Below are 57,671 nucleotides of genomic sequence, written 5' to 3'. Positions count from 1 at the left end.
ACGCAACACCTCCTCCCTCTTCTGGGTCCTGGCATTCCCGGTCATTCTGGCCGCTCTGATGCTGGGCATCATGGGCAACCTGCAAGACAGTTACACTGCCGAGGCACAGCACTTCGCCATAGTCTCGGATGCCAACTGGAAAGCCAGCCCAGGTGCTGACGAACTGGTCTCATCGCTATCGAAGAAGCCCAAGGCTGGGTCCGACGACACTCAGCTGCTTATCCCGACGACAGTGGCTTCCAGGGAGGAAGCGAACACGCGTCTGGATAGCCGGAAGGATATTGGTTACCTGTACGCGGGCTCTGACGGACTGGTCAACATGGTCCTGTCCGACCGCGAAGCCGCCAGCATCCAATCCGATGCAACTGCCTCAGAAGGCATAGCGGTCTCCATTCTGTCCGCCTCGCTGGGCAGTTTCAACCAAGCCAACTCCGCAAGGGCAGCCATGGCTTCACCAAGCAATCAAATTCTGTTGCAATCCGGCGGACCGACCTACACCAAGCAAATCCGCCTGACGCACATCCACCCTTCTATGACCGCGCCCTACTTCTTCGCCGTGCTCGCTATGGCCTGCCTTATCGGTGCCAGCACCGCAGCCGAGATGATAGCCAGGACCCAGCCCAACCTTTCAGCCTTGGGAGCCCGACGTGCCAGTTCTCCCAGCCCCAAGTGGCGGCAGGCAGCGGGCGCCTTTCTGGCCTCCTGGCTCTTCTCCGCAGTCAGCCTACTGGTTGCCTACATCTTCGTCCGCACAGTCTGTGGAGTGCAAACCGGTAGTCGTGACCCGATGGCCCTCATAGCCATCGCTGTGGGCACCTTTATGGCTACCGCTTTTGGTTCTATGATGGGCGCGATTCCCAAACTCCCCACCGAAACGAAGGTTGGCCTGGTCATAGGGATCGACTGCACGCTGAGTGCCTTTATCGGTCTCTACGGCAGCCTGGCCATGGACCTGAACAATGCCATCCAGGAGCATGCTCCTATTCTTCACCTGCTCAACCCCGTCAAGCAGGTCTCCAACCTTTTCTACGACATCGTCTACTACGACAGCCTGGCACCCTTCGCCCGCACCTGCGGCATCCTGGCCATCATGGCCACCGTCTTTCTGGCTATCTGCGGTCTGCTCCTAAGGAAACAACGGTATGAATACTTGTAAAACAGCACTGCGCGTCATCTGGGCGCATAAGTTCTACCTCCTCCTGTATCTAGTGGGCATGAGCCTGATCATGATTGTCATCGGTTCCGCGAACATGCAGGCCGCGGTACGTGCCAATACCTCAAGCTCGGTTGGTCGCTTTGAACCTGCGCAGGCGAAAATAGTCGTCATCAACCGAGACTGCGATAACCAGGCTGGTTGCGCGATGGGCCAGGGTCTGGAGCAGTATCTGGGCAAGTCGGCCCAATTGGTGACAGTCAAAGATGAGCCTCAAGCCCTGCAGGACGCCAATGTATCCGGTAAAAGCGATTTGACCGTTATCATCCCAGCCGGATATGGCAACCGGTTCCTTGATGCGCTTGACGACACTGCTGCCCAAGCTCACAGCGGCGGTAAGACACCGAGTTTTCCTAAAGTTGAAACGGCTGCCTCCTATAATTCCAGCCGCGGCAGTCTGGCACAATTGCAGGTGGACAGTTATTTTGATGCTCTTCGTACTGCCTTGCTTACGGGTCTAGGCCAAAAAGGTTCGATGGAGCTGCATTCATCTGCGGCGGTCAAGGATGCGGCTGCCTATGCAGTGGCACACTATGCCGGCAACCAGCCACATATGGGCATCCATGCCAGCCCCAAGACTGATAACCATGGAGCTTTGTTGAAAGGCTTCGCTACGACAGTCGGCCTGGCCGCCTTTCCCTTGATGACAGCGCTGACGGTCTGCGTTGCCACGCTCTTCGGAGCCTTCAGTTCTCCTGACCGACATCGACGCCTGCTTGCCTCTCCAGAGCGGTCAAGCAGCCTGAATGGACAGGAGCTCACGGCAGTCCTCATCCTGGCAGGCTTCTCCTGGGTATACTACGTGGCACTCGTTGCCTTCAGCATGGCGGCATCGGGGGTGTCCTTGGCTTCCCTTGGCTGGGGGAGGGTGCTGCTGAGCTTTTTCGTCATGCTGGTATTCGCTGTATCGGCGGCATCCTTTGGATTCATGCTTGCTCAGTTCAATCCTTCTTCTTCGCTCATAAACTCCGTCGGGGTCACCTTCGGCCTGGTGGTTATGTTCACCTCCGGGTCGAGTTCCGGCGGCCCCCTGCCTCCGGTCATGCAGACGATCGGCAAACTGACGCCGGGCTGGTGGTACAACACTGCAGTCCAATCAATCATGGATTCGAGCGCAGCAGGTCTGGCCTCCTGGGGCCTTCCGCTGACCGTGGTTGCCTTGTTTACGCTGGCTTATGCCTGTGTCGGCCTTATGGTCTCACGCCTGACACGCACCCGGGCCACCCTGGTCGCTCCTGTCAGCTCCGACCCCAGTATGATCGGCTGATGCCTGATTTGCCAGTCATTCGTCCGGTTTCATGGCCATCCTGGCAATCAGACATGTCAGCAGTGTCACCATGACCACCTCGGTGATGATCAGGGTCATAGGGCAGTGGTCGATCAGCGGCCCGAAAGCGGCCTGTCCCAGCGGGATCGCGCACATGCACAAGCTGTTGGTCAGTCCTATTACCTTGCCTATCAGCCTTGCGGGGGTGTGAATCTGTTCATAGGACAGGGAAGTGATGTTGACCGTCTGCACCATTCCCGCAGCCAGAGCCATGCATCCGGCTACCAGGGCGAAGAGGGCATATGTAGGCAAATGCAAAAGCAGTTCTGCTGCAATGGGAAGGAGAACCAGGGCGCTGCCCGAGAGCAACATGGGTATCCGTCGCAGATGGCACCAGGCTGGACGGATGGATACCAGAATGGCTCCAAGCAGGATTCCGCAGGCAAGTATTCCTTCGGCCAGCCCCTGCATGGCATTGCTCAGGCCCAGCGTGCGAGTGACCATATAGGGCATGGCCACGTTGACGTAGGAGGCAAAGATCAGATTGGCCGCCAGGCTGAGTCCTATGACCACTTTGAAGTTGCCATGCCTGACCAGAAATTGTGCAGCCTCTTTCGTGTCCGCAGCCAGATGGCTCACCAGTGCTTTTGGGCCTTGGAAGTGGCTTTGTGCTGGTTCGGGAATTCTGACGGCGATCCTGATCCAGGCAGCCGACAGAAGGCAGGCCAGGGCGGAAACCCCGACTACCTGCATGATGTAGTCAACGCTGACAGAATGTCCAGCACCGCCATGGTGGACTGCTTGTGCAGCCGGTCGGCCAGAGCTCCGCCCAGGGGGATCAGGAATATGGATGGAAGGACGACCAGAGCGGAGGCCATGCCATAGAGGGATCATAGAGGGATGCGGATCCTGAGATGTTGGGCAGGTGAAGCGGAAGCGCGAAGACCAAACATGTCCTGCCCTAGATTGGAGAGAATCTCAGTCGTCAGAAGAGCAATGAATGGCGGTGTCAGCAGTCCTTTGCTTGAGGTTTGGGCCTGATCGGGCGAGCTCATATCCCGGCTTCGCCTTGGGCGTCGGTGCCGAAGGATGCGAGCAGGTCGGAGAATCCCTGGTCCTGCAGGGGGATGCCCAGGCCCTGCATGATCGAGAAGAAACAGGCGGCTCTGGTGCGCAGCTCCGCCTGTGTTCTCTGGCGAAAGAAGGGCAGCAGCCACATGTTGGCCAGCAGGCGGATGATCTCCGCCGCTTGTTCGACCTGGTCCACATGCAGTGAGCCGTCCTGGTTGCCCTGTGTGATTAGGTCGACGAAGTCGTCCCGCTCATCCACCAGGGCGGTGAATTCCATGCCGATCATCTTGGGATTGGCCTTTGGGTTGAATTTGCGGAACATCAGATTCGCGGCCTCCAGTCTCTTTTGCGCTCGCCTGGGGGAGAAGAGCTCGGTGGCGGCTTGGATGATTCGTTCCTGCGTCAGCTCAGGGTATGCGTTGCGGGCCATGATCGTCTTCCTTTCCGGTCGCTGAGACGAGTTGTCGTTGATCGGTTGGGGGAGTCTGCCATTTGGGTTTAGTATCATGCCGACCGTTGGTATGAATATGTCACAACATACGCACTGCCGTCGGTCGGCCACATGTGGTTTAATAAACACTTGGTTTGCGCGGTTGTGCGCGAACCTATCTGGAGTCTCAGCCCATCAATGGGTCGGCGGCCGCAAGGTCGTTCGTGCTTGGCACGGTGAAGCATTGGAGAGGCCTGACTCGACGGTTCCGGCCGTCTTCGTTCAGATAACGACAGAAGCAATAGTAAGGATTGCATCAATGACTAACATTCAGCGTGCGCGTCGCCAGGTCCGCCTGTCCCGCGCTCTGGGCATCGCCCTGACCCCCAAGGCCCAGCGCCTGTTCGAGAAGCGCCCCTATGGTCCCGGTGAGCACGGCCGCAGCCGCCGACGCACCGAGTCCGACTACGCCGTCCGTCTGCGGGAGAAGCAGAGGCTGCGCGCCCAGTACGGCGTCTCCGAGAAGCAGCTGCGCGCCGCCTATGAGCGGGGCACCCACGAGTCCGGCCAGACCGGTGCCGCCATGCTCCGCGAGCTGGAGTGCCGCCTGGACAACCTGGTCCTGCGCGCCGGCATCGCCCGCACCACCGCCCAGGCCCGTCAGTACGTGGTTCACCGCCACATCCTGGTCGACGGCAACATCGTGGATCGTCCCTCCTACAGGGTCAAGCCCGGCCAGACCATCCAGGTCAAGCCCAAGAGCCAGACCATGGTACCCTTCCAGATCGCTGCCGAAGGCGTCCACCGGGATGTGCTGCCCGCAGTCCCCGGCTACCTGGACGTGGACCTGGCCTCTCTGAAGGCCAGCCTGGTCCGCAAGCCTGAGCCGGAGGAGATCCCGGTTCAGATCAACATTCAGTACGTGGTCGAGTTCTACGCTCGCTGACCACCAGGAACTTTGGGGCCCCGGTTCGTCCGGGGCCCTTTGCATGCCAGGATCTGCCACCCCTGCCGGATTGTAAGTGGGATAATGGGGGCATGTTGCTCCATCTGTATGCCGTCCGCCATGGGCAGACCTATTTCAACCGCTACAACCGTCTTCAGGGCTGGTCCAACTCACCCCTGACCTCATCGGGGCTGGAGGATGCCGATCGCGCGGGCCAAAAATTGAGCAAGGTGAGCTTTGCGGCCGCCTACTGCTCGGACACCACACGCGCCCAGGAGACAGTCCGTAGGATCCTGGCCCAGAACCAGTCGGAGAAGAAGCCCGAACCGGTCAGCGACAGTCACTTCCGCGAGCAGTTCTATGGCTACTTCGAGGGGCAGGATATGGCCATGGCCTGGTGGGCTGCAGGCGCGCCCCATGGAGCAGGCACCTACCAGCAGATCGTGGATCGTTTCGGACTGGCCGCCACCAGGGACTTCCTCAAGCAGGCCGATCCCTTTGGCGATGCCGAGTCCGACAGCGAGTACTGGACGCGCATTGCCGGCGGATTCGCCCTGATCGCCGCCGACCCGCATCTGAAGAATGGCGACCGCGTCCTGCTGATCTCGCACGGCAACACCTTGCTCAGTCTGGTCAACCGCTTCGGCGGCGGGCGTTACGACACCAGCAGTCGCCCGAGCAATGGAAGTGTCACCATATTCGACTTCGATACGGAGACTCCCTTTGAGCGGGCCCTCCAGGTTCGATCCTTCAATCAATGAACCGGCTTCAATAGGCCAGTCATGGCCTGGACTGATAGACGGCGCGTGCTAGCCTTGTCCCCAGTATCGTACCTATGGAAGAGAGGTAGCAGATGGACGTAGGACAGATTGCCGGCCTGATAGCGGCCATTGCCTTCGCTATCCTGGCGGGGTTTCTGATCTATCCCCTGATTCGTCTGGGGAAGCTCTTCGATCAGCTGGCGCAGACCATCAAGCAGGCGGGCGACCATGTGGTGCCCACCCTGGACGAGTCCACCAGCACGGTCACCCAGCTCAACCAGACCCTGACTGACGTCAATCGCATCTCCGCAGCGGCTTCGACCACGGCAGGCAACGTTGGCGCCTTGACTGATCTGTACGGATCAATGCTGGGCAAGCCGGTCATCAAAGTGGCGGCCTTCTTCTACGCCCTGCGCAAGACGATCTCGTCATTCCTTTCAGGAGGCCGCAACAGCTCCGAATCCAAGCCCTCCACCGCACCAAATACCACCGCACAAAAGGCCAATGACGGCCAAGGGAACGAGGGGAGGACCCGCTGATGTTCAAACGGATCTTCTGGATGGGGCTGGGAGTCACGGCAGGCGTGGTCCTGGTGACCAAGGCCGAGGCCTATGTGAGGGCCAACACCCCCAAGCGTGCGAGGGAATTCGTGCTGGGCGAGGACCAGGACCAGGTGGCCTCACGGACCCTGTCCGGCCTGGTGCGCCAGTTCACCCAGACAATGCACCAGCGGCAGGAGGAGCTGGACCGCCGCTATCTGGACCGTTTCCAGGGCTGAGCCTGGGGCGGACAGGCCAGGACAGATGCGCCTGGCCGGTGTAAAATCACCGTATTCAGCTATGAGTCCGGAGCGCGGGCGATCTGTTCGCGCCCCGGACAACCGAGTCATTTGGACAACCCGCAATCCCGTCGGCGTTCACCGGGTCTGAAGGAGCAGAAGCAGCATGCGCACATCGGAAATCGCCAAGCGTTTCCTCGATTATTTCCAGGGCAAGGATCATCTGGTGGTTCCCTCCGCCTCCCTGATCTCGCCCAATCCCACCACGCTCTTCACCATCGCCGGCATGGTTCCCTTCATCCCCTACCTGCTGGGGGAGCAGACCCCGCCCAGGAGCCGGATGGCCAGCAACCAGAAGTGCGTGCGCACCCTGGACATCGACGAGGTGGGCAAGACCACCCGTCACGGCACCTTCTTCCAGATGCTGGGCAACTTCTCCTTCGGAGACTACTTCAAGGAGGAGGCCATCCACTACGCCTGGGACCTGCTGACCAAGCCGCAGGACCAGGGCGGCTACGGCTTCGACCCCGATACGATCTGGGTGACCACCTACACCGATGACGAAGAGGCCCGCTCCCTGTGGAAGAACGAGGGCTTTGACCCCGAGCACATGGAGATCCTGGGCATGGAGGACAACTTCTGGACTACTGGCGGCCCCGGCCCTGGCGGTCCCTGCTCCGAAATTTACGTGGACCGCGGCCCTGCCTACGGCAAGGAGGGCGGCCCCTCGGCAGACGAGAACCGGTACATCGAGATCTGGGATCTGGTCTTCGAAAACTACGAGGTGGACAACGTCCGCTCCAAGACCGACCTGCACATCGTAGGCGAGCTGGAGCACAAGAACATCGACACCGGCGCCGGGCTGGAGCGCCTGGCCTACCTGCTTCAGGGCAAGCAGAACATCTATGAGACCGACGAGGTCTACCCCGTCATCCAGGCTGCCGAGGGCCTGTCTGGCCGGCACTACGGCGACGACGCCCAGGATGACGTGCGCTTCCGCGTGGTGGCCGACCATGTCCGTTCGGCCCTGATGATCATGAGCGACGGCGTCCGCCCCAGCAACGTCGGCCGCGGCTATGTGCTGCGCCGTCTGCTGCGCCGGACCATCCGCTCCATGAAGATGCTGGGGGTGGACCAGGAGGTTCTGCCACAGCTCTTCCCGGTCTCCAAGGAGGCCATGGCCCCCAGCTACCCTGAGCTCAACGACACCTTCTCCGAGGTGGCCGAGTCGGCCTATGGCGAGGAGCTGGCCTTCCGCCGGACCCTGGACAAGGGGACCACCATTCTGGATACGGCCGTCAACAAGGCCAAGAAGGGCAAGGGCGATCCCGAGGTCTCCGGCAAGGATGCCTTCACCCTGCATGACACTTACGGCTTCCCCATTGAGCTGACCTTGGAGATGGCCGCCGAGCAGGGCGTCAAGGTGGATCAGGACGAGTTCCGGAAGCTCATGAACGAGCAGAAGTCCAGGGCCCGCGCCGATGCCATGAAGAAGCGGCACAACGTGGACCTGAGCGTCTACGACGATATGCGCAAGAGCCTGAAAGAGCCTCAGGTCTTCCTGGGCTACACCGACTTTTCCAGCCGCTCGACCGTCCTGGGCATCATCCAGGAGGGCAAGGGAGCGGTTCCGGCCGTCAAGGCCCCTGCCCAGGTCGAGGTGATTCTGGACCGTTCGCCCTTCTACGCCGAGGCAGGCGGTCAGCTGGCCGACCAGGGGGAGATCCTGACCGACGATGGGGCCGTCCTGGAGGTGGATGACGTGCAGAAGCCCATCAAAGGGCTGACCATCCACCGCTGCCGCCTGACCGAGGGAACACTGACCCTGCAGGCCAAGGTCACGGCCAACATCGACCGGAACCGGCGCGGCGCCATTGCCCGCTCGCACACGGCCACGCACATGGTCCACAAGGCCCTGCGCGAGGAATTGGGTCCCCAGGCCACGCAGCGCGGCTCCGAGGATGCGCCCAACAGGCTCCGCTTTGACTTCCAGTGGTCGCAGGCCCCCAGCCGCCAGGCCATGGATGCGGTGGAAGCACGCGTCAACGACCGGTTGCGCGACAACCTGGCTGTGACCGCGCAGGAGATGAAGTACGACGATGCCATCGCCCTGGGCGCCATGCACCTGTTCGGGGAGAAGTACGGCGACGTGGTCCGTGTGGTCTCCATAGGCGAGGATGGCTGGAGCCGTGAGCTCTGCGGGGGAACCCATGTGGATCACGTGGGCAAGATCGGTGCGGTCTCCATCATGTCCGAGGCCTCCGTGGGCACCGGCGTCCGTCGTGTCGATGCTGTAGTGGGCCAGGGGGCTTACGAGTACAACGCCCGTGAGCACGCTCTGGTCTCCCAGCTCTCCGACAAGCTCAACGCCCGCCCCGATGAGCTGGAATCCAGGATCTCGGCCCTGCTGGCCAAGCTCAAGGAGTCTGACCGCCGACTGGCGGCCACCTATGAGCAGCAGATGGCCCAGGCCGTGCCCGAACTGGCCAACCAGGCCCTGCATGCCCCGGAAGATGTCAAGATCGCATCCCGGAATATGGGCCGTTTCGGTTCTGTGGATGCCTTGCGCAAGACGGTGACCGACCTGCGGGCCCGCATGGGCGAGGAATACCCTGTGGTAGTCGCCCTGGCCGGTGTCAGCGAGGATGACAAGCCTGTCATCTTCGTAGCCACCAATCAGGCTGCCCGTGATCGCGGCCTCAGGGCTGGCGACCTGGTCAGGACAGCCTCCAAGGTCCTGGGAGGCGGCGGAGGAGGCAAGCCTGACTTCGCCCAGGGCGGCGGTCAGGATGCCTCGGCTATTGATCGGGCCTTGAAGGCCCTGAGTGATCAGGTACGAGAGGGCTGAGCTTTCCGTGCGATCACATACAGCCGTATGGCTGGGGGTGGATCTTGGCGAAGCCAGGGTGGGTCTGGCCCTGTCGGATCCGGAGCTGACCCTGGCCTTTCCCGCTGGCAACATCAGGGTTCAGGGCGACTACTTCCAGGCTCTGGACCAGGTGGAAGACCTGATCCTGGACAAAAGCGTGTCCAGGGTCGTAGTCGGATACCCTCTGCTCCTGAGCGGCCAGGCTGGTCGAAGCGCCAAAAAGGCGGCCCGTTGGGTGCGTGCCCTGACCGGTCGCCTGCAGGAGGCTGCACAAGATTCTGGCGTTGCCCCTGAGCAACTGCCCAGTGTAGTATTGCGAGACGAACGACTGACGACCGTCAGCGCCCATCGTCAGCTATACGATGCCCGCGTGGACGGGCGAAGACATCGTCCTGTGGTCGATCAGCAGTCCGCTGTTGTGCTGCTGCAGTCGGCCCTGGACAACCAACGTGCCGACAAGGAGTGCTAATTGGCCGACGACATGCAGGAATTCTTCCAGGATAAGGTTCAGTGGGTGGCCGATGGGCAGGCCCCGGTCTCCGCCATGCCGCCGCGTCCTCCTCGTTCGCGTCGTGAGATGCGTCGTCGGCGTGAACGTCGCAAGCGCCGTCAGCGGATTATGGTTCTCCTCATCGCTTTGGCCGTGGTGGTTGCTGCCTCCTGCGTGGTGATTCTGGTGGGCGGGCTACGCCATGGAACTCCCAGGATCGTAGCCACCAAGGAGGTCGCCCCTGATTATCCCGGCCCTGGTGGAGCGCCGCTGGAGTTCACGATCGAGAGCGGCCAGGGGGCTGATCAGGTCGGTGCCAACTTGGTCAAGGCTGGAGTGGTCAAGTCCACGGAGGCCTTTTTGCACGCCATCACCAGCGCCCAATCCGAATCCAGGCTGGTGCCCGGCACCTTCGATCTTCGTCTGCGAATGAAATCCTCCGATGTCGTGACCATTCTGACTGACCGGAACAAGGCCGGCGGCTTCCTGCAGGTGCGGGCCGGCGAGCGGGTACGTGATGTGATTGCCAGGGCCGCTCAGCTCTCTGGGGTGCCGCAGAGCGAATTCGATGCCTTGGTTCAAGCCAAGGGGGAGGGGATTCTGCCCCAGGAGGCCCAGGGAGACTTTGAAGGCTGGCTGCAGCCCGGGGAGTACGATGTGCGCAAGGCCGGGTCAGCCAAGGCCATCCTGACCAACCTGGTCTCCAAGCGTATTGAGCATCTGGATCAGCTGGGCGTACCCGGAGGTCAGGAACGGCAGACCATCCTGAATACAGCCTCGATTACCGAAGCCGAGGTCAACAAATCGGAATACTACGGCAAGGTGGCAAGGGTCATCGACAACCGCTTGGCCAAGGGAATGCCCTTGGGCATGGACAGCACGGTGGCCTACTCCAACAACGTCTCGGCCCTGAAGCTGACCGATGCCATGCTGCAGAACGCAGACGACCCCTACAACACCAGGGTCCACCAGGGCCTGCCTCCAGGCCCCATCGGCAGCCCGGGAGACGAGGCCATCCAGGCGGCCATGCACCCGGAGTCGGGCAACTGGCTCTATTTCGTGACTGTCAACTTGGACACGGGAGAGACCAGGTTCAGCGACAACCAGGATCAGTTCAACCGCGATGTGAAGGAATACAAGGCCTGGGAATCCCGGCACAACGAGCAGAACGATTAGCGCCCTGCTCTTGGACCGCAATTGCCTAGACGGCGTCAATGATCAGGGCCGCTGCTGCCGCGGCAAGGATGACCGGGACGTAGGCCAGCGAGAGCGGGTTGCGTGTTCCGGCCGAACCACGCCGACGAGCCAACCAGGCCAGGGCCAAGGCTATCAGCCCCAGCAGCCCCATCATCACCCACCAGACCAGGATCGTTGCCCATCCCAGAACCGACAGGCTCAGGGCCACCAGACCCGTGGCCGTCACATCGCCCAGTCCCAGGGCGCCGGGTCGGATCAGGGCTAGCAGGAGCTGAAGGCCTGCAGAGGCCAGAGTCAGCAGCAGGCACTGCACCAGCAGCATCGGATGAGCCTGGAACAGTGAAAAGACCAGCAGGGTCACAGTCTGCAGAACCAGTCCCAAGAGCACTGGAAGACGTGGGACCCGCCGGGTGCGGATGTCGATCAGGGCCAGGAGGAGGGCGGTCAGCAGTCCCGGCGCTGGGATGAGGTAGACCATCTTCTAAGATAATCATACGTAGCCCTAACCTGGCAAACGAGGAACGAACGAGGAGCTTGAATATGTTGCGCTGGCAGACGGCAGGGGAATCCCACGGAGAGGCCCTGGTGGCCATGATGGAAGGTCTGCCCGCCGGGGTTGCCGTGTCCACCAAGGACATTGAATCGGCCCTGGCCCGTCGCCGGCTGGGCTATGGACGCGGAGCCAGGATGGGCTTTGAACAGGATCGGGTTCGGCTGCTGACCGGGGTCAGACATGGACGGACGCTCGGCTCTCCGGTGGCCATCGAGATCGGCAATACGGAGTGGCCCAAGTGGGAGCGGATCATGAGCGTGGACGAGCTGCCTGCCGACCAGGAACCCCCGGCGACCGGCCGCAACGCCCCGCTGACCAGGCCCAGGCCCGGCCACGCCGATCTGACCGGCATGCGCAAGTACGGGTTCACGGATGCGCGCCCAGTCCTTGAGCGCTCATCGGCCAGGGAGACCGCCTCCCGGGTGGCCCTGGGATCGGTGGCTGCCGACTTCCTGCAGCAGGCTCTGGGCATACGGACCGTCTCCCATGTCATTTCCATAGCCGGGGTCGGCCGGGAGGGCCATGAAGTCACGCCCGGCCCTGAGGACGGACCTGCTCTGGATGCCTCGCCGGTCAGAACCTTGGATAAGGACGCCGAAAAGCGGATGATGGCCAGGATCGACCAGATCAAGAAGGACGGCGACACCGCCGGCGGGGTCTTCGAGGTTATTGCCTATGGTGTGCCGGCAGGCCTGGGCACCTATGTGGAGGACGATCGCCGTCTGGATGCTGCCCTGGCCAGCGCCTTCATGGGCATTCAGGCCATCAAGGGCGTGGAGATCGGCGATGGTTTCAGCGAGGCTGATCGCCCCGGCTCGCAGGCCCATGACGAGATGGAGCCCGGTCCGGACGGCACCATCCGCAGACTCAGCAACCACGCAGGAGGCTTGGAGGGCGGCACGTCCAACGGCCAGCCCATCAGGGTCAGGGCCGCCATGAAGCCCATCTCCTCGGTGCCCCGGGCCCTGCGCACGGTGGATGTGGCCACCGGCCAGCCTGCCCAGGCCATCCATCAGCGTTCCGACGTGACCGCCGTGCCTGCCGCAGCAGTGATCGGCGAAGCCATGATGAACCTGACCCTGGCGCGATTCGTCTTGGAGAAGTTCGGCGGCGACTCGCTCGACGAGGTTCGGCGCAACGCCGAAGCCTACCTCCAGTCCTGGCCCGAGCATCTGCGGTGAGGGGCGGACTTCCATGATTGAAAGCAGCAGCATGCCCAAGGCCGTCGTCATCGGCATGCCCGGTGCGGGCAAGACCCGGCTGGGCAGGGAGACGGCCGCCCTGATCAAGGCGCCCTTCCGGGATACGGACCAGTGCATCGAGGAGGAAGCAGGCCGATCGGTCAGCGAGATCTTCGATACTCAGGGCGAGCAGGCTTTCCGCGGCATGGAGACCAGGACGGTCCTGGACCTCTTGAAGGACTTTCCTGGCGGCATCCTGTCCCTGGGAGGAGGCGCTCCCATGAGCACCGAGGTCTTCCAGGCGCTGCAGGACTATCGGCTGGCAGGAGGCGCTGTGGTCTACCTGGAAGTCGACCCCGAGGAGGGGGTCAGCCGAGCAGCTCGGTCGGATCATCGCCCCCTTCTACGCGGCGGCGCATCGGAGCGCTGGATGGCTCTTTATCGTGAGCGTCGCAGCGTCTACCAGGAGCTGGCCACTATCACCCTTAAATCCAGAAACACCACTCCCCGGGCCCTGGCCAGACGGCTGGCCGATGCCTTGACTGAGCGGGTGGTTCACGTCAGCGGTCTCGACCCCTACGACGTGAGGATCGGAGCAGGGGTGACCGGGCGGCTGCACGAGCTGCTTGGCAACCAGACCATGCGTGTGGCCCTGATCCACACCCAGCCGGTCCAGCGCCATTCCGACCATGCCCGGGCCCTGCTTCGCCAGGCCGGGTATCAGGTGGTGGATCTTACCATTCCCGACGCAGAGGCCGGCAAGACCATCCAGGTCAGCCAGGGCATCTGGGAGCGTCTGGCCACCGAGGGCTTCACCCGTTCCGACGCGGTTGTGGGACTGGGCGGTGGAGCGGCCACAGACCAGGCCGGGTTCATTGCCGCCACCTGGATGCGGGGCATCCGCTATGTGAACTGCCCCACCTCCCTGCTGGCCATGGTCGATGCCTCCACCGGCGGCAAAACCGGCATCAACCTGGAGCAGGGCAAGAATCTGGTCGGCAGCTTCTATACCCCTGCCGGCGTCCTGGCTGATCTGCGGACCCTGCGGACCCTGCCCAATGACATCTTTGTAGAAGGCCTGGGCGAGGTGGCCAAGTCCGGGTTCATCATGGACGGAGGCATCCTGCGCGAGCTGGAGGAGCGGGCTGAGTCCCTTCGTTCCTTCGACGGACAGGAGTCCGACCAGTGGCTGGGCACGGTGGTCCAGGATCTGATCGAACGCACCGTCGAGGTCAAGGCCCGGCACGTCTCAGTGGACCTCAAGGAGTCGGGCTTGCGGGAGTTCCTCAACTACGGCCACACCCTGGGCCACGCCATCGAGAAGATCGAACACTTCACCTGGCGGCATGGCCAGGCAGTGTCCGTGGGCATGGTTTTCGCAGCCGAGCTGGCCAGGATCACCGGCCATCTGGATCAGGATGCGGTCGACTACCACCGGCAGCTTCTGTCCTCCCTGGGACTGAGAACCTGGTGGAACGGGGGCGACTTCGACCAGGTGCTGGCCCTCATGCATCGGGACAAAAAGGCCCGTGGCAACAAGTTGCGGTTTATCATTCTTGATGGTTTGGGCAAACCCACCCACCTGGACGACCCGCCGGTCTCGGCGCTCAAGGAGGCCTTCCAGGCCATACGCAAGGAGGAATGACATATGGCGGATGCCGACAAGGGCAGGCAGACGGTTCTGGTTGTCAACGGACCCAACCTGGGTCGGCTGGGCGTGCGCGACCCTGATGTCTACGGTCGCCAGGATCTGGCGACCCTGACCCGGGACTGCGAACAATGGGGTCTGCAGCTGGGTCTGGATGTCCAGGTGCTGCAATCGGACGACGAGGGCCAGGTCATCCGTTGGATGCATCAGGCAGTGGACCAAGGCAGTGCCGTAGTGCTCAACCCGGCCGCCTTCACCCACTACAGCTACGGGCTTGCCGATGCCGCCGTCCAGGTCACCCAGGCAGGGCTTCCGCTGATGGAGGTCCATATTTCCAATCCTTCATCCCGGGAGGCCTTCCGCCGACGCAGCGTCATCTCGCCGGTGGCCACCGGCACCATCACCGGCATGGGCTTCTACGGCTACCGGCTGGCCCTGGAAGCAGTGGCCCACCTGCTGGAGACCGCATGAGCGACATCGGGCAGACCAGCGAGAAACTCTCCGCACCGCCCGAGGCCATCCTTGTCCGCGGCGCCAAGGTCCACAACCTGCGCAGCCTGGATGTAGACATTCCTCTGAATCGTTTGGTGGGCATCGCCGGGGTCTCGGGCTCCGGCAAGTCCTCCCTGGCTCTGGGGGTCCTCTATGCCGAAGGCTCCCGCCGCTACCTGGAGTCCCTGTCCACCTACACCAGGAGGCGGATGACCCAGGCCCAGCGTCCCCAGGTTGATTCGGTGCGCTTCCTGCCTCCTGCCCTGGCCCTTCGTCAACGGCCGGGCGTGGGCGGCATGCGCTCCACCTTCGGCACCGCCACTGAGCTGCTCAACGTGCTCCGGCTGATGTTCTCTCGGCTGTCCAGCCACGTCTGCCCCAATGGCCATCGCCAGGAGCCCACCCTGGCTGTCGCAGCCGAGATGCCCATAACCTGCCCGATCTGCAGCGCTAAGGTGGAGCCTCCCAGCGCCGAGGAGCTGGCCTTCAACTCCCTGGGAGCCTGCCCTACCTGCCAGGGGACCGGGACCGTGCGCGAGGTGGACGATGCCACCCTGGTCCCCGACGACAGCCTGACCATCGACCAGGGGGCCGTGGTGCCCTGGCGGACCTTCGGCTTCAACGTCCAGCCCGACATCGTTCGCGAGTTCGGAGTCCGCACCGACGTGCCCTGGCGGGACCTGACCGATCGGGAGCGCAAGATCGTCTTCGAGGGGCCGGCCGAGAAGAAGCACATCACCATTACTTCGATCAAGGGTGTCCACGAGCTGGACTTCACCTTCCGCAACGCACGGCTGACCGTGACCGAGGAGCTCAAGAGGGCCAACGACGACAAGCGTCTGGCCAAGGTGGCCAAGTTCCTGACCGAACGGACCTGCCCGGACTGCAAGGGCACCCGCCTCAACCAGCGGGCGCGTCTGCCTCAGATCAACGGGGACAATCTGGCCGAGGTCACCTCCTGGCCCTTGGATAAGGTGCTGGACTGGGGTCGGAAGCTGCCGCCCACGCTGCCTGAACCCATGCAGCCCATGGCTTCGGCCCTCTGCAAGACCCTGGATGAGATGGGCAGACGGCTGATCCAGCTGGGGCTGAGCTACCTGACCCTGGACCGCTCCAGCGCCTCCCTGTCCACCGGCGAGCGGCAGCGGGCCCAGTTGGCCAGGGCTGTCCGCAACGAGACCACAGGCGTGCTCTATGTGCTGGACGAGCCCTCGACCGGCCTGCATCCTGCCAACCTGGAGGGGCTGATAGGGGTCATGCGCGACCTGCTGGCCGATGGGAATTCGGTGATTTTCGTCGACCACGACGTCAAGGTTTTGCAATCAGCCGACTATCTGATCGAAATGGGTCCCGGTGCAGGGGAGCGCGGCGGCAGGATACTCGCCCAGGGAGCCCCTGAGCGGATCGCTGCAGACCCGGACTCACGCATCGCCGGTTTTCTGGATGGACGCGAGCCTGTTCTGGTACGAGACCGTCACCCTATGCCTGCAGAGGATGAATGGATCCGCATGCAGTCAGGACCCATTCACACGGTCCACCCTCTGGATCTGGCCATTCCTCGCGGATGCATGACGGCGGTGACCGGCGTATCCGGCTCGGGAAAGACCACCATGATCCTGGAGTCCCTGGTCCCGGCCTTGCAGGCCCGAATCCAAGGCGACCCCATGCCCGAGCATGTGCACAGTCTGGATCCGGCGGGCATCGACAGGGTCCGCCTGGTGGACTCCTCGCCCATAGGCATCAATGTGCGCTCCACGGTGGCCACATACTCGGGGTTGATGGACCGGCTGCGCCGTCTCTTCGCGGCCACTGACCAGGCGAAAAAAGACAAGCTGGGGATCTCGGCATTCTCCTACAACACCGGATCCCTGCGCTGTCCCCAGTGCGACGGTACCGGGCAGATCAGCCTGGACGTGCAGTTCCTGCCCGACATTCCCATCACCTGCCCCAGCTGCCATGGTCGGCGGTACCGTCCGGAGGCCGAACACTACCGCCTGTCGACGCCGGCACACCCGGAGTCTATGAGCCTACCCGATCTGCTGGCCATGGAGGTGGGCCGGGCCCTGGAGGTTTTCGCGCAGGGCCGCGAGTACACGGCCATCCGCCGAGGCCTGCAGACCTTGAAGGACCTGGGCCTGGACTACCTGACCCTGGGGGAGGACACCCCCTCCCTGTCCGGCGGGGAGGCCCAGCGGCTGAAGCTGTCCAACGAATTGGGCCGCAGGCAGAATGGCTCCATGTTCGTCCTGGACGAACCCACCACCGGCCTGCATCCCTTGGATGTGCGCGTCCTGATCGGCGTGCTGGAGCGCCTGGTCAGCAAGGGGGCCACCGTGGTCTTCATCGAGCACGATCTGGACATGATCGCCAATGCCGACCATGTGGTCGATATGGGCCCGGGCGGCGGCGACCGTGGCGGGAGCATCGTGGCCCAGGGCGACCCTGAATCAGTGGCCCGTAACCCGGATTCAGCGACCGGCCGCTACCTGGCCGACCACCTGCATCTGAGCCGTGCCTGAATCCGTACCTCCTCCTCGAGTGTTGGCCGCTTTCTGGTCGCTCCTGCCTGATAGGCTGAAGTTCCATGGTCAGAGAACATGGAAATTCGCAAGGGCATATCACCAAACACATTTTCGTCACCGGCGGCGTGGTCTCTTCACTGGGCAAGGGACTGACCGCATCCTCTCTGGGCCGACTGCTGAGAAGCCGCGGAATCCGCGTTCTTCAACAGAAGCTGGATCCCTACATCAACGTCGATCCGGGGACCATGAACCCCTTCCAACACGGCGAGGTCTACGTGACCGAGGACGGGGCCGAGACCGACCTGGACATCGGCCACTATGAGCGTTTCACCGACGTCTTCCTCTCCCAGAAGGCCAACGTGACCACCGGCCAGATCTACCAGTCCGTCCTGCGCAAGGAGCGGGCGGGGGAGTACCTGGGCCAGTGCGTCCAGGTCATTCCCCACGTGACCAACGAGATCAAGAGCCGCATGCGGGCCCAGGCCAGCGACGATGTGGATGTGATCATCACCGAGATCGGCGGGACCGTGGGCGACATCGAGTCCCAGCCCTTCATGGAGGCCGCCCGCGAGGTGCGTCGGGACATCGGACCGGACAACTGCATGTTCGTCCATGTCTCCCTGGTGCCCTACGTGGCTGCTGCCCACGAGCTCAAGACCAAGCCCACCCAGCACTCGGTCATGGCCCTGCGCCAGCTGGGCATCGCCCCCGATGCCCTGGTGCTGCGCTCGGACCGGCCGCTCAACCAGGGCATCAAGGACAAGATCTCCCTGATGTGCGACGTGGATGCCGAAGGCGTGGTCAACTGTGTGGATGCGCCCAGCATTTACGACGTGCCCAAGATCCTCTACAAGGAGGGTCTGGATGCCTACGTGGTGCGCAAGCTGGGTCTGCCCTTCCACGACGTCGACTGGAACGAATGGGAGGATCTGCTGGACCGGGTCCACAACCCCCGCACCAAGGTGGCCATCGCCATCGTGGGCAAGTACATCGACCTGCCTGACGCCTACCTGTCGGTCATCGAGGCCCTGAAGGCCGGCGGCTTCGCCAACCGGTCCCAGGTCCAGGTCAAGCTGGTGGCCGCCGACACCTGCGAGACCATGGACGGCGCCCGCAAGGCCCTGGAGGGCGTGGACGGCATCGTTGTCCCCGGAGGCTTCGGCATCCGCGGCATCGAGGGCAAGATCGGCGCCCTGCGCTATGCCCGTGAGACCGGCCTGCCTGCCCTGGGCCTCTGCCTGGGCCTGCAGTCCATGGTCATCGAGTTCGCCCGCCACGTCCTGGGGCTGGAGGACGCCAACTCCTCGGAGTTCGAGCCTGACTGCGAGAACCCGGTCATCGCCACCATGGAGGAGCAGAAGGACATCGTGGCCGGCCACGGCGACATGGGCCACACCATGCGGCTGGGCGCCTACCCGGCGGTGCTCAAGCCCGATTCCCTGGTGGCCCGGCTCTACGGCTCCACCGAGATCTCCGAGCGCCACCGCCACCGCTACGAGGTCAATGTGGCCTACAAGGAGCGGCTGGACAAGGCCGGCCTGCACATCTCGGGCACCAGCCCGGACGGGCAGCTGACCGAGTTCGTGGAGCTCTCCCAGGACCAGCACCCCTTCTATGTGGGCACCCAGGCCCACCCGGAGTTCAAGTCCCGGCCCACCAAGCCGCACCCCCTCTTCGCCGGCCTGGTCAAGGCCAGCCTGGAGCACGGAGGCCAGGAGGCCGCCTGAGGTCGATTCCTTTCGGACTTTTTCGGTATGATCGCTCGTTTCCCTCTTGTCGGGAAGCGGGCGATTGTCCGTATCGACGGCTTTGTCAAGAGGGCCGGCTGGATTCCTTAGAGAGCGTAAGCCCAGGTCTGGCGGTTTACTACTGTCCTGGTTATTCTGTAAAGGTGTGATCGGCCGCATATGGCGGCCGTGCGTGTGTTAGGAGGTCTCAGCTCGTGGACAGCACCTCGCAGCGGACAGACACATCGCGGGATGTGGAAATGAGCCAGTACGTGGCCGACCGCTCCCGCGTCAATGAAGAGAAAATCAAAAAAGACGACCAGATCATCTCCGAGTTCGGCGACTATACCTATGGCTGGCACGACTCCGACGATGCCGGGCGCAACGCCCACAAGGGCATCGATGAGGACGTGGTCCGGGCCATCTCGGCCGACAAGGGCGAGCCTGACTGGATGCTGCAGATGCGTCTCAAGGGCTATCGGGCCTTCATGGAGAAGCCCATGCCCAAGTGGGGCGTGGATTTGAGCGGGTTCGATGCCGACGACTTCAAGTACTATGTCAAGCCTTTGAAGGAGCAGGCCAAGGACTGGAAGGACCTGCCCGACGACATCCGCACCACCTATGACCGGCTGGGCATCCCCGAGGCCGAGAAGAAGCGGCTGGTCTCCGGCGTGGCCGCCCAGTATGAGTCCGAGGTCATTTACAACTCCATCCGCGACGATCTGCGCAAACAGGGGGTCATCTTCCTGGATACGGACACGGCCCTGAAAGAGTACCCGGACCTCTTCCGCAAGTACTTCGCCACGGTCATCCCTCCGGACGACAACAAGTTCGCCGCCCTGAACACGGCGGCCTGGTCGGGCGGCTCCTTCGTATACGTGCCCAAGGGCGTCCATGTGGACATCCCCTTGCAGGCCTACTTCCGCATCAACACGCCCAACATGGGCCAGTTCGAGCGCACGCTGATCATCGCCGACGAGGGCTCCTACGTCCATTACGTGGAGGGCTGCACGGCCCCCATCTACTCCACCGACTCCCTGCATGCGGCCAACGTGGAGATTGTGGTCGAGCCCCACGCCCGCGTGCGCTACACCACGGTCCAGAACTGGTCCAACAACGTCTACAACCTGGTCACCCAGCGTGCATATGTGCGCGAGGGCGGCACCATGGAGTGGGTTGACGGCAACATCGGGTCCAAGGCGACCATGAAGTACCCGGCCTGCATCCTGGCTGAGCCCTATGCCAAGGCCGAGACCCTCTCCCTGGGCTTCGCCGGCAAGGGACAGTACCAGGACACAGGCGCCAAGATGATCCACCTGGCACCCCACACCTCCTCCACCATCGTCTCCAAGTCCATCTCCCGCAACGGGGGAAGGGCCGCATACCGGGGCCTGGTCAAGATCATCAAGGGAGCCGAGAAGTCCTCCTCCTCGGTGGTCTGCGACGCCCTGCTGGTGGACGACTACTCCCGCTCGGACACCTACCCGCACGTGGACGTCCGCGAGGACGACGTCTCCATGGCCCACGAGGCCACCGTCTCCAAGGTTTCCGAGGACCAGCTCTTCTACCTGATGAGCCGTGGCCTGGAGGAGAAGGAGGCCATGGGCATGATCGTGCGCGGGTTCGTAGAACCCATCTCCCGGCAGCTGCCCATGGAGTACGCGTTGGAGCTCAACCGCTTGGTCGAATTGCAGATGGAGGGTTCGGTAGGCTGATGTCACAAAACAGCGAAATAACCATTCCGCATGCGGATCCCAAGGATCCCTATGCTTTCCCGGCCACCATGCCGTCCAGCGCCGACAAGGAGCCCCGCTCCTTTAACCCTGACGACTTCCCCATGCCCACCCGCAAGCAGGATGACTGGCGGTTCACCCCCATCGACCGGATGGAGGAGTTCTTCACCGTCTTCCAGCCCAGCGGCCTGACCAAGGTCTCAGTCACCATGATCGACGGGTCTGAACCGCCTGCAGATCAGGTCAGCTTCAGCCAGGTTCCCATGGATCAGGCCCCCTGCGGCACCGTCCTCAAGCCCAGCGATCGAGCGGCCGCTGTGGAGTGGGCCAGCGGCGAGCAGGCGACTGTGGTCAACCTCAGGGGCACCCTGGATCAGCCTGTGCTGGTCCGTGTCAACGGCGGCGGCCCCGAACTGGATGCCTTCCACCTGGTCATCAAGGCCGAAGCGGGCACCAAGGCCGATCTGGTGGTCGAGCACCAGGGCCAGGCACGTCTGGCCGAGGGGGTTGAAATCGACATCGGTGACAATTCGCAGATGTCGACCACCTTCATTCAGGAGTGGGACAAGGGCAGCAAGCACATAGGCAACCACCGCATCCACCTGGGAGCCGAGGCCTCCCTGCGTCACTCCGTGGTCAGTCTGGGCGGCGATGTCGTGCGGCTGCGCATGGACCAGGACTTCGGCGGCGAGCAGGGCGACCTGAACATGCTGGGCATCTACTTCGTCGATCCCGGCCAGCACATGGAGCACCGGACCATGGTGGTGCACAACCATCCCAACTGCAAGTCCCGTGTGGTCTACAAGGGGGCCCTGGACGGAATAGGCGCACACACCACCTGGGTGGGCAACGCGCTCATTCAGCCCACCGCGCCTGGAACCGACTCCTACGAGCTCAACCGAAACCTGGTGCTCACTCCCGGGGCCATCGCCGATTCCGAGCCCAACCTGGAGATCGAGAATGGCGACATCATCGGGGCAGGCCATGCCAGTTCGGTCGGCCGCTTCGACGACGAGGAGCTCTTCTACCTGCAGTCCCGCGGCATCCCCGAGCAGGAGGCCCGCAAGCTGGTGGTTCGAGGCTTCTTCGGCGAACTGGTGGAGGAGATCGACGTCCCCAGCGTCTCCGGGCACCTGATGGGGGTCATCGACCGCAGGCTGGCGGCCGGCGAGGATCAAGAGATGCAGCACGTTTTGGAGGAGAACTGACATGTCCACATTGGAAATCAAGGATCTGCACGTCTCAGTGGAGACCAAGGAGGGTCGCAAGCAGATCCTCAAGGGTGCCACGCTGACCGTCAACTCCGGCGAGACCCACGCCATCATGGGGCCCAACGGGTCGGGCAAGTCCACCCTGGCCTACACATTGGCCGGCCATCCCAAGTATGAGGTGGATTCCGGCCAGGCCCTGCTGGATGGGAAGGATCTGCTCAAGATGACCCCGGACGAGCGGGCCAAGGCCGGGCTCTTCCTGGCCATGCAGTACCCGGTCGAGGTGCCGGGCGTGTCCATGACCAACTTCCTGCGTACGGCCAAGACCGAAATCGACGGCAAGGCCCCGGCCATCCGCCAGTGGACCAAGGACCTGAATGATGCCATGAAGCGGCTGCGCATGGATCCCAAGTTCGCCCGGCGCTCGGTCAACGAGGGCTTCTCGGGCGGCGAGAAGAAGCGGGCCGAGGTCCTGCAGCTGGAGTTGCTCAAGCCCAAATTCGCCGTCCTGGACGAAACCGACTCCGGGCTGGACGTGGACGCCTTGCGCATCGTCTCCGAGGGGGTCAACAGGGCCAAGGAGAACACCGGCATGGGCGTGCTCATGGTCACCCACTACACCCGAATCCTCAAGTACATCAAGCCTGATATCGTCCATGTCTTCGCCGACGGCCGCTTTGTGAAGACCGGCGGCCCCGAGCTGGCCGACACCCTGGAGGAGACCGGGTACGACCAGTATCTGCCCGAGGGCGCCGACTCGGAATCAGCCCTGGCCTGAGGATAAGAGAAGAGGTCCGCAATGGTCATTGATGACAGCATTCGGCAGCAGTTTCCGATTCTGGACCAGCAGGTGCATGGCCACCCCTTGGTCTATCTGGATTCGGCCGCAACGGCTCAGAAGCCCCTGGCGGTCATCGATGCCGTTCGGGACTTCTACCTGAAGGACAACGCCGGGGTGCATCGGGGCGCGCACGAATTGGCCGCCCGCAGCACCATGGCCTTCGAGCATGCCCGCTCCCGCGTGGCCGCCCTGGTAGGCGCAGAAGGCCAGGAGGGCGGCGAAGAGATTGTCGTCACCGCCGGGGCCACAGCGGCTCTGAACCTGCTGGCCACCGCTTTCGGCAACGCCAGCCTGGGTCGTGGAGGCAAGGCGGCACGTCGATTCGCCCTGAAGCCGGGGGATGAAGTCGTGGTCAGCAAGGCCGAGCACCACTCGGTCCTCCTGCCCTTCCAGGAGCTCTGCTACCGGACTGGAGCCGTCCTTAAGTATTTCGATCTGGCCCCGGATGGCCGTGTTCTGGCCGATACAGCCGACCAGGTCATCACCGAGCGAACCAAGGTGGTCGCCGTCACCCACGTCAGCAATGTGACCGGCGCCATCACTGATATCAAGCCCATCGTCCGTCGTGCCCACCAGGTGGGTGCCTTGGTGGTGCTGGACGTTTGCCAATCGGTGCCTCACCTGCCTGTGGACCTGCATGCCATGGATGTGGACTTCGCTGCCTGGAGTGCTCACAAGATGTATGGCCCCACCGGCGTGGGCTTCCTCTACGGCCGCCGTGAGTTGCTGGAAGCCCTGCCTCCGGCATCATTCGGCGGATCCATGGTGGAGCTGGCCTATCTGGACCGCCCAGCCAGCTATATGGATCCTCCGGCCCGGTTCGAGGCCGGCACCCAGCCGGTGGCCCAGATGATCGGCGCTGGCGTAGCTGCCGATTGGTTGATGGATCTGGGCATGGAGAACATGGCCGAACACGAGAAGGCCATCACTGCAGGTCTGCTGAGGCTGGGGGAGTTGGACGGGGTACGCATCCTGGGGCCGACCACTCCCGAGGACCGGATCGGCACGGTCGCCTTCGACGTTCAAGGGGTCCATCCCCATGACGTAGGCCAGTATGTGGATTCGCGCGGCATTGCCATCCGCGTAGGACACCACTGCGCTCAGCCGGTCCATCGGCACTTTGGCCTGATGGCCTCCAACCGGGCTTCGACCGGCGTGTACAACACCGTGGCCGACACGGATGCCCTGCTGGATGCCGTCGCCGGGGTCCGCAAGTTCTTCCGGGTGGCCTGAGGGTCTTCACCGGCAGCGCATAGACGGATTTGGCAAAGACATACTGGTAGGTTTGAGGACATGGCGGATTTCGGGATGGATGACGAAGAACTGGAGCAGATGTACCAGGAGGTGATCCTGGACGCAGCCCGGGATCCTCACGGGCGTGTAGGGGATCAGGCTGATGGGGGAGAAGACCCTGATGGCGACGGCGTGGCCATCAGAGTGGAGCACGAGGCCTGCCTGGCTGCCGAGTCCCACCAGTTCAATCCCACCTGCGGGGATCAGGCCACCATTCATGTGGAGGTGGCGCCCGGTGAGCAGGGCGGTCCCGACCTCATCCAGCGGATCGTCTGGCAGGGTTCGGGTTGTTCAATCAGCCAAGCCAGCCTGTCCATCATGGTGGATCTGGTCCAGGGACAGACCGTTGACCATGCCATGGATCTGGCTGCAGACTTCCGCCAGCTTATGGAATCGCGGGGAGCCGGAATCGAGGACGAGAGGAAGCAGGACGCTCTCGGTGATGCCATGGTCTTCCAGGGCGTGTCCAAGTATCCTATGCGAATCAAGTGCGCCCTGCTGGGCTGGGAGGGCATGAAGGCCTCGGTGGCCCAGGCCCTGTCAGTTGGGCGAGAGGGCGACAAAGGTGAGAAGGAGGAGCAGGCATGAGCGGCAATACGAATCTGGTACCCGAGCCCCAGGATTCCATCCTGGCCTCGGTGGGCAGGGCGATCAGCGATCCCGGCACGGCACAGGCCCTGGCCAGCAATCCCCTGGGCGCGGAAACGGTGCTGAAGTCGGCCGAAGGCGGTTCCATGCGTCAGGTCGACGGCCAGGCGGACAAGAAGTCCGATTCGGTCAAGTCTGACGATCAGCGTGCCAACACAGCTAACTCTGAAGTCTCCCCTGAAGGCCCGTCAGCGGACCAAGGCTCGAGTGCCCAAACCCCGGCCAGTGCGTCGGCCGCCAATGGTGGGAGGACTGCGGACCAGAATGCCGCTGATGCTGAGGCCGCCGCTGAGGAGGCCATTCCTCTCAAAGCCGTCGACGACATCGGCCGGGCCACTGCTGAGGATGTCAGGGAGGCACTGCACCAGGTCATCGATCCCGAGCTGGGCATTGACGTGGTCGATCTGGGATTGGTCTATGGCATCGAAATCGACGAACTAGGACGGGCCATCATCACCATGACCCTGACCACGCCGGCCTGCCCGCTGACCGACCTGATCGAGGACCAATGCGCCAGCGTCTTGGCGGGCCTGGTTGAGGAGTTCCGCATCGACTGGACCTGGTCGCCGCGTTGGACCCTGGACATGATCACTCCTGAGGGTCGTGAGCAGCTGGCCGCCATCGGCTTCAACTTCGAAAACATGCCCACCTATCAGTGAGGGTATCCGCCCGGTAGACCGACCCGGGTCCTCCCATGCGAATATACTGATGTTTCCGGTCCGCCGTGACCGGCACGGCGCATGAGAGAAAGCACAGTGAAATGGCATTGTCCATGGGCTGGAAACTGCACGGCGACGGGAAAACATTGGCTCCGGGCGAAGTGGTGGAACCCGATGAGCGACTCACATGGCCACGAACGGCTGGCATCGGCGCCCAGCATGTCATCGCCATGTTCGGCTCCACATTCCTGGTTCCCATTCTGACCGGATTCGACCCCTCTACCACCCTCTTCTTCACGGCCATGTCCACGGCCCTCTTCCTGCTGATCAACCGCAACCGGCTGCCCTCCTACCTGGGCAGCTCCTTCGGCTTCATCGCTCCCGTCCTGGCAGTGACCACCGCCCACAAGGGTCTGGCTGTGGCCTCCTTCGGGATCATGGTCACCGGCGCCCTGCTCTTCCTGATCGGCCTGATCGTGCACTTCGCCGGCTCGCGATGGATCGATCTGATCATGCCCCCGGTGGTGAACGGCGCCATCGTGGCCATTATCGGCTTCAATCTGGCGCCCTCGGCCTGGAAGAACTTCAAATCAGCTCCGCTGACCGCCCTGGTCACCCTGGTGGCCGTCATGCTGATAGCCGTCCTCTTCAAGGGCCTGATCGGCCGGCTCAACATCCTTTTGGGAGTCATCGTCGGCTACATCTTCGCGGTCACCCAGGGCCAGGTCGACTTCGCGGCTGTGGAGAAGGCCGCCTGGTTCGGTCTGCCTCACTTCCACACTCCTCAGGCCGACCCATCAGTCCTGGCTATGTTCATCCCCGTGGTGCTTGTCCTGGTGGCCGAGAACATCGGTCATGTCAAGTCAGTGGCCCTGATGACCGGCCGCGATTATGACGACCAGATCGGCACCGCCCTGATGGCCGACGGTCTGGGCACCACGCTGGCCGGGCTGGGCGGAGGCTCGGGCACCACCACCTACGCAGAGAACATCGGCGTCATGGCCGCCACCAAGGTCTACTCCACGGCCGCCTACTGGTGCGCCGCAATCTTCGCCTTCCTGCTCTCCCTCTGCCCCAAGTTCGGGGCCATCATCAACACCATTCCCACTGGCGTTCTGGGCGGGGTCACCACCATGCTCTACGGCATGATCGGCATGCTGGGCATCCGCATCTGGGTGGAAAACAAGGTGGACTTCGGCAAGTCCGTCAACATGACCGTGGGCGCCGTCGTCATGATCGTGGGCATCGCGGACTTCACTTTTGCTGTGGCCGGGGTCAGCTTCAACGGCATCGCCATCGGCTCTGTGGCAACGCTGGTCATGTACCACGGACTCAAGGCCATCGGCCGCTGGCGGGGGACCATCGATCCCGACGACTACATTCATGAGGATTCGCAGGCCGTCTCCCAAGAGCGCTGATTGCGTCAGGTTCGTCTGGCCTTCCGTGGCTGCCCGACTGACACTCGAAGATGCCTGATGCCAAGGTTTGCCTGTTTGTCCAGCTGGCAAGGCTCAGCCAGCCTGTTCGGGTCTGGTCGCGTAGAAGGCCACGGCACTTGAGGCAGCCACATTCAGGCTGTCCACGTCGTGGCTCATGGGGATGCGCACAGTCAGATCCGCCCGGGCGATGGTTCTGTGGCTCAGCCCGTCGCCTTCGGTACCGAATATGAGGGCCAGGCGATCGATCCGGTCGGGACCTGGCCTTAGCCGTTCCGCCAGCTCATCCAGGCTGATGGCATCCCGGTTCAGGGCCATGGCCGCCGTGGTGAAGCCCAGATCATGCAGCTGGCTCATACCCTGGTCGGGCCAGGCGTGGATGTCGTCGCCGCCAATCCTGGTCCATGGAACCTGAAAGACCGTGCCCATGGAGACCCGTGCGGCCCTGCGGTAAAGAGGGTCGGAGCAGGAGGGAGTGACCAGGACCGCATCCACCTGCAAGGCGGCCGCAGAACGCATCAGGGCGCCGATGTTGGTGTGATCAACAATGTTTTCCATGACGGCCACCCGCCTTGCTGAGCGGCAGATCTGCTCCACAGTGGGCAGTTGCCAGCGCCTCATGGCAGCCAGCGCTCCTCGATGCAACCGGTAGCCGGTGATGGTCTTGAGCTGTGCGGGGCTGGCTACGTAGACGGGAATGTCGGGCCCGAAGGCTGCGTCCACCTGGTCGAACATGGGGCGCATCCCCTCCAGCCAGGGCTCTTCCACCAAGAAGGAGATGGGCTCAACCCCGGCGTCCAGGGCGCGGGCGATGACCTTGGGGGACTCGGCGATGAACAGGCCCTTGGCGGGTTCCAGACGATTGCGCAGCTGAGGCTCGGTCAGCCTGGTGTAGGCCTCGATTCTGTCATCATCTATGGAGTCGATGTTCACCCTGAGCACGCCTGCCGCTCCTCCCTCTTGTTCTGACAACAGCATAGGCGGCGCAACCGAAAACATCCGGTCGCGCCGCCTCAGGCAGTTACAGTTTCAGCTTTGCTGAGCTATCACTTCTTCTCTTCTGCAGCCTGACGGTCGGCGGCGGCGATGCGCTTGGCGATCTCGCCTTGAGGGCCGAGCTCGGGCAGGAGCAGAACGAAGACATCGGAGAGCAGGAAGATCATGCTTTCCAGTCCCAGGTTGAGCACGTAGTTGCCCTTGCTGACCGAGGAGATGATGATGGGCAGCAGGAAGGCGCAGAGAAGGCCAACAGTGCTGACCAGACCGCCGGCGCTTCCGGCATACTTGCCGCGAATCTCAGGCAGGGCGAAGGGCATAGCCTGGACGATGGGGCCGTTTATGGCACCGAAGGCGCCCGAAACAAACATGATGCAGCAGAGCAGACCCACGACCGGGGCCTTCTTCAGCATAAGCACAACTGCCCAGAAGTAGACCATGAGTGCAGTACCCACCAGAATGGTGGCGAAGAGGTAGCCCTTCCACTTGCCCAGACGAGAGCTGATCATGGGTCCGATGATGGATCCTGCGATGGATCCCAAGGCAGCTGCAGAGGCAACCAGACCGGCTGAGGTCTTGTTGAAGCCGTTGTTGTTGATCAGCGTCTGGGGAATGAATCCAGCGAAGGCGGTGGACGCGGCCATGGAGCAGCCGTAGCAGAGGGCGATCAGCCAGACATTGCGGCTCCTTGCCGCGACATTGAAGTACTTGAGCGGAGAATCGGTGGCTGGCGGCAGCTGCACTCCTTCAGGAGCGTCACGAATCAGGAAGACCCAGAGCAGGCTTGCCACGGTCAGGATGATGGCTGCGCTCAGATAGGAGGTGCGCACCGAGAACCGGGGAGCAACCATCTGGGCCAGGATGACCCCGATGCCGGCCGAGCCGTAGAAGAATCCCATGGCGATCTGCGTCTGATCGCCGAACCAGACGCTGAAGATCTTGACCAGGTTGGCGTTCAGGGCAGCGATGCCAGCCCCCAACAGGAACATCGAGAGCATCTGCAAGGGGAAGTTGAGGCCGAAGGTCCTGATGTAGGCGCCGACCACGGCGATGGCCAGACCGGTCAGCACTACCTTCTTGGGGCCGACACGGTCACCGATGGTGCCCATGGGGATGCTGAGGAATACTGCGGTCAGCATGGGCATGAGCAGCAGGGTCGAGAATCCGGCCTGGTCGATGTGCAGCATGGGCATCAGGTAGACCGCAAGGGCGGATATCTGGTACTGCATGTAGTTGGACAGAATGCCGATCAGGCAGACCACGGCCGCGATGACCCAGCGGTAATTGGATGATTTTCGAGTGTTCATGTTCTCTCCCTCCACGATTTACGTGGAACAGGCGGCCTAGTGACGGTCTCCGTCCAGCAGGCACTCCTCGAATGCCGGCCGAAGCAGGTCGATGTTCTCCTTGTTGACGTCGCGGCGCAGGTTCCAGCCGTTCTCGTCGATGACCATGGTGTCTGGATGGTCGACGCTGTAGGACTCCCAGGCATCCCCGGCGCCGCTGACAGGACGGCCGGTGGTTGCGAAGGAGCACCAGGCGTCGTTCATCTCATCAGACAGGTGCATGGGCGGCACCTCGCCGGTCAAGGTCTCGGGCAGGTCAGGCCGCTGGGTGTTATGCAGCACGAAGGGCAGCTCAATGGCATGGCAGGAGCCCATGCCGGGGATCTTGGAGGCGTAGGTGAACAAATACTGGTAGACGGTGTTGTACTTGGACTGGTACTCGCACATGAGGTTGGTGCCAACCCTGAAGCCGATCTGGTTGGTGTACTCCAGATAGCGCTCGGCGGGGTCTTCTCCGGGGTGAGCCTGCTCCCAAAGCTTCTCGTAGCGCTCGGAGTCCAGCTTGCCGTCAAAGTGGAAAATGGCCTGGTGGTGCCAGAAGTCGGGCATTTCGTTGGCGAAGTCCTTGAAGTAGAGCTTCCAGTAAGCGAACTCGTCGGCGTTGCAGCCCAGCATGATCTCCACGTCCTTTGCGGCACCGTCCTTGAATGCCTGGAGAGGCTTGGCCGGAAGGTAGTCGCCGTCGGTGGTGGGAGCGAAGATCAACGAGATCTCATGGATATGCTTGGCGAAGAAATCTCCGGTGAACTTCATCATGATGTCGCCGACGGGCAGGGCCGCCAGCTCCTGGGCAGTCTTGCAGCCCATCATCTCCATGAATTCCTGGGCATAGGGAGCCGTGGATTCCGGGGTGTTGTAGAGCTGGATGGGGCCGGATTCGCCAATGGCCCTTTGGAAGAGTCCCTTGGCGGCTGGGGCGACGGTTAGCAGCATGGTGGAGCCCGAACCGCAGGATTCGCCAAAGAGGGTGACCCGGTCAGGATCTCCGCCGAAGGCAGCGATGTTCTCCTGGACCCACTGCAGGGCAGCCACCTGGTCCATGAGCCCTAGATAGCCTGACTGCCGGTATTCGTCGCCTCCGGGCAGCCCCGCCAGGTTCATGTACCCGAAGAGGTTGACCCGGTAGTTGATGGTGACATAGACAACATCGTTGCGCTTGGTGAAGTTGCTTCCGTCATACATGGGGTCGGACGAACCACCCTCCACGTAAGCGCCGCCGTGAATGAAAACCATGACGGGCAGCTTTTGGGCGCCCTCATGACCGACCCAGACGTTCAGGCTCAGGCAGTTCTCGCTCTGCTGACGGCGAGAGGCATACATGACGGGATCGTACTTCTGCAGGGCGGAGTCGCCGAAGTGAGTGCAGTCGTAGTCCCGGTGCTCACGATCCAGATGTTCCGGGGCCTTCCAGCGGCGTGCGCCGACGGGAGGCTTGGCGTAGGGGATGCCCAAGTAGGCGACGGTCCCCTGAGAGGTGGTGATGCCATGGTAGGTGCCAAATTCTGTAGTGACGGTTGGCATGATTTTCCTTTCCGCGAGGTAGTGCTCGGTCGGCGGTTGTGTCCCCGTCGACCTTGTATGAATTTCACCCTATGGCCTGGTGTGAGACGAGGGTCAAATCGAGCAAACGGTCATTGCGGAAGTTTGAATCTGAAGATGCAGACAGGGGGCAAAACCTTGGCAGAGCAAGGTTTTTAGGCTGATATGATGGATCACGTCCATAAAAGGTCCAGGTGAGAGGGGCATGAAAAACCTTAGGGTCGGACCAGACCCTTGCAGGAGGTAGTTATGGAAGTCAAGGATGACGAAACAGCAAGCCTGATGGAGGAGGGCTACACCATCCGTCAGACGGCACGCTTGTATGACATCACCACAGAGACCCTGTATTACTATGAGCGGATCGGGCTGGTGGTGCCCCGGCGCAATCCGGTCAACGGTTATCGACTCTATGGGCCGGAGGATTTCGCTCGGCTCAACGTCATCCAGGCCCTTCGGAAGCTGGATTTCAGCCTGGACCGCATCGGTCATTACCTGGAGAATCGCACCTTCGACGCCACCCTGTCCTTGATTGACGAGGAAGTGGAACATGTGGACAGCCAGATGCGGTATTTGGCCTCGATCAAGCGGGGACTGTTGAGCAGCTTGCAAAAGTATACGCAGGCCATGACCTCCATATCCCCGGCACGGACCGTCATTGTCCACCGTCCCCTGCGTCACTGCGCTCTGGTGGCGGACCACATGATCGGCTATGACCGGATTCCCTTTGCATTCGCCCACTACACGGCATTGCACCATGAGGCGCTGCAGATTCTCAATACGCTGACCTGCTATCAGGTGGATGCCTCGCATCCGCTTAAGGGCTGGTTCCAGCCCAAGGCCATCCTGCTCTACTGTCCCGATCCAGGGTTCCGTGGTGACTACGATCTTCCAGCGGGCACCTATGCCTCTTGCACCTTCGCGGGCAGTTTCACCCGGTGCAGACAAATCCATGCCAAGATGCTCGAAGATCTGAAGACCATGGGCTACCGGGTGGACGGAGATCCTCTGGAATTCTGTCTGATTGGCGAATACGAGTCCAATGACTTCGATGAGTATGTGAGCAGGATGGAGATCCCTGTAGTCCCCATTGATAAGGAATCGAGTGTCCGGAACGGGAGTTGAACCCGTACGCCTGTATATATATAGGCACTAGCACCTCAAGCTAGCGCGTCTACCATTCCGCCACCCGGACAGGTGCGTAATCGCAACGGAGATAATCATAGCATCTCAGACGATATTGCGCACTGGGCGATTGGGGGAGCGTGTCGTCACGGAAGAGCGCTTTTCGGCGGCGGGCTGTAGCCTAACACCATGACTGCACCCCTCTTCCTGCTGGATCCCGACCACGATGATTCCCCACTGGCCAGCGATGAGCTCCATACCGGCTGGCGCCTGACCCTGCCCGAGCGCATCCGTCGCCATGCTCTGGGCTCTATGAGGCTAAAGAACGGGGACCAACTGGATCTTTCCGACGGAGACGGACTGCATATCAGCGCTCTGGTCAGGGATGCTTCGACCGGCCTGGTGGAGGTCACCGCAGTAGGGCGGCAGGCACCACCCGAGCAGGAACTGATTCTGGTCCAGGCCTTGGCCAAGGGCGGCAGGGACGAGCAGGCCATCGACATGGCCACCCAGATCGGAGTCGATCAGGTCATGCCCTGGCAGGCTGACCGGTCCATAGCCAAATGGCGGCCGGGCCGCAACGACCGGCACTGGCAGTCCGCGTTGGATGCCGCGACCGAGCAGAGCCGGAGGACCTACCGTCCTCGACTGCTCAATAAGGTGGACAGCCATGGCCTGGCCTCTTGGTGCCGGAAGGCGACCGACCAGGGAAGTATGGTCCTGATGCTGCACCAGGATGCTGACCTTGGATGGGATGCGGTCCGTAAACGTGTAGACAATCTGCCGGCCGGTTCGTCCGTAGCTGTGGTTGTGGGACCCGAGGGCGGGATTGCCGATCAGGAGATTCAGGCCATGATGAGGCAGGGGGCTCTGCCGGTCCGGCTGGGCGGCAACATCCTCCGGGCTTCCCTGGCCGGACCTGTAGCCCTGACCCTGCTGGCGGACATGATGGGCCGCTGGCAGTCAGCAGCCCCTGAGCCCAGCGCATGAAGTCGCGCGCAATATACAACCTCGACAATAAGATGGAAAACAGCGAAAATACCAAAAACAGCAATGTCGGCAAACAGTGAGGAGCGGTCATGAGCGATGACGATCGGCAGGAGGACTGCATTTTCTGCAGAATCGTGGCAGGGGAGGTCCCCAGCGAAAAGGTCTATGAGGATGAGACCGTCTACGCTTTCAAGGATGCCAACCCCAAGGCCGCTGTCCACGTCCTGATCGTCCCGCGTCACCACTACGCGTCCGTGGCCGAATTGGCCAAGGCCGCTCCCGACACTCTGGCCCACATCGTCCAGCTGGCGCAGCAGATCGCCGACAAGGACTTCCATGGAGCCTACCGGCTGATTTTCAACACCGGAGCGGATGCCGGCCAATCGGTCTTCCATGTCCACGCACACGTTCTGACCGGACAGGTGTTGCCTGAGTGAGGCCCGTGTTCACCATCGTCGTCGTGCAGGAAGGGAATCCGTGGCGGTAACTACGCGAACCCTGGAGATTCCAGAGGGGATCGACCCGGTTCAGGTGCTGGGGCCGGAGGATGCAGTCATCGAAAGGATCGAGCGCGCCTTCCCAGCGGTCTCCATCCTGGTTCGGGGCAATCGGATCATGCTGAGGGCCCGGGATCGACAGGGAGACGTTCAGGCGGCCCAGATCCGTGACCTGCTGTCCGAACTCATGCAGACCGCAGATCAGGTCCCTGTGGATGCCGATCAGGTGGGGCGAATACTGGACCACCGACGCTTGGGGACCGCCGACGCAACCGATTACTCCCATCCAATGAAGCCCGTCGCTGCCAACTCGGCAGACCATCAGGCAAGAGGCCGTAAAACGGCGGATCGAATCCCTGCAGACCGCAATTATCAGCAGACGGCTATTGCAGAGTCAGAGGGGGTCAACGCCCTGGACGGCAACAACCTATCGAGTCAGGCAGCCCCTGCTGCAGTTCGTCGCCGCCCCTTGACCCAGGCCTCCAAGGGCCCGATCAGGCCCAAGACCGCTGGCCAGTCCGCCTACGTGGCCGCCATTGAAACGCATACCATCACCTTCGGCATCGGACCGGCAGGCACCGGCAAGACCTATCTGGCAGTGGCCAAGGCGGTTCAGGAATTCCGGGCCGGACGCATCGGGCGCATTATTCTGACCAGGCCTGCCGTGGAGGCGGGGGAGAGCTTGGGCTTTCTGCCCGGCACCCTCAATGAGAAGGTGGACCCATACCTGCGGCCCCTCTACGATGCCCTGGCCGACATGCTGGGCACCTCGCGGCTCCACCGCCTTCTGGCAGATGAGACCATTGAGGTGGCCCCGCTGGCCTACATGCGCGGACGAACCCTGAACGATGCCTTCGTCATCCTGGATGAGGCGCAGAACACCACCGGCAGGCAGATGAAGATGTTCCTGACCCGCCTGGGCTTCAATACCAAGATGGTCATCACCGGCGACGTCACCCAGGTGGATCTGGGCGGGCCTGCATCTGGTCTGGCCACCATCGAACAGGTGCTGCACGGCATCGACGACATCGCCTTCGTGCACCTGCAGGCGGCCGACGTGGTGCGCAATCGGCTGGTCGGGCGGATTGTCCGGGCCTACGACCGTGCCGATCAAGCCCGCAGCCGGAGACGGGAGCAGGCATGAGCGTGGAAGTGACCAACGAGACCCAGTGGCTGATCGATGCCAAGACCTTCTCCGACCTGGGAGTATGGGTGCTGGACCAGATGCGGGTGAGCACCCAGTCCGACATGACCATCATCTTCAACGACCCCGAGCCCATGGCGGTGCTGCACGAGCGCTGGATGAACCTGGCCGGCCCAACCGATGTCATGAGCTTCCCCATGGACGAGCTGCGCCCCGGCGACGAGAACCATCGGCAGGAGGGCATCCTGGGCGACATCGTCATCTGCCCTTGGGTGGCGGCACAGCAGGCCCTGGCAGCCGGTCATTCCACCATGGAGGAGATGCTGCTGCTGGCCATTCACGGCACCCTGCATCTGTTGGGTTACGACCACACCAGCAGGGAGCAGGAGGAGCAGATGTTCGGTCTGCAACGCCAGCTGCTGCTGACCTTTCTGGCCCTGAGGCAGGGGCCCATTGCGGAGGCCGGGCTGCCGGCCGGGGCCACCAACGCTCTGGAGATCTATGAGCGGTATGGCCGTGGTGCCCACCGGAGAGGCAGATCCCATGAGTGACCGGGCCATAGTCGCCTTGGTGGTCATGGCTCTGGCCGCCATCGCTCTGGTCGTGCTCTCCCTGGCTCTGGCCGAGGCCCAGGGGGCGCTCAACAGGGTGACCCGATCCAGTCTCAACAATCTGATTTTGGGCCTGCAGACCGACCAGGAGCTCAGCCAGTTCTCCAGGATGAAGCGGATCGACCGCATTCATCGGGCCCAGAGTCTGATCTCCCAGCGTCAGGTGACGGGCAGCGCTTGCGCCTACGTACGCATCATCTGTGACATCCTGGTCGGTGTCCTGATGGCCTGCATGGCTGCCCTTGGCGGTCTGCCCCTCTGGGAGCAACTGCTGTGCGGAGTGGTCATGGCCGTCCTGGTGGCCGCCATCTCCGTCACCCTGGGTCCTCATGGACGGTCCCGCCAGCCCATGGAGGCACTGCTCAAGCATGTTCGCCTGGTCGGGCTGGCTGTTCTTCTGACGCCTTTCAAGCGTCGGCGGCAGGCCGAAGCCCGCTCCCGCAAAAACCACCGCGGCGACCTTTCCGACGACGAGGAGCTGGAGAAGATCCAGATCGAGCAGGGTCGAGCCATGGTCGACCAACTGGTGGAGGCCGGTGCCTTCGATCCCGAGATCTCCGAGATGCTGAAGAACGTGTTGACCCTGTCGACCACGCTGACGCGCGAGATCATGGTTCCCCGCACCGACATGATCTGCATCTCCAAGGATGCCAGCCTGGATTCGGCCCTGAAGCTCTTCTCCCGGTCGGGATTCTCCCGCATTCCCGCCATTGGGGACGACGTGGATGACCTGGTCGGCATCGTCTACTTGAAGGACGTGGTCCGCGCCCTGGCTTTCAACCGCAAGGGCGACAGATCAGTCGCCTCCATCATTCGCCGGCCGGTTCTGGTACCTGAATCCAAGCCGGTGGACGACCTCTTCCACTACATGCAGCGCTCCCGCCACCACCTGGCCGTGGTCGTGGACGAGTACGGGGGCATCGCCGGTCTGGTCACCATAGAGGATGCCATTGAGCAGATCGTGGGCGAGCTGGAGGACGAGCACGACCGGGTCCAGCACGATGAGCCCAAACAGATCGGCCCGCACACCTGGCAACTGCCGGTCCGCACGCCCATCACCGACCTGGAGGAGCTCTACGAGATCACCATCGACGAGGACGATGTGGACACAGTCTATGGCCTGCTGACCAAGCTGCTTGGTTCAGTGCCCGTCTCGGGCGCATCGGCGGTGACACGCGGAATCAGGCTGACCGCAGGCGAGGCGGTCGGCCGCCGCAAGAAGATCGCCACCATCGTGGTCGAGCCAGCCAACGGATCAAGCATCGCCCTGGAGGACGGTGCGGAACAAGAAGAAGAACAGGCCGACGGGGATCAACCCGAGCAGGACAGTCAGGAGAATTCATGACCAAGGAAGAACAGAGCGATGCCAAGGCACCGGCCCACCGATCGGGGTTCGTGGCAGTAGTGGGCCGACCCAATGTGGGCAAGTCCACCCTTATGAACGCCCTGGTTGGCCGACCCATCGCCATAGCTTCCTCCCGGCCGGAGACCACCCGCAAGGCTATCCGGGGGATCATGACCCGTCCCGAGGCCCAGGTGGTCCTGGTGGATACACCGGGCATCCACCGTCCGCGCACCCTGTTGGGCCAGCGGCTCAACGACGTGGTGGAAGCCTCCCTGTCGGATGTCGATGCCATTGCATTCCTGCTGCCTGCCGACCAGGCCATTGGCCCCGGCGATCGCCGCATTTTGAGCCGGCTTCGGTCCGAGTTCGCCCGCAAGGACAAGGGCAAGTGGATCTGGCGAAAGCCTTTGATCGCCGTGGTGACCAAGATTGACCAGCTGAGCAAGGGTCAATTGGTGGACAAGCTCCTGGAGATAGGCGCCTTTGCCGACTTCTCCCAGATTGTTCCGGTCAGCGCCTTGGAAGCTGACAACGTGGACGAGGTGGCCCAGGTGTTGATGGATGCCATGCCTGAGGGCCCTCAGCTCTACCCTGACGACCAGCTGACCGAGGAACGTCCCGAAGACATGATCGCCGAACTGGTCCGCGGAGCCTACCTGGAGGAGCTCAACGACGAGTTGCCCCACTCCCTGGCCGTCCGCGTGGAGTCCATCGATCCGGATCCTCAGGGCGGGCGCGACACCATCCATATAGGGATTTATGTAGAGCGCGACTCCCAGAAGCCCATCGTCATTGGACGGGGGGCCGAGCACCTGGTTCGGGTGAAAAAGAAGCTGCGCACCGCCGTCAACCGGACCATGGGTCGCAAGGTCCGGCTGGATCTGCATGTCAAGGTGGCCCGCAACTGGCAGACCGACCCCAAGCAGCTGGAGCGCCTGGGGTTCTGATCCTGCTCAGCGGCGGGGTGCCGGGGTGCGCTTGGCTGTGTACATCCGGGTGTTCAGAAGGTCGGCGTAGCGCTCGATGACCTTGGGCCGGATCACCTTCATGGATGGTGTCATCAGCCCGTTGTCCTGGGTGAACTCCTCGGGCAGGATGATGAACTTGCGCACTGACTCGGCCCGGGAGACGCCCTCGTTGGCCCGGTCCACATACTCCTGGACCTCGGCCCGGACCACGGCGTTCTGGGCCGCCTCCTGCAGGGACATGTTGCGATCCAGTCCCTTGGATGCCAGCCAGGGCCGCAGGGCGGACTCGTTCAGGGTGACCAGGGCCGAGATGAAGGGGCGCTTGTCGCCCAGAACCAGGGCCTGGGAGACGATCTCGGAGCGCTCGATGACCTCCTCGATGGGCCTGGGGGAGACGTTCTTGCCGCCAGCTGTGATGATCAGATCCTTCTTTCGCCCGGTCAGGAAGAGGAACCCGTCTCGGGAGAGCCGGCCCAGGTCGCCTGTGGCGTACCAGCCGTCCTCGGTGAAGGATGCACGAGTGGCCTCCTCATTCTTGTGGTAGCGGTGGAATACGCAGACGCCCTTGATCTGCACCTCGCCGTCCGAGGCGATGCGGATGGTGAATCCCGGGAAGGGGATGCCCACTGAGCCCCGGTGGTAGGGGGTGCCCAGGGGGTTGAAGGCGCAGGGTGCGGTGGTCTCGGTCAGGCCGTAGCCCTCATAGACCGGAACATTGGCGCCACGGAAGAACCCCAACAGTTCAGGATCCAGGGGAGCGCCTCCGGAGACGATCCACTTGGCCCGTCCGCCCAAGACCTGGCGCAGGGAAGCGTAGACCAGCGGGTCATAGATGGCTCGCCGCAGGGCGCTGCGCTTGGTCGGCCAGCCCTTGCGGGAGATGTCCTCCATGTAGGTGCGTGCCGCCCGTGCCGCCCCGTTGAAGATCCTGCCCTTGATGCCATGCCCGGCCTTCTGGGATGCGGCGTTGTAGACCTTCTCGAAGACCCTGGGCACGCCGATGATGACCGTGGGCTTGGACTCCTGCAGGTCGGACAGCAGGGTGGCCAGCCCGGAGGAGATGTACACCTGCATGGTTCCGTAGACGACCCCGTAGCTGATGGCCCGGGCGAAGGTGTGGGCCTGGGGCAGGAAGAGCAGGATGGATCCATCCGGGTCGTGGGTCAGATTGGGGATGAAGGCGTTCAGGTTCCTGGCCAGCTGGCAGTAATGCTCATGGGTCATCTCCACGCCCTTGGGCGCCGCTGTGGAACCGGAGGTGTAGACGATGGAGCAGAGGTCGGTCTTGCGGATGGAGTTGATCCGCTCGTCGAGTTCGGCGTCGCTGACCGACTCCCCGTAGGCCTGCAGCTCCTGCAGGGCCCCGGACTCCAGGCAGGCGATCCGCTCCAGGGTGGGGCAGTCCTTATCGGCCCCCTCGGCCTTGGCGCGCATCTCGGTGGTCTGCACCACCAGCAGCCTGGCGTCGGAGTTGTTGACGATGAATCGGATCTGTTCGGCCGAATCGGTGTCGTAGATGGTGGCGATGATCCCGCCGATGGACAGAACCGCGGCATCCACGATGTCCCACTCATAGCTGGTCCTGCACATGAAGGCCACGGCATCGCCCTTCTTCAGCCCGTAGTGCATGAAGCCCTTGGCGGTGGTCCTGATGTCGTGCAGGATCTCTCGGCCGGTCCGGTAGGTCCAGCTGCCGTTTTCAACGAAGTGCAGGACCGGCTGGTCGGGGGTCCGGCGGGCCCGATCAGCGTAGATGTCATAGACGGTCATGTCGTCAGGCACCGGTCCCATGCCGGCGGTGGTGGCCGAGAGCAGTCCCGAGGCCGGATCCATGCGCGTGGTGGTGGCGTAGTCAGCTGACCAGAAATGCGTATTGGGCAGGGCGAGGGCTTCCTGGGCGGCACCTGACGGATCCGCGGCCTGTTCGCCAGTCGGTCCCTCCCCATGACCCACCTGGTGTGCCACAAAAGATTTGACCGATGCTAGTAACGACACGTTGTCTCCTTCAATAATCGCGGGATATGTCCAGAATAGCCGCCTACTTGGAGAAGGGAGGGCCCGGTGCTAAAGTAGGCACGTTGCTTTGGCGAGGGAGGCTTCATGGCCTCCGTTATCGACTCGGCTGGATCATCGGCGGCCTTTCCTTATGGGCGGTCCGGAATCCGACGCGGCGATGCGCCAGGACCGGCCCAGGTCGGTCTTGAGGAACCACTCAAGGAAGGAAGCCAACATGGCTAACACAATTAAGCTCGAGGGCGAAGTCCGCGACCAATTCGGCAAGGGGGCGGCACGCCGCATGCGCGTGGCCCAGCAGATCCCCGCCACCATCTACGCCGGCGGCGCCCAGCCCGACTACATCAAGCTGCCCATGCGCGAGACCACTCTGGCCCTGCGCCGCGCCAACGCCCTCTTCTCCATCAGCTTCGGCGGGCAGACCAAGACGGCCGTGGTCAAGGACGTGCAGCGCAACCCGGTCAAGCGCCAGGTGGAGCACATCGACTTCTATGAGGTCCGCGCAGGCGAGAAGGTCACCGTGGAGGTGCCCGTCTTCGTCAGCGGCGAGACCAAGGGCGCTGCCGTGGCCCTGATCGACACCCAGAACCTGCAGGTCCGGGCCGATGTGTCCAACCTGCCCGAGCGCATCGACATCAGTGTGGAGGGCCTGTCCGAGGGCGACAGGATCCTGGCCAAGGATGTCAAGCTGCCCGAGGGCTCCGAGCTGATCATCGACGATATGGAGGAATCCATCGTCTCCGTCGAGATCCCCAAGGAGGAGAGCCTGGCGGCCCCCACTGAGGAGACCGAACAGCCCGATGCGCAAGCCGCTCCGGAGGCTGACGCCCAGAGCGAGTGAACCCAGAGGTTCGTTACTGCCAAGGCGTTTGCTGCTAAGGCCGTGGGATCATCATGATCCTGCGGCCTTTTTGCCTATGACGGTCACTATGCGAAATGCGCTGAACAGGTCAAGGCCTGCCTATGCGATAGTTCGGGTACCGGGCATCGCCATAAGCATTGCACCCGAGCAAACAAATACAGCAGCAAGAAGAAGTGGTAGACAATGGCAGAGCAATCACATCACGACCCGAAGGCACTCAATGAGTTGGCGGACGCTTTCAAGGTCATTCCCAACGATCATCCCGCCTCTGACGAGGAGCGTGCCCGGCTGATTGACAAGCCCGCCTTCGGCCAGCTCTTCTCAGACAACATGACCCACATGGGTTGGACTTCGGAAGACGGCTGGAATGATCGCAGGGTTGAGCCCTACGGACCGCTCAGCCTGGATCCGGGGGCCTCGGTGCTCCATTACGCCCAGGAGGCCTTTGAGGGACTCAAGGCCTACTACCACGACGACGGCTCCATCTGGCTCTTCCGCCCCGATGCCAACGCTCAGCGCTTCTACAATTCAGCCAAGCGTCTGGCCCTGCCTCCGCTTGAGCCCAATGACTTCCTGGGATCGGTTGCGGCCCTGGTCCGCCGTGACGCGGCCTGGGTGCCCAAGCGGCGCGAGTACACGCTCTATATGCGCCCCTACATGTTCGCCTCCGAGCCCTTCCTGGGCGTGCGCGCCCCGCATGCGGTGGACTATTGCGTCATCGCCTCGCCCTCGGGGCCCTACTTCGCCGGCGGCGTCAAGCCGGTCAGCATCTGGGTGGAGGACAAGTGGTTCCGCACCGGCCCCGGCGGCACCGGCTTTGCCAAGTGCGGCGGCAACTATGCGGCCTCCCTCCTGGGTGAGAACCGCGGTGCCGAGCATGGCTGCGAGCAGGTCTGCTTCGTCGACGCGGCCACCAAGACCTACCTGGAGGAGCTGGGCGGCATGAACATGTTCACCGTCCACAAGGACGGCCACTTGGAGACCCCCAGCCTGACCGGAACCATTCTGCCCGGCGTCACCCGCAACTCCCTGATCGCCCTGGCCCAGGATCACGGCAGGGATGTGGTGGAGACCATGATCCGCCTGGACACCCTGCTGGACGACATCCGCTCGGGCGAGGTCACCGAGGTGTTCGCCTGCGGAACCGCCGCCATCATCACCCCCATCGGACGCTTCAAGTCCGAGAACTTCGACGTCCAGGTGGCCGACGGCGGCTCTGGCAAGGTCACCATGGACCTGCGCAACGAGCTCCTGGGCATCCAGCTGGGCGAGATCGAAGACCCGCACGACTGGATGTGGAAGGTCTGCTGAGCGCTGACCCCATTCCTGCCTGACAGGTCTTGGATGGAAGGCGACTTCAGGGCGACGTTTCGCCTTGGGTCGCCTTCCTTCATATTTGTGGCCTTGCGCACATCACCGGCCTGTTCAGCTCTGTGCTTGGCTAATCTATAGACAGACTTGAGTGCGGGACGATTCCGGGAGGAGAAGCGCGGGATGAAGACGGCCTTGGAGGGGAACCTGATCTTCATGGTCATCGAGTACCTGGGCATCTTCAGCTGCGGGCTTTCGGGTGGCCTGGCTGCCGTGCGCAAGGGCTACGACATCATCTCCATTCTGCTGGTCTCCTGGATCAGTGCCCTGGGAGGCGGGGTGGTCCGAGACGTTCTTCTGGGTCAGGTGCCGCCCAGCGGCATTACCGACAAGGGCTCAGTCATCGTCACCCTGGCATCCGGCCTGGTGGTGGCTGTCGCCCATCCTGAAATCAGCAGGATGACCTGGTCCATGCTGGTCACTGATGCCATGGCCCTGGGATCCTTTGCCGTCAACGGTACGGCCAAGGCGCTGATGAGTGGAACCGGTGGCATGACGGCCATCTTCATGGGCATGGCCACGGCCCTGGTTGGCGGCCTGCTGCGAGACATCCTCCTCAACCAGGTGCCTGCGGTCATCCAGGACCAGCATTGGTATGCATTGCCCTCCCTGATCGGCTGCATGCTGACCCTGGCCTCCACGCGCGCCCAGCAGCATGGGCTCTATCCGGCCCGGGTCGACATGGCCCTGGACCTGGCCATCGTGGCCCTGGTGGTCGTCCTGCGCATCATCTCGGTGAAATTCAACATTCTGGTGCCTGGGGCGGTGGACCGGCGCTCGGCCCGGCTGCCGCTCAACGATGCCCAGCTGGCCAGGGCCATCCGTCATCTGATGCGTGGCCGGTCGAACATCAGTGTCACCATCAAGCACACCGACGAGGATTCCGACCGGAAACCGGATACGAAGAAGGGCCGGTGACCCAAGCGCTTGGATCACCGGCCCATCTGGGCACCCGGTTCAGAGGGCGTTGACGGCGTTGGCCAGACCGGACTTGCGGTTGGCGGCCTGGTTGCGGTGAATAACACCCTTGCCGGCGGCCTTGTCCAGACGGCGGGCGGCCACCTGGTAGGCAGCCTGAGCGGCCTCCTTGTCACCGGCATCCACGGCCTTGCGCACGGAACGCACGGAGGTCTTGATTGCGCTCTTGACCTCCTTGTTGCGCAGGTGCGCCTTTTCGTTGGTGATGACCCGCTTCTTCTGCGACTTGATGTTTGCCAATGTTGCTCCAAACGATGAATGTATCTGTACAGACAACCCACCATAGTAGCACCCGACCGGGAGAAGAATCCGCCATAGGCGGGCGCTTCGGCCCAGGGCATCGTCTAGAATCGTTAGACCAGACGTACGTGAGGAGAGCAGACCGGTGCAGGAAGCCAAGAACCAACCAGGATTCACCGACCAATCGCTGATCCGCAACTTCTGCATCATCGCCCACATCGATCACGGCAAATCCACGGTGGCCGACCGGATCCTGCAGCTGAGCGGGATTGTGCCCAAGCGCGAGATGCACGACCGGTTCCTGGACAGGATGGACATCGAGCAGGAGCGCGGCATCACCATCAAGTCCCAGGCCGTTCGCCTGCCCTGGGTCAAGGACGGCGTCGAATACACCCTGGGCATGATCGACACCCCGGGCCACGTGGACTTCACCTACGAGGTATCCCGTGCCCTGGAGGCCTGCGAGGGCGCGGTTCTGCTGGTGGACGCCACCCAGGGCATCGAGGCGCAGACCCTCTCCAACCTCTATATGGCCCTGGAGGATGACCTGACCATCATCCCCGTCCTCAACAAGATCGACCTGCCTTCGGCCGAGCCGGACAAGCATGCCGAGGAGATCGCCAACCTGATCGGCTGCTCCACGGACGAGGTGCTCCGGGTGTCGGGCAAGACCGGCCAGGGAATCCGTGAGCTGGTGGACCGCATCGTGGACCAGGTGCCGGCCCCCAAGGGGGATCCCAAGGCCCCGGCCCGGGCTCTGATCTTCGACTCGGTCTACGACTCCTATCGGGGAATCGTCACCTACATCCGGATGGTGGACGGCGAGCTCAAGGAGCGCCAGAAGATCCGCATGATGGGCCGGGCGACCGTGCACGACCCCATCGAGCTGGGAGTGATCAGCCCCGACATGACACCCACCAAGGCCCTGGGTGCCGGGGAAGTCGGCTATGTGATCACCGGCGTCAAGGACGTCAGCCAGTCCAAGGTGGGCGACACGGTCACCACCGAGGCCAACCCGGCCAAGGAGCCCCTGCCCGGCTATCAGGACCCCCAGCCCATGGTCTATTCCGGGCTCTTTCCCATCGACAACGCCCAGTTCCCCGAACTGCGCGACGCCCTGGACAAGCTCAAGCTCAACGATGCCGCCCTGGTCTATGAGCCGGAGACCTCGGTGGCCCTGGGCTTCGGCTTCCGCTGCGGCTTCCTGGGGCTGCTGCACATGGAGATCGTCACCGAGCGCCTGAGCAGGGAGTTCGGCATGGATCTGATCGCCACGGCCCCCAACGTCACCTATCAGGTGACCATGGAGGACGGCAGCGAGCACACGGTGACCAACCCCAGCGAGTTCCCCGACGGCAAGGTTCGCCGGATTCTGGAACCCGTGGTCAGCGCCGATATCATCACCCCCAAGGAGTTCATCGGACCGGTCATGGAGCTCTGCCAGGACCATCGCGGGCAGATGGGGACCATGGAGTATCTGAGCCCCGAGCGCGTCGAGATGCACTACAGGATGCCCCTGGCCGAGATCGTCTTCGACTTCTTCGACCAGCTGAAGAGCCGGACCAAGGGCTACGCCAGCCTGGACTACCAGCCCGACGGCACCCAGTCCGCCGACCTGGTCAAGGTGGACATCCTCATCCAGGGGGAGAAGATCGACGCCTTCTCGGCCATCGTCCACAAGGACAAGGCCTACGCCTACGGGGTGATGATGACCAAGAAGCTGCGCAAGCTGATCCCGCGCCAGCAGTTCGAGATCCCCATCCAGGCGGCCATAGGGTCGCGCATCATCGCCCGGGAGACCATCAGCGCCCTGCGCAAGGACGTGCTGGCCAAGTGCTACGGCGGGGACATCACCCGCAAGCGCAAGCTGCTGGAGAAGCAGAAGGCCGGCAAGAAGCGCATGAAGATGCTGGGACATGTCGAGGTGCCCCAGGAGGCCTTCATCGCCGCCCTGAGCACCGGCCAGGCCCAGGACCGGGACACCAAGGACAAGATCCGGGCCGCCGCCAGGAAGGAGGGCTGAACGGGTGGGATCCTACCAGGTCTACATCCATGTGCCCTTCTGCATGCGCCGCTGCGGCTACTGCGACTTCAACACCTACACGGCCCGCGACCTGGGCGGGGGCGCCAGCCGGGAGCACTATGCCGACCTGGCCATCCAGGAGATGCGCATGGTCCGCGACTGGCAGACCTCCCGAGGCCTGATAGAGCCGCCCGTGTCCACCATCTTCTTCGGCGGAGGCACGCCCACCATTCTGCCGGCCCAGGATCTGGTGCGCATGGTCGAGGCCGTGGCCGACCTTTGGGGGCTGTCCCCCGGGGCTGAGATCACCACCGAGGCCAACCCCGACACCGTTGATCGGGCCTATCTGGCGCATCTGCTTCGGGGCGGCATCAATCGGGTCTCCTTCGGCATGCAGTCAGCGGTGCCCAGCGTCCTGGCCACCCTGGATCGCACCCATACCCCGGCCAATGTGGCCACAGATGTGGCCGCCGCCAAGGACTTGGGGCTCAGGGCCAGTGTGGACCTGATCTACGGGACGCCGGGGGAGCGGCTTGAGGATTGGCGGACCAGCCTGCAGGCGGCCCTGGACCTGGGCGTGGACCATGTCTCCGCCTACGCCCTGACCCTGGAGCCCACCACCAAGATGGGCCGAGCCGTGCGCCGGGGCCAGCTGCCTGCACCCGATGATGACGACGAGGCGGCCAAGTACGAGATGGCCGACGACATGCTCTCCCAGGCAGGCCTCTACTGGTATGAGATCTCCAACTGGGCCCGCCCCGGCCAGGAGAGCCGCCACAACCTTGGCTACTGGCACAACGTGGACTGGGCCGGCATCGGCCCCGGCGCCCACTCCCACTATCGTGCTCTGGAAGGCCAGGACACAGGCATGGCGCCGGTGGATGAAGCTCGGGAACAGGAGCCTATGCCGTCCGTCTCTCCCGGGTTCAGGGCCACAGGAACAGCAGCGGCGCAAGAGGCCGATCCCGGGGCACGCTGGTGGCTGTCGCCGGAGCCCGGCCTGGGGGAGCGGCGTGCCAGGGCCATTCGCTCCTGGGACATCGCCCACCCCAGGGACTGGGCCGCCGCCATGGACGCCGGACATGTGCCCTGGCAGGATGCCGAGCTTCTGGGCTTCAGGCAGGACCTGGAGGAGACGGTCATGCTGGCCCTGCGCCTGCCGGAAGGCCTGGGGCTGGAACGGCTGACCAGGCAGGCGGGTCGTCCGGCTGACCCGAAGATCCTTAGGGATCTGGTCGATCAGGGCCTCCTGCTGCCCGTGCGTGACCGAATCCAGGTGACCCGCCGGGGCCGCCTGCTCAACGATCTGGTCATCGACCAGGTCCTGGAGGCGGTAGGAATTCGTTAGACACTGCGGAACGTTACACGGATGTCACCTGTGGATGCATTATTCTGTTGATTCACCATTGACAAGGCTCCTCAAGGGTGGAGCATGCCGGCCCCGCCCCCGTCCACGAATGAGGTGATTGCGGTGTCATTCACGGCCCCTCTCGATCTGCATGTCCACGGCCCGCAAGGGCTCTACGACCCTGATACGGAACACGATGCCTGCGGTTTCGGCATGGTGGCCACCCTGAACCGACGGGATGAAAGACTGATCGTCGAGCAGGGCATCCGCGTCCTGGTCAACCTGGACCACCGAGGGGCCGTGGGAGCCGAGCCCAACACCGGCGACGGGGCTGGAATCATGCTCTCCATGCCTGACGAGTTCATGCGCACCCGGGTCTGCCGGGATCTGCCCGAAGCCGGCCACTATCTGGCGGGCATGGCCTTCCTGGACAGGGACCCGGCTCAGGCTGCCAGCCAGGAGGAGGCCATAGCATCGATCGCCGGCCAGGAGGGGCTGCGCGTCCTGGCCTGGCGGTCAGTGCCCACCGATCCTGACGGACTGGGTCTGCAGGCTCTGGCCTCCATGCCTCGCTTCCTCATGCCCATCATGTGCGACGCCGGGCCGGATAGCCGCGGAGGACTGGATCTGGAGCGGCTGGGCTACCGGGTCCGCAAGCGGGCCGAGCACGAGCTGGGCGTCTACTTCGCCTCCCTGTCCTGCCGGACCATCACCTACAAGGGCATGCTGACCACCAAGCAGCTGCAGGGCTTCTTCCCCGATCTGGGTGACCCGGTCTTGAAGGCCCGCCTGGCCATCGTCCACTCCCGCTTCTCCACCAACACCTTCCCCTCCTGGCCGCTGGCCCAGCCCTTCAGGATGATCGCCCACAACGGGGAGATCAACACCATCCAGGGCAACCGCAACTGGATGTCGGCCCGCGAGGGAAAGCTGAGCTCGGAACTGCTGGGCGACATGGCCCCGCTGCTGCCGGTCAACACCCCTGGAGCCTCGGACTCGGGCACCTTCGACGAGACCCTGGAGCTGCTCCACCTGGCAGGACGGTCCCTGCCCCACGCCGTCTCCATGATGATGCCTCCGGCCTGGCAGCAGGATCCGGACATGGATCCCGACCTGAAGGCCTTCTACCAATACAACGACGCCCTGATCGAGCCCTGGGACGGCCCGGCGGCCATCGTCTTCACCGACGGGACCCTGGTGGGCGCCCAGCTGGACCGCAATGGTCTGCGCCCGGGCCGCTGGCAGCTGACCGATGACGGCCACCTGGTCCTGGCCTCGGAGGCCGGCGTCCTTGAGGATACGCCCCAGGAGTCCATCGTCGCCAAGGGCAGGCTGGAGCCGGGACGCATGTTCCTGGCTGATACCAAAGCGGGCCGGATAGTGCCCGACAGCGAGATCAAGCACCAACTGGCGGGTCTGCACCCCTACCGGAAGTGGATTTCGGAGCGGACCGTCCGCCTGGATGACCTGCCCGAGCGCGAGCATGTCAACTACTCGCGCATCTCGGTCCACCGGCGGCAGCAGGCCTTCGGCTACACCCGGGAGGACCTGACCATGCTGCTGGGGCCCATGGCTGAAACCGGCAGCGAGCCCATCGGCTCCATGGGCAATGACGCGCCCATCGCCGTGCTCTCGCGCCGCTCGCGCATGCTCTTCGACTACTTCACCCAGAAGTTCGCCCAGGTCACCAACCCGCCCCTGGACTGGGAGCGCGAGGAGCTGGTGACCAGCATCGCCTCGGCCATCGGGCCCGAGCCCAACCTTTTGGAGGACACCCCCGAGCACGCCTGGAAGATCCACATCGACCTGCCCGTGGTGGACTCTGTCCAGATGGCCCAGATCAAGCGACTGGACCGGGCGCCGATCCTGGAAGGCCGCTTCCGCCCCCGTCTGATCCGCGGCCTCTACCAGGTTGCCGGGGGCGGCAAGGCCCTTGAGGAGCGTCTGGAAGCCATCGAAAGAGAGGTGGATCAGGCCATCGAGGAGGGCTGCAATGTCCTTGTCCTCTCTGACCGGGACTCCAACCACATCTGGGGGCCCATACCCTCCCTGCTGCTGACCGGGGCCGTCCAGCACCACCTGCTCCGTCGGCACACCCGCACCCAGGTCTCCCTGGCAGTGGAGGCCGGCGACGTGCGCGAGGTCCACCATGTGGCCCTGCTGATCGCCTACGGCGCCGCCTGCGTCAACCCCTACCTGGCTCTGGAATCTGTGGAGAACCTGGCCAACAGTGGCGACCTGCACGTGGATGCGAAAAAGGCCTCCGCCAACCTGGTCCGGGCCCTGAGCACCGGGGTCCTGAAAATCATGAGCAAGATGGGTGTGAGCACCATCATGTCCTACCGTGGCTCCCAGCTCTTCGAGGCCGTCGGACTGAGCCGTGAGGTCATCGACCGCTGGTTCACCGGCACCACCTCCCTGGTGGGGGGCATAGGCCTGGACGAGATAGCCGCCGAGGTGGCCCAGCGCCATCGGGTGGCCTACCCCATTGAGTGGACCGCCGGATCCGGGCATGACCTGGAGACAGGCGGCAACTACCACTGGCGGCGCACCGGCGAGGACCACCTGAACGACCCCGAATCCATCTTCCTGCTCCAGCAGTCCACCAAGCGAGGGGACTACGGGCTGTTCCGGGCCTACAACGACCATGTGAACGCGGCGGCCAAGCAGGGCATGACCCTGCGCGGCCTCATGGAGCTGCACTCCGACAGAGCGCCCATACCGCTGGACCAGGTGGAGCCCGCCGAGTCCATCGTCACCCGCTTCTCCACCGGCGCCATGAGCTACGGATCCATCTCCCAGGAGGCCCATGAGACCATGGCCCTGGCCATGAATCGGCTCGGCGCCCGGTCCAACTCGGGCGAGGGGGGCGAGTCGCCGGACCGGATTGCAGACCCTGCCAGGACCAGCCGCATCAAGCAGGTGGCCTCGGCCCGGTTCGGGGTGACCAGCGACTACCTGGTCTCGGCCACCGACCTGCAGATCAAGCTGGCCCAGGGAGCCAAGCCGGGGGAGGGCGGCCACCTTCCCGGCGCCAAGGTCCCGCCCTGGATCGCCCAGGTCAGGCGTTCCACACCCGGTGTCGAGCTCATCTCGCCTCCGCCCCACCACGACATCTACTCCATCGAGGACTTGAAGCAGCTGATCCACGACCTGAAGATGGCCAACCCCAGGGCCCGCATCCACGTCAAGCTGGTCTCCGAGCACGGGGTGGGAACCGTGGCCGCGGGCGTGGCCAAGTGTCATGCCGATGTGGTCCTCATCTCGGGCCAGGACGGCGGCACGGGGGCGGCGCCGCTCAACGCCATCAAGCACGCGGGCACCCCCTGGGAGCTGGGCCTGGCCGAGACCCAGCAGACCCTGGTCATGAACGATCTGCGCTCGCGGATCGTGGTCCAGTGCGACGGGGAGCTCAAGACCGGCCGCGACGTGGTCGTAGCCGCCCTGTTGGGGGCCGAGGAGTTCGGCTTCGCCACCACGGCGCTGCAGGTGGAGGGCTGCGTCATGATGCGGGCCTGCCACAAGAACACCTGCCCCCAGGGCATAGCCACCCAGGATCCGGAGCTGCGCTCGCGCTTCACCGGCCGGCCCGAGGACCTGGTCAACTTCTTCATGTTCATGGCCCGTCAGGTGCGGGAGATCCTGGCCTCCCTGGGATTCGCCAGCCTGGAGGAGGCGGTCGGCCACGTGGAGTGCCTGCGCCGGGACCCCTCCGTGCGCACCTGGAAGAGCCAGGGCATCGACCTGGATGCCATCCTGCGCAAGCCTGGCCCCACCCCGGGCACGGTGCTGCACCACACGCAGGCCCAGGATCACGAACTGGACAAGTCCCTGGATGTGGACCTGATCAACCAGGCCGTCGACGCCCTGGACGAGGGCCGGCCGGTGGCCATCAAGACAACCGTGCGCAATGTCAACCGGAGCGTGGGTACCATGCTGGGCTACAGAATCACCCGCCAATACGGAGCCGCCGGCCTGCCTGTGGACACCGTGGACATCACGTTGACAGGTTCTGCCGGTCAATCCCTGGGTGCATTCATCCCCAGGGGCGAGACCATCCGGGTGATCGGCGAGGCCAACGACTATGTAGGCAAGGGCCTGTCCGGCGGCCGTCTGATCCTCCAGCCTGCCCAAGGCGTCAGGTTTGATCCGCATCAGACCGTCATCTGCGGCAACGTGGCTGGATTCGGCGCCACCTCGGGCGACATGTTCGTGGCCGGCAGGGCCGGGGAGCGCTTCGCCGTACGCAACGGGGGCGGCCGTTTCGTGGTCGAGGGCTTGGGCGACCACGGTTGCGAGTACATGACAGGCGGCCTGGTGGTGGTTCTGGGTCCCACAGGGCGCAACTTCGGCGCCGGCTTCTCGGGAGGGGATGCCTACCTGCTGGACATGGACACCTCCCGGCTCAATCCGCAAGCCTGGAATGACGGCTCCCTGCTGGCCTTGGAGCCTGACCAGGACCAGGCGGCCATGCTCAAGGAATTGATAGCGGAGCATGTCCGGCTGACCGGGTCAAAGGCTGCGGCCGGGCTGCTGGAGGACTGGCCGAGCGCGCTGGCCCGGTTCACCCATCTGGTTCCCTGTCGTTATCTGGCCATGAAGAAGGCCATGGAAGAGGCCGAACGCGAGCAGGTGGACTTCAACGAGCCCGGCGTCTGGGACGCCACCTACGCCCAGGTCATGGAAGGAGCGCACTGATATGGTCGACCCCAAGGGATTCCTCAAGGTACGCACCCGGCACGAGCTGGCCGAGCGCCCGGTAGCCGAACGACTGAAGGACTGGCGGGACGTGCACCAGACCACTGGCCCTGGTCCCTGGACCGCCGAGCAGGCCGCCCGCTGCATGGACTGCGGCACCCCCTTCTGCATGACCGGCTGCCCCCTGGGCAACCTGATCCCCGAGTTCAACGACCTGCTGTCCCGAGGCCGCTGGGAGGAGGCTTACGAGCGGCTGAGCCTGACCAACAACTTCCCGGAGTTCACCGGACGGATCTGTCCGGCTCCCTGCGAGTCCTCCTGCGTGCTCTCCATCCACCAGCCGGCCACCACCATCAAGCTGGACGAGCAGACCATCATCGACCAGGCCTGGTCCCTGGGCCTGGTCAAGCCCAGGCCGCCCCAGCGGCTGACTGACATGACCGTGGCCGTGGTCGGGTCGGGTCCTGCAGGGCTGGCCTGCGCCCAGCAGCTGACCCGGGCCGGGCACACGGTGGTGGTCTATGAGCGCGCCGATGCCATAGGCGGACTCCTGCGCTACGGCATCCCAGCCTTCAAGCTGGAGAAATCCCTGCTGGACCGTCGGCTGGAGCAGATGGAGGCCGAGGGGACCCGATTCCGCACCGGCGTCGAGGTGGGCCGGGACCTGGGCTGGGACCAGCTGCGGGCCCGCTATGACGCCCTGGTGGTGGCCATCGGTTCCACCGATCCCCGGCGGGTGGACCTTCCCGGCAGGGAGCTGAAGGGCATCCACTACGCCATGGACTTCCTGCCCGACCCCACCCGCAAACTGATGGGCCGCGAGCCCATCAATGACATCGATGCCGCCGGCAAGGACGTTATCATCATCGGCGGCGGCGACACAGGGTCGGACTGCCTGGGCACGGCCCTGCGAGAGGGTGCCAAGTCGGTCACCGTCCTCCAGATCCGACCCAAAGAGCCCTCGTCCAGGCCCGATAACCGGCCCTGGCCAACCTACGCCCGGCTCTACAATCCCACCTCTTCCATGGAGGAGGGCGGCCACTACGAGTACGCGGTGGACAGCCTGGAATACCTGGGCGACGGCTCCGATGACCGGATCAACCTGGACCGGACCAGCGCCCCCACTGGCTTCGACCGGGACCATGAGGGACGGGTGCGCGGCGTTCGCGTGGTGGATGTCAGCCGTGACGACCAGGACCGAATCATCCCCCACCCCGACACCGAGCGGGTTCTGCCTGCCGACCTGGTGCTGATCAGCATTGGCTTTGCCCATCCGGAGACGGCCACCCTGACCGGACAGACCGGCCTAGGGCTGGACCCGCGCGGCAACGTGGCACGGAATGCCGACTACGCCACCGAACGTGACGGCATCTTCGTGTGCGGTGATGCCGGACGCGGCCAATCCCTGGTGGTCTGGGCCCTGGCCGAGGGCCGTTCCTGCGCGGCGGCCGTGGACCGGTATCTGACTGGCGCCACTGAATTGCCCGCCCCCATCCGAGCCGATGAGCGCGCCATGGCCCTGCCTGCGGCCGACAAGCGCCCACGCTAATATGAAAAGGTATGGTGCCGATCGAAGGGATGGAGGCAGTGGGATATGACCAACCGCGCTGAACGTAGGGCGCAGGCCAAGCGGAGCCGCCGTGGCGGCAGCGACGACCGGAGGATGACGGCCAAGGGCAGGGCCGGAGTGATGGACGAACGGGCCTTGCAGGAACGCTCCCGCCGGCTGGAGGCTGGCCAGGGCGCCGAGTGGAAGCCCACCGGGCATACCGATGACCTGGTGCAGAAGGACTCCGTGGATCCCAATGACCGCAATCCCCGTCTGCTCAGGGCTCCCAGCGGCGTGCGCCAGTGGCTGCGGATTCTGGTCTGGGCCCTGATCATCTGCTCCGGCCTGGCCTTCCTGGTCTGCATGTGGCTGCCCCACGTTCCCATCTGGGCCACCATCGCCATCGCGGCGGTCTTCTGCCTGGGCGTGCTGGGGCTTTTCCTGGTCGGCGGCAACCGGGACAATCCACGCCTGGACTCCTATGGAACGGCCCTGTGACCATGACCGAAAGCGTGGCAGAACAGCAGGCCGTGCTCATGCAGCACGTGGGATTCCGCCGTCAGGGCCGGGTCATACTGAACGATGTCAACCTTGAGGTGGGCCAGGGGCAGAAGTGGGTCCTCTTCGGACCCAACGGCGTGGGCAAATCCACCCTGGTGGCCATGATGAGCACCCGAGGCTTCCCCAGCACCGGCAGCGTGGAGATTCTGGGCAACCGGCTGGGCAAGGTGAACGTCTTCTCCTACCGGCATCGGATTGGTCTGGCCTCGGCTGGCCTGGCCAAGACCATCAGCCCCCAGGAGGATCCCTACGACGTGGTGCTGACAGCCTTCAGCGATACCACCGGACGCTGGAGGGAGACCTTCACGGCCAAGCAGGAAGAGGCCACCCTGGCCCTGATGGACCGGTTCGGCATCGCCTACCTCAAGGGCAAGCGCATGTACCGGCTCTCCGAGGGGGAGCGCGGCCGGGTGCTGATATGCCGGGCGCTGATGGCCAATCCCGACCTGCTCATCCTGGACGAGCCGACCACCGGACTGGATCTGGGCGGCCGGGAGCTGGTGCTCAGGGCCTTGAGCGACATCGGCAGGGAGGACAAGGACCGCACGGTCATCCTGGTCACCCACCGGCTTGAGGAGATTCCTCTGGGCTTCGATCGGATAGCCATGATGGGCCGGCGTCCTGCCGACACCGCAGACACCGGCGACCCGGATCCAGGCACCATCGTCTACCAGGGCCCCTTGGAGGGTGGACTGACCGGTCCGCGCCTGAGCGAGCTCTTCGGGCTGGATCTGACCGTGGTCCACCGTGACGGACGCTGGGGTGCCTTCGCCGTCTGAACGCACTGCTGCTGACCACCTTCTGACACGCCCATATCAGCTCAAGGAATAGCAAAGTCGTTCTCCAAGGCACGGGTATAGACTACAGTGGTTTGTCTGCCCGGGGACTGCGGCAGATCTGTATGCGTGAAGGATGTTGACGTGATCAAGATATGGACCCGCTACCTGAGGCCTTATTGGCTCCAGGCGGCCGTTCTGGTGCTCTTTCAGGTGGCGCAGACGGCCTTGAACCTCTACCTGCCCAACCTGCAGGCGGACATCATCGACAAGGGCGTGGCCGTAGGCGACCAGGATGCCATCTACAGGATCGGCTGGCAGATGATGGGGATCACCGCCCTCCAGATCGTGGCCAACGTGGTCGCCGTCTACTGCGCCACCCGGCTGGCCATGAGGATGGGCTACGAGCTGCGCAGGGACCTGTTCGCCTCGGTGGAGGGCTTCAGCCTCAACGAGATCGAGCGCTTCTCGGCCGGTTCCCTGATCACCCGCACCACCAACGATGTCCAGCAGATGCAGATGACCACCATGCAGACCCTGATGATCATCCTGCAGGCCCCTGTCATGCTGATCGGCGGGCTGATTCTGGCCCTGCGCCAGGACGGCCCCCTGACCTGGTCCCTGGCGGTCATCATCCCCCTGATTCTCCTGGTGGCCCTGGTGCTCATGGGCAGGATGGGCCCCCTGTTCACCCGCCTGCAGAACATGCTGGACTCCGTCAACCGCCTGGTCCGCGAGCAGATCTCCGGCGTGCGGGTCATCCGTGCCTTCGTCCGCGAGAAGACCGAGGCCGCCCGCTTCGACAAGGCCAACCGCGACGTCTACGGTGTCCTGATCTCCACCGGCCGGCTGATGAGCATGATGGTGCCGCTCATGTGGTTCCTGCTGAACATGTCCAACGTGGCCATCATGTGGTTCGGCGGCCGCCGCATCGACTCCGGAGCCATGCAGATCGGCGCCCTGCAGGCCTTCATCCAGTACCTGATGATCATCCTGTCAGGCCTGATGATGGCCGCCATGATGTCGGTCATGCTGCCCAGGGCCGCTGTGGCCGCCCGAAGGATCAACGAGGTCCTGGAGGCCACCAGCGAGATCGCCGCTCCCGAGCGTCCCTACCGCAACGAGCACCCTCAGGGGCTGCTGGAGTTCAAGCATGTGGACTTCAGCTATCCTGGCGCCCAGGACCCGGTCCTTTCGGATATCTCCTTCACTGCACGGCCGGGGACCACGACGGCCATCATCGGGGCCACGGGATCCGGCAAGTCCACCATCATCCGGCTGGCCAACCGCATGTTCGACGTCACCAACGGCCAGGTCCTGGTGGACGGGCACGATGTGCGCGAGTACGACCCCGACCAGCTGGCCCTGATCTTCGGGCCGGTCCCGCAGAAGGCCACCCTCTTCACCGGCACCATCCGCGACAACATGCACTACGGGGACCCCGATGCCGATGACGACCGCATCTGGCAGGCCCTGCACATCGCCCAGGCCGAGGACTTCGTCCGTGAAATCCCCGAGGGCCTTGATGCCCGCGTGGCCGAGGGCGGCACCAACTTCTCCGGCGGGCAGAAGCAGCGGCTCTGTATGGCCAGGGCCATTCTCCGCAACCCCCGCATCTACACCTTCGACGACTCCTTCTCCGCCTTGGACATGACCACCGACCGCGCCCTGCACGAGGCCCTGGTGCCGGTCACCCGCGAGGCCACCCAGATCGTCGTGGCCCAGCGGGCGGCATCCATCCGCGAGGCCGACCAGATTCTGGTCCTGGACCGGGGCCGAATCGTCGGCCGGGGCACCCACGACGAGCTCATGGAGGACTGCCCCACCTACCAGGAGATCGTCCAATCCCAGGGCGGGCAGGGTCCCGACGTGGAAGAGCTGAGCATTGACGAGGGGAGGGCCGAGTAGATGGCAAGGAACTTGAGCGCAAATACAGGCTCGAAGGCCGTAGGCGGCCGCCGCCACACCGTGGGCCGGCTGGTCCATTACCTGCTGGCCAGCCCCTGGAGGGTCATCGTCATGGTCCTCTCCGGCATGATCGCCGTGGCCATGATCGTCATCGGACCCAAGGTCATGGGCGAGGCCACCAACGTTCTTTTCGAGGGGCTGCTGGGTTCCATGCTGGTCAAGATGGGCGCCAAACCCGGCACCCCCAAGCAGGCTGTGGTCACCTACCTGCAGTCCCGCGGGCAGGACAAGTTCGCCCGGATGATCGACTCCATGAACGTCCAGGTGGGCGTGGGCATCGACTGGGGGCGCTTCGGCACCATCCTCATGTTCGTCATCGGCATCTACCTGATCTCCATCCTGGTCAGGCTGGTGCAGAACTTCCTGATGACCCGTCTGGTCTCAGACGCGGTCTACACCATGCGCAGGCAGATCGAGGACAAGCTGGACCGGCTGCCCCTGCAGTACTTCGACCGGACCCCGCGCGGCGAGGTCATGAGCCGGACAACCAACGACATCGACAACATCTCGGGCACCCTGCAGCAGATCCTGGGCGAGCTGCTCTTCTCGGTCTTCTCCATCATCGGCGCCTTCATCATGATGCTGACCATCTCGCCCCTGCTGACCCTGATCGCCTTCATCATCATCCCGGTCATGGCCCTGTGCGCGGGCGTCATCCTCAAGAAGACCCAGCCCCAGTTCACCAGGCAGTGGATACGCACCGGCCAGGTCAACAGCCACGTGGAGGAGATGTTCTCAGGCCACATGGTGGTCCGGGCATTCGGACACCAACACAAGGCTGAAGAGGAGTTCGAGGAGCGCAACCAGGAGCTCTACCAGGCCAGCTTCAAGGCCTCCTTCTTCTCGGCCCTGGTCACGCCCATGTCGACCTTCTTCGGCAACCTGAGCTTCGTGATCGTGGTCATCATCGGCGGCGTGCACGTGCTCAACGGCAGCATGAGCCTGGGCGGCCTGCAGGCCTTCACCCAGTACACCCGTCAGGCCTCCCAGCCCATCGGCCAGCTGGCCTCCATGGGCACCATGCTCCAGTCCTCCCTGGCCTCCTGCCGCAGGGTCTTCGACTTCCTGGACGAGGCCGAAGAGGTTCCGGACATCGAGCATCCCGACCATCTGGGCCAGGAGACCGGAGGCAAGGTCGAGGGCCACGTCCGCTTCGACCACGTCCGCTTCTCCTACGATCCGGCCGAGCCGCTGATCAAGGACCTGTCCATCGAGGCCAAGCCCGGGCAGACCATCGCCATCGTCGGGCCCACCGGCGCCGGCAAGACCACCCTGGTCAACCTGCTCATGCGCTTCTACGAGATCCAGGGCGGGCACATCACCATCGACGGCGTGGACACCTCCAGGGTGACCCGCCACGACCTGCGCAGCCACTTCGGCATGGTCCTGCAGGACACCTGGCTCTTCGACGGCACCGTCCGCGACAACCTGCTCTACGGGCTGGACGAGGGGCAGACCATCCCCGAGCAGACCATGATCGATGGCGCCAAGGCCACCCACGTGGACGAGTTCATCCGCAAGCTGCCCCAGGGCTACGACACCGTCCTCAATGAGGACAGCAGCGAGCTCAGCCAGGGCGAACGCCAGCTGATGACCATCTGCCGGGCCTTCCTGTCCGACCCCGATATCCTGATCCTGGACGAGGCCACATCCTCGGTGGATACCAGGACCGAACTGCTGGTCCAGCAGGCCATGAACACCCTGCGCAAGGGCAGAACCTCCTTCGTCATCGCGCACAGGCTGTCCACCATCCGCGATGC

General features: G+C 63.5%; 48 protein-coding genes and 1 tRNA gene (2 of these 49 only partly in view). 39 read left to right on the top strand and 10 right to left on the bottom strand.

Features of this window, described 5'->3' with window-relative positions; all coding sequences use genetic code 11:
* Together ACUIAG_RS02785 and ACUIAG_RS02780 are read left to right on the top strand one after the other, a co-directional pair.
* Positions 1–1,156: the 3' portion of an ABC transporter permease gene (locus ACUIAG_RS02785; protein WP_445340091.1), read on the top strand. Its footprint begins 38 nt before the window's first position; 1,156 of the gene's 1,194 nt are visible here — the last part of the coding sequence; its start codon lies beyond the left edge, outside the window; it ends in the stop codon at positions 1,154–1,156.
* Positions 1,143–2,480 (top strand): ABC transporter permease, encoded by a 1,338-nt coding sequence (locus tag ACUIAG_RS02780; protein WP_445340090.1) that lies wholly within the window; start codon positions 1,143–1,145, stop codon positions 2,478–2,480. The genes ACUIAG_RS02785 and ACUIAG_RS02780 overlap by 14 nt, the downstream gene beginning before the upstream one ends.
* Positions 2,481–2,495: 15 nt before the next feature.
* On the opposite strand, the gene ACUIAG_RS02775 is transcribed toward ACUIAG_RS02780, so the two are convergent.
* From ACUIAG_RS02775 to ACUIAG_RS02765, 3 genes are all read right to left on the bottom strand, one after another.
* Positions 2,496–3,233 carry an MFS transporter gene (locus ACUIAG_RS02775; protein ID WP_445340089.1) on the bottom strand — a complete coding sequence of 246 codons (738 nt, stop codon included), beginning with the start codon at positions 3,231–3,233 and terminating at the stop codon, positions 2,496–2,498.
* Entirely contained in the window at positions 3,224–3,358 is a 135-nt protein-coding gene (locus tag ACUIAG_RS02770; protein WP_445340088.1) for a hypothetical protein, read from the bottom strand. The genes ACUIAG_RS02775 and ACUIAG_RS02770 overlap by 10 nt, the downstream gene beginning before the upstream one ends.
* Before the next feature lie 173 nt (positions 3,359–3,531).
* Positions 3,532–3,981, bottom strand: a complete 450-nt coding sequence (locus ACUIAG_RS02765; protein ID WP_445340087.1) for a hypothetical protein — start codon at positions 3,979–3,981, stop codon at positions 3,532–3,534.
* Positions 3,982–4,300: 319 nt separating this feature from the next.
* On the opposite strand from ACUIAG_RS02765, the gene rpsD reads away from it, so the two are divergent.
* From rpsD to mltG, 7 genes are all read left to right on the top strand, one after another.
* The gene (rpsD, locus tag ACUIAG_RS02760; protein WP_015021916.1) at positions 4,301–4,927 is read left to right on the top strand and encodes a 30S ribosomal protein S4; all 627 of its coding nucleotides are present in this window, start codon (positions 4,301–4,303) and stop codon (positions 4,925–4,927) included.
* 92 nt (positions 4,928–5,019) lie between these two features.
* Positions 5,020–5,688, top strand: coding sequence for a histidine phosphatase family protein (locus ACUIAG_RS02755; protein ID WP_445340086.1), 669 nt, complete (start codon positions 5,020–5,022; stop codon positions 5,686–5,688).
* A 92-nt stretch (positions 5,689–5,780) separates the two neighbouring features.
* Positions 5,781–6,227 (top strand): DUF948 domain-containing protein, encoded by a 447-nt coding sequence (locus ACUIAG_RS02750; RefSeq protein WP_445340085.1) that lies wholly within the window; start codon positions 5,781–5,783, stop codon positions 6,225–6,227.
* Positions 6,227–6,466 (top strand): hypothetical protein, encoded by a 240-nt coding sequence (locus ACUIAG_RS02745; RefSeq protein ID WP_101432447.1) that lies wholly within the window; start codon positions 6,227–6,229, stop codon positions 6,464–6,466. Before ACUIAG_RS02750 ends, ACUIAG_RS02745 begins: the two co-directional genes overlap by 1 nt.
* A 166-nt stretch (positions 6,467–6,632) precedes the next feature.
* On the top strand, positions 6,633–9,314 hold the full coding sequence (alaS, locus tag ACUIAG_RS02740) for an alanine--tRNA ligase (RefSeq protein ID WP_445340084.1): 2,682 nt from the start codon (positions 6,633–6,635) through the stop codon (positions 9,312–9,314).
* A 7-nt stretch (positions 9,315–9,321) separates the two neighbouring features.
* Entirely contained in the window at positions 9,322–9,804 is a 483-nt protein-coding gene (gene ruvX, locus ACUIAG_RS02735; protein WP_445340083.1) for a Holliday junction resolvase RuvX, read from the top strand.
* Complete coding sequence (gene mltG / locus ACUIAG_RS02730) at positions 9,805–11,001, top strand: endolytic transglycosylase MltG (RefSeq protein WP_445340082.1); 1,197 nt, start codon at positions 9,805–9,807, stop codon at positions 10,999–11,001.
* A gap of 25 nt (positions 11,002–11,026) precedes the next feature.
* Here mltG and ACUIAG_RS02725 read toward each other — a convergent pair whose 3' ends face one another.
* Positions 11,027–11,500, bottom strand: coding sequence for a hypothetical protein (locus ACUIAG_RS02725; RefSeq protein ID WP_445340081.1), 474 nt, complete (start codon positions 11,498–11,500; stop codon positions 11,027–11,029).
* Positions 11,501–11,562: 62 nt separating this feature from the next.
* Here ACUIAG_RS02725 and aroC point away from each other — a divergent pair, with 62 nt between their 5' ends.
* From aroC to ACUIAG_RS02665, 12 genes are all read left to right on the top strand, one after another.
* Entirely contained in the window at positions 11,563–12,756 is a 1,194-nt protein-coding gene (gene aroC / locus ACUIAG_RS02720) for a chorismate synthase (protein WP_445340080.1), read from the top strand.
* Positions 12,757–12,769: 13 nt separating this feature from the next.
* Complete coding sequence (locus tag ACUIAG_RS02715; RefSeq protein WP_445340079.1) at positions 12,770–14,401, top strand: bifunctional shikimate kinase/3-dehydroquinate synthase; 1,632 nt, start codon at positions 12,770–12,772, stop codon at positions 14,399–14,401.
* Between the two features lie 3 nt (positions 14,402–14,404).
* Complete coding sequence (locus ACUIAG_RS02710; RefSeq protein WP_445340078.1) at positions 14,405–14,875, top strand: type II 3-dehydroquinate dehydratase; 471 nt, start codon at positions 14,405–14,407, stop codon at positions 14,873–14,875.
* On the top strand, positions 14,872–17,415 hold the full coding sequence (locus ACUIAG_RS02705) for an excinuclease ABC subunit UvrA (protein ID WP_445340077.1): 2,544 nt from the start codon (positions 14,872–14,874) through the stop codon (positions 17,413–17,415). Before ACUIAG_RS02710 ends, ACUIAG_RS02705 begins: the two co-directional genes overlap by 4 nt.
* A gap of 65 nt (positions 17,416–17,480) precedes the next feature.
* Complete coding sequence (locus ACUIAG_RS02700) at positions 17,481–19,145, top strand: CTP synthase (RefSeq protein ID WP_306220911.1); 1,665 nt, start codon at positions 17,481–17,483, stop codon at positions 19,143–19,145.
* Positions 19,146–19,405: 260 nt separating this feature from the next.
* On the top strand, positions 19,406–20,860 hold the full coding sequence (sufB, locus tag ACUIAG_RS02695; protein ID WP_081581024.1) for a Fe-S cluster assembly protein SufB: 1,455 nt from the start codon (positions 19,406–19,408) through the stop codon (positions 20,858–20,860).
* Positions 20,860–22,086 (top strand): Fe-S cluster assembly protein SufD, encoded by a 1,227-nt coding sequence (sufD, locus tag ACUIAG_RS02690; protein WP_445340076.1) that lies wholly within the window; start codon positions 20,860–20,862, stop codon positions 22,084–22,086. Before sufB ends, sufD begins: the two co-directional genes overlap by 1 nt.
* A 1-nt stretch (position 22,087) precedes the next feature.
* Positions 22,088–22,867 (top strand): Fe-S cluster assembly ATPase SufC, encoded by a 780-nt coding sequence (gene sufC / locus ACUIAG_RS02685; RefSeq protein WP_445340075.1) that lies wholly within the window; start codon positions 22,088–22,090, stop codon positions 22,865–22,867.
* Positions 22,868–22,888: 21 nt separating this feature from the next.
* The gene (locus ACUIAG_RS02680) at positions 22,889–24,163 is read left to right on the top strand and encodes a SufS family cysteine desulfurase (RefSeq protein WP_445340074.1); all 1,275 of its coding nucleotides are present in this window, start codon (positions 22,889–22,891) and stop codon (positions 24,161–24,163) included.
* 60 nt (positions 24,164–24,223) lie between these two features.
* Positions 24,224–24,811, top strand: coding sequence for a Fe-S cluster assembly sulfur transfer protein SufU (gene sufU / locus ACUIAG_RS02675; RefSeq protein ID WP_445340073.1), 588 nt, complete (start codon positions 24,224–24,226; stop codon positions 24,809–24,811).
* Complete coding sequence (locus tag ACUIAG_RS02670) at positions 24,808–25,530, top strand: metal-sulfur cluster assembly factor (protein ID WP_445340072.1); 723 nt, start codon at positions 24,808–24,810, stop codon at positions 25,528–25,530. Before sufU ends, ACUIAG_RS02670 begins: the two co-directional genes overlap by 4 nt.
* Positions 25,531–25,631: 101 nt before the next feature.
* Positions 25,632–26,948 carry a uracil-xanthine permease family protein gene (locus ACUIAG_RS02665; protein ID WP_045924501.1) on the top strand — a complete coding sequence of 439 codons (1,317 nt, stop codon included), beginning with the start codon at positions 25,632–25,634 and terminating at the stop codon, positions 26,946–26,948.
* A 93-nt stretch (positions 26,949–27,041) separates the two neighbouring features.
* Here ACUIAG_RS02665 and ACUIAG_RS02660 read toward each other — a convergent pair whose 3' ends face one another.
* The 3 genes from ACUIAG_RS02660 to ACUIAG_RS02650 all read right to left on the bottom strand — a co-directional run bounded on the left by ACUIAG_RS02660 (position 27,042) and on the right by ACUIAG_RS02650 (position 30,829).
* Positions 27,042–27,908: a TrmH family RNA methyltransferase gene (locus tag ACUIAG_RS02660; RefSeq protein ID WP_445340071.1), complete on the bottom strand. Its 867-nt coding sequence runs from the start codon at positions 27,906–27,908 to the stop codon at positions 27,042–27,044.
* 104 nt (positions 27,909–28,012) lie between these two features.
* Positions 28,013–29,269, bottom strand: a complete 1,257-nt coding sequence (locus ACUIAG_RS02655) for an MFS transporter (RefSeq protein WP_313839699.1) — start codon at positions 29,267–29,269, stop codon at positions 28,013–28,015.
* Between the two features lie 36 nt (positions 29,270–29,305).
* Positions 29,306–30,829 (bottom strand): carboxylesterase/lipase family protein, encoded by a 1,524-nt coding sequence (locus ACUIAG_RS02650; protein WP_445340070.1) that lies wholly within the window; start codon positions 30,827–30,829, stop codon positions 29,306–29,308.
* 267 nt (positions 30,830–31,096) lie between these two features.
* Between ACUIAG_RS02650 and ACUIAG_RS02645 the strand changes: the two genes are divergently transcribed.
* Entirely contained in the window at positions 31,097–31,969 is an 873-nt protein-coding gene (locus ACUIAG_RS02645) for a MerR family transcriptional regulator (protein ID WP_445340069.1), read from the top strand.
* Here the strand turns inward: ACUIAG_RS02645 and ACUIAG_RS02640 are convergent.
* Positions 31,951–32,039 (bottom strand) — tRNA-Leu (locus ACUIAG_RS02640). The two genes, ACUIAG_RS02645 and ACUIAG_RS02640, sit on opposite strands and share 19 nt — an antisense overlap.
* Positions 32,040–32,158: 119 nt before the next feature.
* On the opposite strand from ACUIAG_RS02640, the gene ACUIAG_RS02635 reads away from it, so the two are divergent.
* From ACUIAG_RS02635 to era, 6 genes are all read left to right on the top strand, one after another.
* Complete coding sequence (locus tag ACUIAG_RS02635; protein ID WP_445340068.1) at positions 32,159–32,959, top strand: 16S rRNA (uracil(1498)-N(3))-methyltransferase; 801 nt, start codon at positions 32,159–32,161, stop codon at positions 32,957–32,959.
* Between the two features lie 89 nt (positions 32,960–33,048).
* Positions 33,049–33,396 (top strand): histidine triad nucleotide-binding protein, encoded by a 348-nt coding sequence (locus ACUIAG_RS02630; RefSeq protein ID WP_306220899.1) that lies wholly within the window; start codon positions 33,049–33,051, stop codon positions 33,394–33,396.
* 40 nt (positions 33,397–33,436) lie between these two features.
* Positions 33,437–34,600: a PhoH family protein gene (locus tag ACUIAG_RS02625; protein WP_445340067.1), complete on the top strand. Its 1,164-nt coding sequence runs from the start codon at positions 33,437–33,439 to the stop codon at positions 34,598–34,600.
* Complete coding sequence (ybeY, locus tag ACUIAG_RS02620; RefSeq protein WP_101432424.1) at positions 34,597–35,151, top strand: rRNA maturation RNase YbeY; 555 nt, start codon at positions 34,597–34,599, stop codon at positions 35,149–35,151. The genes ACUIAG_RS02625 and ybeY overlap by 4 nt, the downstream gene beginning before the upstream one ends.
* Positions 35,144–36,556 carry a hemolysin family protein gene (locus tag ACUIAG_RS02615; RefSeq protein ID WP_445340355.1) on the top strand — a complete coding sequence of 471 codons (1,413 nt, stop codon included), beginning with the start codon at positions 35,144–35,146 and terminating at the stop codon, positions 36,554–36,556. The genes ybeY and ACUIAG_RS02615 overlap by 8 nt, the downstream gene beginning before the upstream one ends.
* Positions 36,553–37,503 (top strand): GTPase Era, encoded by a 951-nt coding sequence (gene era / locus ACUIAG_RS02610; RefSeq protein ID WP_445340066.1) that lies wholly within the window; start codon positions 36,553–36,555, stop codon positions 37,501–37,503. The genes ACUIAG_RS02615 and era overlap by 4 nt, the downstream gene beginning before the upstream one ends.
* 6 nt (positions 37,504–37,509) lie before the next feature.
* Here era and ACUIAG_RS02605 read toward each other — a convergent pair whose 3' ends face one another.
* Positions 37,510–39,519 (bottom strand): AMP-dependent synthetase/ligase, encoded by a 2,010-nt coding sequence (locus tag ACUIAG_RS02605; RefSeq protein ID WP_396176801.1) that lies wholly within the window; start codon positions 39,517–39,519, stop codon positions 37,510–37,512.
* 235 nt (positions 39,520–39,754) lie between these two features.
* Here ACUIAG_RS02605 and ACUIAG_RS02600 point away from each other — a divergent pair, with 235 nt between their 5' ends.
* From ACUIAG_RS02600 to ACUIAG_RS02590, 3 genes are all read left to right on the top strand, one after another.
* Positions 39,755–40,378, top strand: coding sequence for a 50S ribosomal protein L25/general stress protein Ctc (locus tag ACUIAG_RS02600; RefSeq protein ID WP_445340065.1), 624 nt, complete (start codon positions 39,755–39,757; stop codon positions 40,376–40,378).
* Positions 40,379–40,582: 204 nt separating this feature from the next.
* Complete coding sequence (locus tag ACUIAG_RS02595; RefSeq protein WP_306220895.1) at positions 40,583–41,710, top strand: branched-chain amino acid aminotransferase; 1,128 nt, start codon at positions 40,583–40,585, stop codon at positions 41,708–41,710.
* Positions 41,711–41,893: 183 nt separating this feature from the next.
* Complete coding sequence (locus tag ACUIAG_RS02590) at positions 41,894–42,688, top strand: trimeric intracellular cation channel family protein (RefSeq protein ID WP_313841939.1); 795 nt, start codon at positions 41,894–41,896, stop codon at positions 42,686–42,688.
* 39 nt (positions 42,689–42,727) lie between these two features.
* On the opposite strand, the gene rpsT is transcribed toward ACUIAG_RS02590, so the two are convergent.
* Entirely contained in the window at positions 42,728–42,988 is a 261-nt protein-coding gene (rpsT, locus tag ACUIAG_RS02585) for a 30S ribosomal protein S20 (RefSeq protein WP_015021872.1), read from the bottom strand.
* A 145-nt stretch (positions 42,989–43,133) separates the two neighbouring features.
* Here rpsT and lepA point away from each other — a divergent pair, with 145 nt between their 5' ends.
* The 8 genes from lepA to ACUIAG_RS02545 form a co-directional block, all read left to right on the top strand.
* The gene (gene lepA, locus ACUIAG_RS02580; RefSeq protein WP_101432419.1) at positions 43,134–45,011 is read left to right on the top strand and encodes a translation elongation factor 4; all 1,878 of its coding nucleotides are present in this window, start codon (positions 43,134–43,136) and stop codon (positions 45,009–45,011) included.
* 4 nt (positions 45,012–45,015) lie between these two features.
* A complete protein-coding gene (gene hemW / locus ACUIAG_RS02575; RefSeq protein WP_445340064.1) occupies positions 45,016–46,359 on the top strand; it encodes a radical SAM family heme chaperone HemW in 1,344 nt (447 codons plus the stop codon).
* 123 nt (positions 46,360–46,482) lie between these two features.
* A complete protein-coding gene (gene gltB / locus ACUIAG_RS02570; protein WP_445340063.1) occupies positions 46,483–51,057 on the top strand; it encodes a glutamate synthase large subunit in 4,575 nt (1,524 codons plus the stop codon).
* A 1-nt stretch (position 51,058) separates the two neighbouring features.
* Complete coding sequence (locus tag ACUIAG_RS02565; RefSeq protein WP_445340062.1) at positions 51,059–52,606, top strand: glutamate synthase subunit beta; 1,548 nt, start codon at positions 51,059–51,061, stop codon at positions 52,604–52,606.
* A gap of 45 nt (positions 52,607–52,651) precedes the next feature.
* Positions 52,652–53,104, top strand: a complete 453-nt coding sequence (locus tag ACUIAG_RS02560) for a hypothetical protein (protein WP_029678776.1) — start codon at positions 52,652–52,654, stop codon at positions 53,102–53,104.
* 2 nt (positions 53,105–53,106) lie between these two features.
* Complete coding sequence (locus ACUIAG_RS02555; protein WP_313836736.1) at positions 53,107–53,946, top strand: ABC transporter ATP-binding protein; 840 nt, start codon at positions 53,107–53,109, stop codon at positions 53,944–53,946.
* Between the two features lie 141 nt (positions 53,947–54,087).
* Positions 54,088–55,851: an ABC transporter ATP-binding protein gene (locus ACUIAG_RS02550; protein ID WP_445340061.1), complete on the top strand. Its 1,764-nt coding sequence runs from the start codon at positions 54,088–54,090 to the stop codon at positions 55,849–55,851.
* Positions 55,852–55,863: 12 nt separating this feature from the next.
* On the top strand, positions 55,864–57,671 hold the 5' portion of the coding sequence (locus ACUIAG_RS02545; protein ID WP_445340060.1) for an ABC transporter ATP-binding protein. It continues 127 nt past the right edge of the window; the window shows 1,808 of its 1,935 coding nt (coding positions 1–1,808); it begins with the start codon at positions 55,864–55,866; the stop codon falls past the right edge of the window.

Source organism: Bifidobacterium sp. ESL0825, from assembly GCF_052606465.1.
The sequence above is the reverse complement of the archived record's forward strand: the minus strand, read 5'-3'. Positions and strand labels throughout refer to the sequence as shown.

Coding starts and splice junctions, on each gene's coding strand:
- ACUIAG_RS02780 (WP_445340090.1), top strand. CDS start 1,143: ATGAATACTTGTAAAACAGCACTGCGCGTCATCTGGGCGCATAAGTTC.
- ACUIAG_RS02775 (WP_445340089.1), bottom strand. CDS start 3,233: ATGCAGGTAGTCGGGGTTTCCGCCCTGGCCTGCCTTCTGTCGGCTGCC.
- ACUIAG_RS02770 (WP_445340088.1), bottom strand. CDS start 3,358: ATGGCCTCCGCTCTGGTCGTCCTTCCATCCATATTCCTGATCCCCCTG.
- ACUIAG_RS02765 (WP_445340087.1), bottom strand. CDS start 3,981: ATGGCCCGCAACGCATACCCTGAGCTGACGCAGGAACGAATCATCCAA.
- rpsD (WP_015021916.1), top strand. CDS start 4,301: ATGACTAACATTCAGCGTGCGCGTCGCCAGGTCCGCCTGTCCCGCGCT.
- ACUIAG_RS02755 (WP_445340086.1), top strand. CDS start 5,020: ATGTTGCTCCATCTGTATGCCGTCCGCCATGGGCAGACCTATTTCAAC.
- ACUIAG_RS02750 (WP_445340085.1), top strand. CDS start 5,781: ATGGACGTAGGACAGATTGCCGGCCTGATAGCGGCCATTGCCTTCGCT.
- ACUIAG_RS02745 (WP_101432447.1), top strand. CDS start 6,227: ATGTTCAAACGGATCTTCTGGATGGGGCTGGGAGTCACGGCAGGCGTG.
- alaS (WP_445340084.1), top strand. CDS start 6,633: ATGCGCACATCGGAAATCGCCAAGCGTTTCCTCGATTATTTCCAGGGC.
- ACUIAG_RS02725 (WP_445340081.1), bottom strand. CDS start 11,500: ATGGTCTACCTCATCCCAGCGCCGGGACTGCTGACCGCCCTCCTCCTG.
- aroC (WP_445340080.1), top strand. CDS start 11,563: ATGTTGCGCTGGCAGACGGCAGGGGAATCCCACGGAGAGGCCCTGGTG.
- ACUIAG_RS02715 (WP_445340079.1), top strand. CDS start 12,770: ATGATTGAAAGCAGCAGCATGCCCAAGGCCGTCGTCATCGGCATGCCC.
- ACUIAG_RS02710 (WP_445340078.1), top strand. CDS start 14,405: ATGGCGGATGCCGACAAGGGCAGGCAGACGGTTCTGGTTGTCAACGGA.
- ACUIAG_RS02705 (WP_445340077.1), top strand. CDS start 14,872: ATGAGCGACATCGGGCAGACCAGCGAGAAACTCTCCGCACCGCCCGAG.
- ACUIAG_RS02700 (WP_306220911.1), top strand. CDS start 17,481: ATGGTCAGAGAACATGGAAATTCGCAAGGGCATATCACCAAACACATT.
- sufB (WP_081581024.1), top strand. CDS start 19,406: ATGAGCCAGTACGTGGCCGACCGCTCCCGCGTCAATGAAGAGAAAATC.
- sufD (WP_445340076.1), top strand. CDS start 20,860: ATGTCACAAAACAGCGAAATAACCATTCCGCATGCGGATCCCAAGGAT.
- sufC (WP_445340075.1), top strand. CDS start 22,088: ATGTCCACATTGGAAATCAAGGATCTGCACGTCTCAGTGGAGACCAAG.
- ACUIAG_RS02680 (WP_445340074.1), top strand. CDS start 22,889: ATGGTCATTGATGACAGCATTCGGCAGCAGTTTCCGATTCTGGACCAG.
- sufU (WP_445340073.1), top strand. CDS start 24,224: ATGGCGGATTTCGGGATGGATGACGAAGAACTGGAGCAGATGTACCAG.
- ACUIAG_RS02670 (WP_445340072.1), top strand. CDS start 24,808: ATGAGCGGCAATACGAATCTGGTACCCGAGCCCCAGGATTCCATCCTG.
- ACUIAG_RS02665 (WP_045924501.1), top strand. CDS start 25,632: ATGGCATTGTCCATGGGCTGGAAACTGCACGGCGACGGGAAAACATTG.
- ACUIAG_RS02655 (WP_313839699.1), bottom strand. CDS start 29,269: ATGAACACTCGAAAATCATCCAATTACCGCTGGGTCATCGCGGCCGTG.
- ACUIAG_RS02650 (WP_445340070.1), bottom strand. CDS start 30,829: ATGCCAACCGTCACTACAGAATTTGGCACCTACCATGGCATCACCACC.
- ACUIAG_RS02645 (WP_445340069.1), top strand. CDS start 31,097: ATGGAAGTCAAGGATGACGAAACAGCAAGCCTGATGGAGGAGGGCTAC.
- ACUIAG_RS02635 (WP_445340068.1), top strand. CDS start 32,159: ATGACTGCACCCCTCTTCCTGCTGGATCCCGACCACGATGATTCCCCA.
- ACUIAG_RS02630 (WP_306220899.1), top strand. CDS start 33,049: ATGAGCGATGACGATCGGCAGGAGGACTGCATTTTCTGCAGAATCGTG.
- ybeY (WP_101432424.1), top strand. CDS start 34,597: ATGAGCGTGGAAGTGACCAACGAGACCCAGTGGCTGATCGATGCCAAG.
- ACUIAG_RS02615 (WP_445340355.1), top strand. CDS start 35,144: ATGAGTGACCGGGCCATAGTCGCCTTGGTGGTCATGGCTCTGGCCGCC.
- era (WP_445340066.1), top strand. CDS start 36,553: ATGACCAAGGAAGAACAGAGCGATGCCAAGGCACCGGCCCACCGATCG.
- ACUIAG_RS02600 (WP_445340065.1), top strand. CDS start 39,755: ATGGCTAACACAATTAAGCTCGAGGGCGAAGTCCGCGACCAATTCGGC.
- ACUIAG_RS02595 (WP_306220895.1), top strand. CDS start 40,583: ATGGCAGAGCAATCACATCACGACCCGAAGGCACTCAATGAGTTGGCG.
- ACUIAG_RS02590 (WP_313841939.1), top strand. CDS start 41,894: ATGAAGACGGCCTTGGAGGGGAACCTGATCTTCATGGTCATCGAGTAC.
- ACUIAG_RS02565 (WP_445340062.1), top strand. CDS start 51,059: ATGGTCGACCCCAAGGGATTCCTCAAGGTACGCACCCGGCACGAGCTG.
- ACUIAG_RS02560 (WP_029678776.1), top strand. CDS start 52,652: ATGACCAACCGCGCTGAACGTAGGGCGCAGGCCAAGCGGAGCCGCCGT.
- ACUIAG_RS02555 (WP_313836736.1), top strand. CDS start 53,107: ATGACCGAAAGCGTGGCAGAACAGCAGGCCGTGCTCATGCAGCACGTG.